At 75.6% G+C, this 56428-nt stretch carries 53 protein-coding genes and 1 pseudogene (1 of these 54 cut by a window edge); 23 read left to right on the forward strand and 31 right to left on the reverse strand.

Going from position 1 to position 56428, the window contains the following annotated elements:
* Positions 1-82: 82 nt before the first annotated feature.
* From hisF to ACI8AX_RS16655, 4 genes and pseudogenes are all read right to left on the reverse strand, one after another.
* The gene (gene hisF, locus ACI8AX_RS16640) at positions 83-877 is read right to left on the reverse strand and encodes an imidazole glycerol phosphate synthase subunit HisF (protein ID WP_456550948.1); all 795 of its coding nucleotides are present in this window, start codon (positions 875-877) and stop codon (positions 83-85) included.
* The gene (locus tag ACI8AX_RS16645) at positions 874-1266 is read right to left on the reverse strand and encodes a RidA family protein (protein WP_456550949.1); all 393 of its coding nucleotides are present in this window, start codon (positions 1264-1266) and stop codon (positions 874-876) included. Before ACI8AX_RS16645 ends, hisF begins: the two co-directional genes overlap by 4 nt.
* On the reverse strand, positions 1263-1994 hold the full coding sequence (gene priA / locus ACI8AX_RS16650; RefSeq protein WP_456550950.1) for a bifunctional 1-(5-phosphoribosyl)-5-((5-phosphoribosylamino)methylideneamino)imidazole-4-carboxamide isomerase/phosphoribosylanthranilate isomerase PriA: 732 nt from the start codon (positions 1992-1994) through the stop codon (positions 1263-1265). The genes ACI8AX_RS16645 and priA overlap by 4 nt, the downstream gene beginning before the upstream one ends.
* A gap of 51 nt (positions 1995-2045) precedes the next feature.
* A pseudogene (locus tag ACI8AX_RS16655) lies at positions 2046-3017 on the reverse strand (mycofactocin-coupled SDR family oxidoreductase).
* On the opposite strand from ACI8AX_RS16655, the gene ACI8AX_RS16660 reads away from it, so the two are divergent.
* From ACI8AX_RS16660 to ACI8AX_RS16670, 3 genes are all read left to right on the forward strand, one after another.
* A complete protein-coding gene (locus ACI8AX_RS16660) occupies positions 2983-3594 on the forward strand; it encodes a nitroreductase family protein (protein ID WP_456550951.1) in 612 nt (203 codons plus the stop codon). The pseudogene ACI8AX_RS16655 and the gene ACI8AX_RS16660 sit on opposite strands and share 35 nt — an antisense overlap.
* 56 nt (positions 3595-3650) lie before the next feature.
* Complete coding sequence (locus tag ACI8AX_RS16665; RefSeq protein WP_456550952.1) at positions 3651-4874, forward strand: hypothetical protein; 1224 nt, start codon at positions 3651-3653, stop codon at positions 4872-4874.
* Positions 4875-4963: 89 nt separating this feature from the next.
* Positions 4964-5332, forward strand: coding sequence for a hypothetical protein (locus ACI8AX_RS16670; RefSeq protein WP_456550953.1), 369 nt, complete (start codon positions 4964-4966; stop codon positions 5330-5332).
* Between the two features lie 49 nt (positions 5333-5381).
* On the opposite strand, the gene ACI8AX_RS16675 is transcribed toward ACI8AX_RS16670, so the two are convergent.
* From ACI8AX_RS16675 to ACI8AX_RS16690, 4 genes are all read right to left on the reverse strand, one after another.
* Positions 5382-6041: a response regulator transcription factor gene (locus ACI8AX_RS16675; RefSeq protein WP_456550954.1), complete on the reverse strand. Its 660-nt coding sequence runs from the start codon at positions 6039-6041 to the stop codon at positions 5382-5384.
* The gene (locus ACI8AX_RS16680) at positions 6038-7606 is read right to left on the reverse strand and encodes a sensor histidine kinase (RefSeq protein WP_456550955.1); all 1569 of its coding nucleotides are present in this window, start codon (positions 7604-7606) and stop codon (positions 6038-6040) included. Before ACI8AX_RS16680 ends, ACI8AX_RS16675 begins: the two co-directional genes overlap by 4 nt.
* Positions 7590-7895 carry a hypothetical protein gene (locus tag ACI8AX_RS16685; protein ID WP_456550956.1) on the reverse strand — a complete coding sequence of 102 codons (306 nt, stop codon included), beginning with the start codon at positions 7893-7895 and terminating at the stop codon, positions 7590-7592. The genes ACI8AX_RS16680 and ACI8AX_RS16685 overlap by 17 nt, the downstream gene beginning before the upstream one ends.
* A gap of 68 nt (positions 7896-7963) precedes the next feature.
* Complete coding sequence (locus ACI8AX_RS16690; RefSeq protein WP_456550957.1) at positions 7964-10351, reverse strand: M20/M25/M40 family metallo-hydrolase; 2388 nt, start codon at positions 10349-10351, stop codon at positions 7964-7966.
* Positions 10352-10525: 174 nt separating this feature from the next.
* On the opposite strand from ACI8AX_RS16690, the gene ACI8AX_RS16695 reads away from it, so the two are divergent.
* On the forward strand, positions 10526-11515 hold the full coding sequence (locus ACI8AX_RS16695) for a hypothetical protein (RefSeq protein ID WP_456550958.1): 990 nt from the start codon (positions 10526-10528) through the stop codon (positions 11513-11515).
* A 14-nt stretch (positions 11516-11529) separates the two neighbouring features.
* Here ACI8AX_RS16695 and hisH read toward each other — a convergent pair whose 3' ends face one another.
* The 6 genes from hisH to hisD are packed head-to-tail and all read right to left on the reverse strand — an operon-like array spanning position 11530 to position 16027.
* The gene (hisH, locus tag ACI8AX_RS16700) at positions 11530-12168 is read right to left on the reverse strand and encodes an imidazole glycerol phosphate synthase subunit HisH (RefSeq protein WP_456550959.1); all 639 of its coding nucleotides are present in this window, start codon (positions 12166-12168) and stop codon (positions 11530-11532) included.
* A gap of 49 nt (positions 12169-12217) precedes the next feature.
* Positions 12218-12784, reverse strand: coding sequence for a nucleotidyltransferase family protein (locus tag ACI8AX_RS16705; protein WP_456550960.1), 567 nt, complete (start codon positions 12782-12784; stop codon positions 12218-12220).
* Entirely contained in the window at positions 12781-12960 is a 180-nt protein-coding gene (locus ACI8AX_RS16710) for a hypothetical protein (protein ID WP_456550961.1), read from the reverse strand. Before ACI8AX_RS16710 ends, ACI8AX_RS16705 begins: the two co-directional genes overlap by 4 nt.
* A gap of 30 nt (positions 12961-12990) precedes the next feature.
* On the reverse strand, positions 12991-13587 hold the full coding sequence (hisB, locus tag ACI8AX_RS16715; RefSeq protein ID WP_456550962.1) for an imidazoleglycerol-phosphate dehydratase HisB: 597 nt from the start codon (positions 13585-13587) through the stop codon (positions 12991-12993).
* Between the two features lie 5 nt (positions 13588-13592).
* Positions 13593-14726, reverse strand: a complete 1134-nt coding sequence (locus tag ACI8AX_RS16720; protein WP_456550963.1) for a histidinol-phosphate transaminase — start codon at positions 14724-14726, stop codon at positions 13593-13595.
* Positions 14723-16027, reverse strand: coding sequence for a histidinol dehydrogenase (gene hisD, locus ACI8AX_RS16725; protein WP_456550964.1), 1305 nt, complete (start codon positions 16025-16027; stop codon positions 14723-14725). Before hisD ends, ACI8AX_RS16720 begins: the two co-directional genes overlap by 4 nt.
* An 89-nt stretch (positions 16028-16116) precedes the next feature.
* Here hisD and ACI8AX_RS16730 point away from each other — a divergent pair, with 89 nt between their 5' ends.
* Positions 16117-16965: an LON peptidase substrate-binding domain-containing protein gene (locus ACI8AX_RS16730; protein ID WP_456550965.1), complete on the forward strand. Its 849-nt coding sequence runs from the start codon at positions 16117-16119 to the stop codon at positions 16963-16965.
* Here the strand turns inward: ACI8AX_RS16730 and ACI8AX_RS16735 are convergent.
* From ACI8AX_RS16735 to lspA, 6 genes are all read right to left on the reverse strand, one after another.
* On the reverse strand, positions 16958-17623 hold the full coding sequence (locus tag ACI8AX_RS16735) for a hypothetical protein (protein WP_456550966.1): 666 nt from the start codon (positions 17621-17623) through the stop codon (positions 16958-16960). The two genes, ACI8AX_RS16730 and ACI8AX_RS16735, sit on opposite strands and share 8 nt — an antisense overlap.
* Positions 17624-17705: 82 nt before the next feature.
* On the reverse strand, positions 17706-21260 hold the full coding sequence (gene dnaE, locus ACI8AX_RS16740; protein ID WP_456550967.1) for a DNA polymerase III subunit alpha: 3555 nt from the start codon (positions 21258-21260) through the stop codon (positions 17706-17708).
* 166 nt (positions 21261-21426) lie between these two features.
* Positions 21427-21891: a GNAT family N-acetyltransferase gene (locus ACI8AX_RS16745; protein WP_456550968.1), complete on the reverse strand. Its 465-nt coding sequence runs from the start codon at positions 21889-21891 to the stop codon at positions 21427-21429.
* Positions 21888-22649: a CPBP family glutamic-type intramembrane protease gene (locus tag ACI8AX_RS16750; RefSeq protein WP_456550969.1), complete on the reverse strand. Its 762-nt coding sequence runs from the start codon at positions 22647-22649 to the stop codon at positions 21888-21890. The genes ACI8AX_RS16745 and ACI8AX_RS16750 overlap by 4 nt, the downstream gene beginning before the upstream one ends.
* An 18-nt stretch (positions 22650-22667) precedes the next feature.
* Positions 22668-23612, reverse strand: a complete 945-nt coding sequence (locus ACI8AX_RS16755; protein ID WP_456550970.1) for an RluA family pseudouridine synthase — start codon at positions 23610-23612, stop codon at positions 22668-22670.
* Positions 23613-23678: 66 nt separating this feature from the next.
* Complete coding sequence (gene lspA, locus ACI8AX_RS16760) at positions 23679-24290, reverse strand: signal peptidase II (RefSeq protein ID WP_456550971.1); 612 nt, start codon at positions 24288-24290, stop codon at positions 23679-23681.
* 222 nt (positions 24291-24512) lie between these two features.
* Here lspA and mqo point away from each other — a divergent pair, with 222 nt between their 5' ends.
* A complete protein-coding gene (mqo, locus tag ACI8AX_RS16765) occupies positions 24513-26006 on the forward strand; it encodes a malate dehydrogenase (quinone) (RefSeq protein WP_456550972.1) in 1494 nt (497 codons plus the stop codon).
* Between the two features lie 47 nt (positions 26007-26053).
* On the opposite strand, the gene ACI8AX_RS16770 is transcribed toward mqo, so the two are convergent.
* Positions 26054-26413: a Rieske (2Fe-2S) protein gene (locus ACI8AX_RS16770; protein WP_456550973.1), complete on the reverse strand. Its 360-nt coding sequence runs from the start codon at positions 26411-26413 to the stop codon at positions 26054-26056.
* 128 nt (positions 26414-26541) lie between these two features.
* Between ACI8AX_RS16770 and ACI8AX_RS16775 the strand changes: the two genes are divergently transcribed.
* Entirely contained in the window at positions 26542-28572 is a 2031-nt protein-coding gene (locus ACI8AX_RS16775; RefSeq protein WP_456550974.1) for a TPM domain-containing protein, read from the forward strand.
* A gap of 76 nt (positions 28573-28648) precedes the next feature.
* Here ACI8AX_RS16775 and ACI8AX_RS16780 read toward each other — a convergent pair whose 3' ends face one another.
* The 4 genes from ACI8AX_RS16780 to ACI8AX_RS16795 all read right to left on the reverse strand — a co-directional run bounded on the left by ACI8AX_RS16780 (position 28649) and on the right by ACI8AX_RS16795 (position 32383).
* On the reverse strand, positions 28649-29518 hold the full coding sequence (locus ACI8AX_RS16780) for a TauD/TfdA dioxygenase family protein (RefSeq protein WP_456550975.1): 870 nt from the start codon (positions 29516-29518) through the stop codon (positions 28649-28651).
* Positions 29519-29538: 20 nt separating this feature from the next.
* Positions 29539-30381 carry an ABC transporter ATP-binding protein gene (locus ACI8AX_RS16785; RefSeq protein ID WP_456550976.1) on the reverse strand — a complete coding sequence of 281 codons (843 nt, stop codon included), beginning with the start codon at positions 30379-30381 and terminating at the stop codon, positions 29539-29541.
* Complete coding sequence (locus ACI8AX_RS16790; protein ID WP_456550977.1) at positions 30378-31445, reverse strand: taurine ABC transporter substrate-binding protein; 1068 nt, start codon at positions 31443-31445, stop codon at positions 30378-30380. Before ACI8AX_RS16790 ends, ACI8AX_RS16785 begins: the two co-directional genes overlap by 4 nt.
* Before the next feature lie 71 nt (positions 31446-31516).
* Positions 31517-32383, reverse strand: coding sequence for an ABC transporter permease (locus ACI8AX_RS16795; protein WP_456550978.1), 867 nt, complete (start codon positions 32381-32383; stop codon positions 31517-31519).
* Positions 32384-32699: 316 nt separating this feature from the next.
* Here ACI8AX_RS16795 and ACI8AX_RS16800 point away from each other — a divergent pair, with 316 nt between their 5' ends.
* Complete coding sequence (locus ACI8AX_RS16800) at positions 32700-33797, forward strand: LLM class flavin-dependent oxidoreductase (protein ID WP_456550979.1); 1098 nt, start codon at positions 32700-32702, stop codon at positions 33795-33797.
* Between the two features lie 60 nt (positions 33798-33857).
* Complete coding sequence (locus ACI8AX_RS16805) at positions 33858-34619, forward strand: VOC family protein (protein WP_456550980.1); 762 nt, start codon at positions 33858-33860, stop codon at positions 34617-34619.
* Between the two features lie 41 nt (positions 34620-34660).
* Here the strand turns inward: ACI8AX_RS16805 and ACI8AX_RS16810 are convergent, their stop codons facing one another.
* The 3 genes from ACI8AX_RS16810 to ACI8AX_RS16820 form a co-directional block, all read right to left on the reverse strand.
* Positions 34661-35089 carry a PPOX class F420-dependent oxidoreductase gene (locus ACI8AX_RS16810; protein ID WP_456550981.1) on the reverse strand — a complete coding sequence of 143 codons (429 nt, stop codon included), beginning with the start codon at positions 35087-35089 and terminating at the stop codon, positions 34661-34663.
* An 80-nt stretch (positions 35090-35169) separates the two neighbouring features.
* The gene (locus tag ACI8AX_RS16815) at positions 35170-36138 is read right to left on the reverse strand and encodes a pirin family protein (RefSeq protein ID WP_456550982.1); all 969 of its coding nucleotides are present in this window, start codon (positions 36136-36138) and stop codon (positions 35170-35172) included.
* A 37-nt stretch (positions 36139-36175) separates the two neighbouring features.
* Positions 36176-37177 (reverse strand): pirin family protein, encoded by a 1002-nt coding sequence (locus ACI8AX_RS16820; RefSeq protein ID WP_456550983.1) that lies wholly within the window; start codon positions 37175-37177, stop codon positions 36176-36178.
* Positions 37178-37346: 169 nt separating this feature from the next.
* Between ACI8AX_RS16820 and ACI8AX_RS16825 the strand changes: the two genes are divergently transcribed.
* The 5 genes from ACI8AX_RS16825 (at position 37347) to ACI8AX_RS16845 (ending at position 42735) form a co-directional block, all read left to right on the forward strand.
* Positions 37347-38387, forward strand: coding sequence for a methylenetetrahydrofolate reductase C-terminal domain-containing protein (locus tag ACI8AX_RS16825; RefSeq protein WP_456550984.1), 1041 nt, complete (start codon positions 37347-37349; stop codon positions 38385-38387).
* A complete protein-coding gene (locus tag ACI8AX_RS16830; RefSeq protein ID WP_456550985.1) occupies positions 38380-39144 on the forward strand; it encodes a class I SAM-dependent methyltransferase in 765 nt (254 codons plus the stop codon). The genes ACI8AX_RS16825 and ACI8AX_RS16830 overlap by 8 nt, the downstream gene beginning before the upstream one ends.
* A 68-nt stretch (positions 39145-39212) precedes the next feature.
* Positions 39213-40889, forward strand: coding sequence for a circularly permuted type 2 ATP-grasp protein (locus tag ACI8AX_RS16835; RefSeq protein WP_456550986.1), 1677 nt, complete (start codon positions 39213-39215; stop codon positions 40887-40889).
* Positions 40883-41833, forward strand: a complete 951-nt coding sequence (locus tag ACI8AX_RS16840; RefSeq protein WP_456550987.1) for an alpha-E domain-containing protein — start codon at positions 40883-40885, stop codon at positions 41831-41833. Before ACI8AX_RS16835 ends, ACI8AX_RS16840 begins: the two co-directional genes overlap by 7 nt.
* Positions 41833-42735, forward strand: a complete 903-nt coding sequence (locus ACI8AX_RS16845) for a transglutaminase family protein (RefSeq protein WP_456550988.1) — start codon at positions 41833-41835, stop codon at positions 42733-42735. The genes ACI8AX_RS16840 and ACI8AX_RS16845 overlap by 1 nt, the downstream gene beginning before the upstream one ends.
* 7 nt (positions 42736-42742) lie before the next feature.
* Here the strand turns inward: ACI8AX_RS16845 and ACI8AX_RS16850 are convergent, their stop codons facing one another.
* A complete protein-coding gene (locus ACI8AX_RS16850; protein ID WP_456550989.1) occupies positions 42743-43522 on the reverse strand; it encodes a hypothetical protein in 780 nt (259 codons plus the stop codon).
* A 266-nt stretch (positions 43523-43788) separates the two neighbouring features.
* On the opposite strand from ACI8AX_RS16850, the gene ACI8AX_RS16855 reads away from it, so the two are divergent.
* The gene (locus ACI8AX_RS16855; RefSeq protein WP_456550990.1) at positions 43789-45618 is read left to right on the forward strand and encodes an ABC-F family ATP-binding cassette domain-containing protein; all 1830 of its coding nucleotides are present in this window, start codon (positions 43789-43791) and stop codon (positions 45616-45618) included.
* Positions 45619-45730: 112 nt separating this feature from the next.
* On the opposite strand, the gene ACI8AX_RS16860 is transcribed toward ACI8AX_RS16855, so the two are convergent.
* Positions 45731-46441 (reverse strand): hypothetical protein, encoded by a 711-nt coding sequence (locus ACI8AX_RS16860; protein WP_456550991.1) that lies wholly within the window; start codon positions 46439-46441, stop codon positions 45731-45733.
* Between the two features lie 146 nt (positions 46442-46587).
* On the opposite strand from ACI8AX_RS16860, the gene ACI8AX_RS16865 reads away from it, so the two are divergent.
* From ACI8AX_RS16865 to mnhG, 8 genes are all read left to right on the forward strand, one after another.
* The gene (locus tag ACI8AX_RS16865; protein ID WP_456550992.1) at positions 46588-47766 is read left to right on the forward strand and encodes a sensor histidine kinase; all 1179 of its coding nucleotides are present in this window, start codon (positions 46588-46590) and stop codon (positions 47764-47766) included.
* The gene (locus tag ACI8AX_RS16870) at positions 47763-48422 is read left to right on the forward strand and encodes a response regulator (RefSeq protein WP_456550993.1); all 660 of its coding nucleotides are present in this window, start codon (positions 47763-47765) and stop codon (positions 48420-48422) included. Before ACI8AX_RS16865 ends, ACI8AX_RS16870 begins: the two co-directional genes overlap by 4 nt.
* Positions 48423-48526: 104 nt before the next feature.
* Positions 48527-51382, forward strand: coding sequence for a Na+/H+ antiporter subunit A (locus ACI8AX_RS16875; RefSeq protein WP_456550994.1), 2856 nt, complete (start codon positions 48527-48529; stop codon positions 51380-51382).
* The gene (locus ACI8AX_RS16880; RefSeq protein ID WP_456550995.1) at positions 51379-51873 is read left to right on the forward strand and encodes a Na(+)/H(+) antiporter subunit C; all 495 of its coding nucleotides are present in this window, start codon (positions 51379-51381) and stop codon (positions 51871-51873) included. Before ACI8AX_RS16875 ends, ACI8AX_RS16880 begins: the two co-directional genes overlap by 4 nt.
* On the forward strand, positions 51870-53558 hold the full coding sequence (locus tag ACI8AX_RS16885) for a Na+/H+ antiporter subunit D (protein ID WP_456550996.1): 1689 nt from the start codon (positions 51870-51872) through the stop codon (positions 53556-53558). Before ACI8AX_RS16880 ends, ACI8AX_RS16885 begins: the two co-directional genes overlap by 4 nt.
* Positions 53555-54169, forward strand: coding sequence for a Na+/H+ antiporter subunit E (locus tag ACI8AX_RS16890; protein ID WP_456550997.1), 615 nt, complete (start codon positions 53555-53557; stop codon positions 54167-54169). Before ACI8AX_RS16885 ends, ACI8AX_RS16890 begins: the two co-directional genes overlap by 4 nt.
* Positions 54166-54495, forward strand: coding sequence for a monovalent cation/H+ antiporter complex subunit F (locus ACI8AX_RS16895; RefSeq protein WP_456550998.1), 330 nt, complete (start codon positions 54166-54168; stop codon positions 54493-54495). Before ACI8AX_RS16890 ends, ACI8AX_RS16895 begins: the two co-directional genes overlap by 4 nt.
* Positions 54492-54941 (forward strand): monovalent cation/H(+) antiporter subunit G, encoded by a 450-nt coding sequence (gene mnhG / locus ACI8AX_RS16900; protein ID WP_456550999.1) that lies wholly within the window; start codon positions 54492-54494, stop codon positions 54939-54941. The genes ACI8AX_RS16895 and mnhG overlap by 4 nt, the downstream gene beginning before the upstream one ends.
* Positions 54942-54962: 21 nt before the next feature.
* On the opposite strand, the gene leuA is transcribed toward mnhG, so the two are convergent.
* Positions 54963-56428: the 3' portion of a 2-isopropylmalate synthase gene (gene leuA, locus ACI8AX_RS16905; protein ID WP_456551000.1), read on the reverse strand. The gene runs 268 nt beyond the window's last position; the window shows 1466 of its 1734 coding nt (coding positions 269-1734); its start codon lies off the right edge, out of view; it ends in the stop codon at positions 54963-54965.

Raw genomic sequence — 56428 nt, forward strand, 5'->3', positions numbered from 1 at the left:
CCCCCCCCCGCCCCCCCCCCCCCCCCCCCCCCCCCCCCCCCCCCCCCCCCCCCCCCCCCCCCCCCCCCCCCCCCCCCTCCACTCACGGCTGCGGGTGGTCCGCCTCGCCGCGGACGGGGACGCCGGCGCCGGCCAGGGCGGCCTTGACCTCGCCGATCCGCATCTTGCCGAAGTGGAAGACGCTGGCGGCCAGCACCGCGTCGGCGCCGGCCTCCACCGCCGGCGCGAAGTGGCCGACCTCCCCGGCCCCGCCGCTGGCGATCACCGGCACGGTCACCTCGCGCCGCACGGCGCGGATCAGCTCGAGGTCGAAGCCGGCCAGCGTGCCGTCGGCGTCCATCGAGTTGAGCAGCACCTCACCGACCCCGAGCTCGGCGGCCTGCACGACCCACTCGACGGCGTCCCGGCCGGTGCCGCGCCGCCCGCCGTGGGTGGTGATCTCGAAGCCGGAGTCGGTGACCGCGCCGTCGGCGCAGCGGCGGGCGTCCAGCGACAGCACGAGCACCTGGTTGCCGAAGCGGTCGGCGATCTCGCTGATCAGCTCGGGCCGCGCCACGGCCGCGGTGTTGACGGCGACCTTGTCGGCGCCGGCCCGCAGCAGCCGGTCGACGTCGTCGGGGCTGCGCACGCCGCCGCCGACGGTCAGGGGGATGAACACGCTCTCCGCCGTCCGGCGGACGACGTCGTAGGTGGTCTCCCGGTCCCCGGAGCTGGCGGTGATGTCGAGGAAGGTGAGCTCGTCGGCGCCCTCGGCGTCGTAGACCCGGGCCATCTCCACCGGGTCCCCGGCGTCGCGCAGGTCGACGAAGTTGACGCCCTTGACCACCCGGCCGGCGTCGACGTCCAGGCACGGGATCACCCGCACGGCGAGACTCATGCCGCCGGGTCCCGGACCGCGTCGGCCTCGATCTCCACCAGCATCTCCGGGTCGATGAGCGCCGAGACCTCGACCATCGTGGCGGCCGGCCGGATGTCGCCGAACACCTCGCCGTGGGCGCGGCCGACCTCCTCCCAGCGGCTGATGTCGGTCACGTACATCCGGGTGCGGACGACGTCGGCCAGGGCGAACCCGGCACGCTGCAGCGCCGTCTCGATCGCCGCCAGCACGTGCCGGGTCTGCGCCGCGGCGTCCCCGGGGTGCGCCACGACGCCGTCCACCACCGCCGTCGTCCCGCTCACCCAGGCGGTGTCGCCGCGGACGACGATCCGGCTGTAGCCGACCACCGGCTCCCACGGGTTCGCCGACCCCAGGTTGAGCACGGTCATGCCAGCTCCTCGGTGACCCGCAGCGCCTCGGGCAGCGTGAACGCGCCCGCGTACAGCGCCTTGCCGACGATCGCGCCCTCGACGCCCACCGCGGTGAGGCCGGCCAGGGCCCGGATGTCGTCGAGCGAGCTGACCCCGCCGGAGGCGACCACCGGCCGCGGGGTGGCGGCGCAGACCTCGCGCAGCAGGTCCAGGTTCGGTCCGCGCAGGGTGCCGTCCTTGGTGATGTCGGTGACCACGTACCGGGCGCAGCCCTCGGCGTCCAGGCGCGCCAGGGTCTCGTAGAGCTCGCCGCCCTCGCGGGTCCACCCGCGGGCGGCCAGCCGGGTGCCGCGGACGTCCAGACCGACGGCGATCCGGTCGCCGTGCTCGGCGATGGCGCGGGCGCACCACTCCGGCGACTCGAGGGCTGCGGTGCCGAGGTTGACCCGGCGGCAGCCGGTGGCCAGGGCGGCGGCCAGCGACTCGTCGTCGCGGATGCCGCCGGAGAGCTCCACGTCGACGTCGAGCTCCCCGACCACGCGGGCCAGCAGCTCGCGGTTGCTGCCCCGGCCGAAGGCGGCGTCGAGGTCGACCAGGTGCACCCACTCGGCGCCGTCGCGCTGCCAGGTCAGCGCCGCCTCGAGCGGGTCGCCGTAGGAGGTCTCGCTGCCGGCCTCGCCCTGCACCAGGCGCACGGCCCGGCCCTCGGCGACGTCGACGGCGGGGAGCAGCTGCAGCTTCGGCACGGCCGACAGCCTAGGTTCCCGCCGCTCCCCGCCTCGCAGACCTCCCGCCGGCTACATCTGGGTGACGCCGGCGTCCACCGCCAGCTCGTGCGCGGTGACGTAGCGGCTCTCGTCCGAGGCCAGGAAGAGGACGGCGTCGGCGACGTCCTCGGGCCGCGTCGTGTCGACCGGCAGCATGTTCATGGACATCGCGCCCAGCCGCTGGTCGGCGGCCATCGCCTCGCCGAGCACGCTCTGCATGTCGCCGGTGCCCATCGGGGTGGCCACGCCGGTCGGGTGCACGCTGTTCACCCGGATCGAGTGGCGGGCCAGCTCGGTGGCGAAGGCCTTGGCCATCCCGCGGACGGCGAACTTGCTGGTCGTGTAGTGGACCATGAACGGCTGCACCTCCAGGCCGGCCGCCGAGCTGGTGGTGACGATCGACCCGCCGCCGCGCCGCACCAGGTGCGGGGCGCCGACCATCACGGTGTTCCAGACCCCGGTGACGTTGATGTCCATCGTGTCCTGGAACTGCTGCGGCGTCACCTGGTCCCACGCCCTGGGCGTGCAGATGCCGGCGTTGGCGACGACCACGTCGAGCCCGCCGAGCTCGGCCACCGCGGCGTCGACCTAGGTGCGCATCCCCTCCAGGTCGCGGACGTCGGCCACGACCGGCACGATCCGGCGGTCCAGCGCCTCGACCTGGCGGACGGTCTCGTCGAGGTCCTCCGGCGTCGGCTGCTGGTAGCGGATGCCGGGCAGCGGGCCTGCGACGTCGAGCGCGACGACGTCGGCGCCCTCACCCGCCAGCCGGACGGCGTGCGCCCGGCCCTGCCCGCGACCGGCTCCGGTGATGAACGCGACCTTGCCCGCTACCCGTCCTGCCATGGGATCCGTCCTCCGTGCTCGTGGTGGGTGTCCTCCGCAGTCCCGTCGCCCTCCCCGGGGCGGCGGGGGCAGGGGCGGTGGCGGCAGGGGCGGTGACAGGGTGGGCGGGTGGAGTGCTGCCGTGGAATTCGCTGAGGTCGTCCGCCGCCGCCGCATGGTCCGCGACTACGACCCCGACCGCCCGGTGCCCCCGGAGGTCCGCGAGCGGCTCCTGGAGCACGCAATCCGGGCGCCGTCGGCCGGGTTCACCCAGGGCTGGGCGTTCCTGGTGCTCGAGACCGAGGAGGAGCGGGCCCGGTTCTGGGCCGCCACGGCGCCCTCCCCCGGCCACCCCGGCCCGCCCGACGGCTGGCTGACCCGCATGCGCCGGGCGCCGCTGCTGGTCGTGCCGTTCTCGCACAAGGACGCCTACCTGGACCGCTACGCCGAGCCGGACAAGGGCTGGACCGATCGCGACGAGGCCCGCTGGCCGGTGCCGTACTGGGACGTCGACACCGGCATGGCCGCGCTGATGATGCTGCTGACGGCGGTCGACGAGGGGCTGGGGGCCTGCTTCTTCGGCGTCCCGGGAGAGCGCGTCGGCGCGCTGCGGGAGGCGTTCGGCGTCCCGGGCACCCACCGGCCGGTCGGCGTCGTCGCCGTCGGCTACCCCGGCGACGGCGACCGCCGCTCCCCGTCGCTGCGGCGGGGCCGGCGGGGCGTGGCCGAGGTCGTGCACCGCGGACGGTGGTGAGAGCGTCCTCATCCGGCTCTCACCCGCGCGTCACCGGCGGCGCCGAGGCTGGGCCGGTGCTCCCGGCGTCCCTCCCGTCCCGCCCCCCGTCCTGGCCCGCCCCGCTGCGGCTGCTGCTCGGCCCGGCGGCGGCCGACGTCTGGGCCGCCGTCCTCGAACCGCTGGGCGGCCGGCTGACCGGCCTGCACGCGGCCACCGTGACGCTGCGGGCCGACCGCTCGGCTACGGTCCGGTACGCCGCCGACGTCGCCTGGGCCGACGGCCGCACCACCCGGGAGTCGCTGGCCGCGGCGACCGGCTCGCGCATCCCGCCGGGCGCCGCGGTGGTCGAGGGGCCCGGGGACGGCGGCGCACCCGTCGCGGTCGGCCTGTGGCGCTGGCCGCACGACCCGGCGCTGCCCGGCCTGGCCTGGGCGGCGTCGGCGGCGCGTGCGGCCGAGCGGCTGGCGGGGCTCGGCGTGGACCCCGGCCCGCTGCGGCTGCGGCTGCGCGCCTACCGGCCCGGCCGCCGGGCCGTCGTCGAGGCGACGTCGCCGGCCGGGCGGTGGTTCCTCAAGGTGGTGCGGCCGGCCGCGGCGCCCCCGCTGGCCGCCCGGCACCGCGCGCTGGCCGCCGCCGTGCCGGTGCCGCCGGTGGTCGCGGCGAGCGAGGACGGCGTGCTCGTCCTGCCCGGGCTGCCCGGCACGCCGATGCGCACCGCGCTCGGTGGCGACCCGGCCGCGCTCCCGCCGCCGGAGCACCTGGCGGCCCTGCTCGACGCCCTGCCCGCGATCGAGGCCCCGGCCGGCCGGCGCGACCCCACCGACCCGGTGCCCCGGACCCGTGCCCACGCCACGGTGGTCGGCCTGACCTGCCCGGGGCTCCGGCCGCGGCTGGACCGGGTCACCGCCGCCGTGGCCGCGGCGGTGGGACCGCAGCCGCTCGCGCCCGTGCACGGCGACTTCTACGAGGCGCAGCTCCTGGTCGACGCCGGCCGCGTGGTGGGCCTGCTGGACGTCGACACCGCCGGGCCCGGCGCCCGCGTCGACGACTGGGCCACCCTGCTGGGCCACCTGGCGCTGCTCGAGCAGCTGGCCGCCGACCCGGCGCCCGTGGCCGCCTACCGGGCGAGGGTCGAGGCCTCCCTCGCGCCGGGCGCCGACGCCGCCGAGCTGCGGGCGCGCGTCGCCGGCGTGCTCGTGGGGCTGGCCACCGGGCCGTTCCGCGTCCAGCAGCCGGACTGGGCCGCCGCGACCGAGGCCCGTGTGGCGCTGGCCGAGGAGTGGGCCGGGGTGCGATGAGAACGCCCTCATGGGGATCTCCCGGAGGCCTCACCGGCGGCGGACACCGTGGAGGTGTCAGAACGACAGCGCACCTCTTGGAGGACCTCATGACCCGCCGCCCCGCTCCCTGGAAGGTCGTCACCCTCGGCACCGCGCTCACCGGCCTCGGCCTGGCCGGCGTCGGCGTGGCCGCCGCCGACGACGGCGCCGACGCCCCGGTGCCCGCCGCCGTCTCGGTGGCCGCCGACGACACCGGCGACACGGCCAGCACCCCCGACGCCGCGCCGGGCGGCACCGCCGTCGACGCCTCGCCGGAGACCGCCGACTCCCCCGCCGAGAGCGCCGTGGACAGCCCGGCCGACGTCACCCCGGACGACGCGACGCCGGACGACGCCACCCCCGACGACGCCACCCCCGACGACGCCACCCCCGACGACGCCACCCCCGACGACACGGACACCCCCGGCGACGACTGAGCCGCGGACACCGCCGGCCCCGTCCCCTCAGGGCGGGGCCGGCGGTGTCTCAGGCGCAGAGCCGGTAGCCCATCCCCCGCACCGTCTCAATCCGCTCGGCGCCGAGCTTGCGGCGCAGGTAGCGCACGTAGACGTCGACGACGTTGGAGCCCGGGTCGAAGTCGTAGCCCCACACGTGGCTGAGCAGCTGCTCGCGGGCCAGCACCTGGCCGGGGTGGCGCAGGAAGGTCTCGGCGAGGGCGAACTCGCGGGCGGAGAGGTCGACGGTGCGCCCGCCGGCGGTCGCGCGCCGGGTGCGCAGGTCCAGCGAGAGGTCGCCGGCGGTGAGCACGGTGACCTCCGCCTGCCGGGCCCCGGCCAGCCGCAGCCGCACCCGCGCGAGCAGCTCCTCGAAGCGGAAGGGCTTGGGCATGTAGTCGTCGGCGCCGCCCTCGAGCCCGGCCACGGTGTCCTGCACGCCGTCGCGCGCGGTCAGCACGATGACCGGGACGGCGTTGCGCTCGGCGCGCAGCGCCCGCAGCACGGCGAACCCGTCGAGCACCGGCAGGCCGATGTCGAGCACGACCAGGTCGACCTCGCCGCTGCGGGCCCGGTCCAGGGCCGACAGCCCGTCGCCCACGACCGTGGTGACGAACCCGTTGGCCCGCAGGCCCTTCTCGACGAACGCGGCGATGCGCGGCTCGTCCTCGGCGATCAGCACCCGGCTCACCGGGGTCCTCCCTCGGTCTCGGCGGTCAGGGCGGTGGACAGCGGCGGGGTGTCCCGTGCGTCGTCCACGGTGTCGGCGGGGTCCGCGTCGTCCCCCGGCCCGGCGTCGGCGTCGGCGTCCTCCGGCGGCGCCGGGCGGGCGGGGAGGACGAGGGTGAACGTCGCCCCCTCCCCCGGCCGGCTGTGCAGCTCCACCCGGCCGCCGTGGGCGGCCGCGATCGCCTGCACCACCGACAGGCCGAGGCCGGCGCCGTCGGTGCGGCGGGCGCCGGCGCCGCCGCGGGCGAAGCGCTCGAACACGCGCGCCTGGTCGGCCTCGGCGATGCCCGGCCCGGTGTCGTCGACCCACACGTGCAGCTCGCCGCCGGCCAACCGGCTGCCGACGACGACCCGGTCGCCGGGCCGCGTGTAGTGGACGGCGTTGTCGGCCAGCGCCACGACCGCCTGCGTGAGCCGTTGCGGGTCCAGCAGCAGGTCGGCGCGGGCGGTCGCGCCCAGCTGCCAGTCCCGCTCGCCGAGCCGGCGCACCTTGCCGAAGACCTCGGTGGTCAGCGCGGCCACGTCGACCGGTTGCAGGCGGACGAACTCCGGCTGCTCCGCCCGCGCCAGCAGCAGCAGCTCGGACACCATCCGGTTCATCCGGCCCAGTTCGTCGTCGACGAGGGCGACGGTCTCGCGGACGTCGGCGGGGTCGGCGGGGTCGAGCACCTCCAGGTGGCCGCGGACGATCGTGATCGGCGTGCGCAGCTCGTGCCCGGCGTCGTCGAGGAAGCGGCGCTGAGCCGCCACGCCCCGCTCCACGCGGTCGAGCATCGCGTTGACCGACCGCGCCAGGTCGGCCAGCTCGTCGCGCGCGTCGGCGGGCACCGGGATGCGGCCGGACAGGTCGGTGTCGGTGATCCCGGCGGCGGTCGCGGCCACCTGCCGCACCGGGCGCAGCACCCGCCCGGCGACCACCCAGGCGCCGCCGGCCGCCAGCAGGAGCGTGACCCCGCCGACGCCGAGCATGAGCCGGGCGACGTCGTCGGCGGCCTGCCGCTCCTGGTCGGCGAAGTACGCGACCACGACCACGCCCCGGGCGGGGTCGCCGGCCAGGGTCACGGGGACGGCCAGGTAGCGCACCTCCCCCGCGCCGCTGTCGTACCGCCCCGCCACCGGCTCGGTCACGTCGCCGACGAGCGCGGTGAAGGCGGCGTCCTCGCTGAGCAGGACAGGTGCCTCGATGCGGCTCTGGAAGCGGTAGGCGCCGTCGACGTAGCCCAGGAACTTCTCGTTGGGCCGGGCGAGGTTGTAGGTGATGACCGTCTGCAGGACGTCGGCCACCGACCCGAACCGCTCCCCCGTCGACGGGTCGATGCCGGCCTCGACGATCTGCGAGAACTCGGTGACCTCGGCGCGCAGCGCGGTGTCCATCCGCTCGTCGATGGAGGAGACGAGCAGCCGCCAGGTCACCAGCGTCACCAGGCCGAGGGCGAGCAGCACCAGCAGCAGGACCCAGCCGATGATCCGGGTCCGGGCCGCCCGCGGCAGCCACCGCCGTCCGCGCGCCTCAGTCGTCGTCGTCACCGTCGGGCTCAACGTCGTCGTCCCCGCCGTCGTCCCCGGTGTCGTCCCCGTCGTCGTCGACGGGGGGTGGGGGGACGACGTCGGGCGACGGGGAGGGCGCGGGCGGCGGGGCCGGGGTGGTCGTGCCCGGCTCGGGGGCCGGCGCCGGGGACCGCTCGGGGACGACGATCGGCGGGGGCACCGCGGGCGGGCGCGCGTCGGCCGGCCGCAGCGCCGCCCAGCCGCCCCAGGCCAGCAGGACCAGCGCCACCGCGGCGAGCAGCGGGACGAGGACCGGCCGCAGACGCACGACGCCACGGTGCGCGCCGCAGGTGGCCGGGCGGTGAGACGCAGATGAGACCGCTCTCATCCGCGCGGTCAGCCGAGCCGCGTCGTCGCTCCCACCACGACCAGGTCGGAGCTGTGCGACCCGGCGGCGTCGACGCCCTCGGGCCGGGGCTCGAAGCCGGGCAGCCCGTCCAGGCCGTCGCTGCCGTCGACCGTGCGCAGCGTCAGGTCGCCGCCGCCGGTCACCTCGACGGTCGCCTCCACCCCGCCGTCCGGCGGCCCGTGGAAGGTCACCCACAGCCGGTCCCCGCCCAGCGCCTCCCCGGGCACCGCCCGGCCCTGCACCCGCGCCGCGGTGACCTCGCCGCCGTCCGTGCCGAGGTCGAGGACGACGAGGCGGACGTCGCGCTGGGGCGTGACCCGGACGGTCACCGTGCGCCGGTCGCCGGACACCTCGTCGGCCAGCACGGTGACCGTCGACGGTGGCAGGTCCGCGGGCTCGGCCGGACCGGTCGCGACCGGATCCCCGGTGAGGTAGGGGTAGTCGTGCGGCAGCACCTCCGGCGAGCCGACGTACCGGGCGGTGTACTCCCCGGGGTCCTCCTCGGTGCTGGCCCACCACGCCTCCCCCGTGTCCGCCTCCATCGCGTACACGAGCTGGCTGGGCACCGGGTGGTCGGCGTCGAACCGGTCCACGGCCAGGCCGGTGAGCGCCGTCGCCACCGCCAGCAGCAGCGCTCCCGCGGGCACCGCCGCGACCGCGCCGCGGCGGGCCGGCGCGCCGTCGGCAGGGCGGGCCGGCGCGCCGTCGGCAGGGCGGGCCGGCGCGCCGTCGGCGGGGAACAGCGCGGCGGACGCGGGCAGCAGCGCCAGCGCGAGCACCGTCGCCACCGCGGCGGGCGCCGCTCCGCCCGACAGGCCCAGCGCCGGCAAGAACAGCGCGACCGTCGGCGCGAGGACGACGACGGCGACCGCACCGGCCACGAGCGCGGCGCCGGCCCGCACCCCCGGCGCCGGGCGCAGCAGCGCGACCAGCCCCGTCAGCGCCCCGGCCAGCGCCGGCCACGCGGCCAGGTAGGAGCCGCCGGGCGCGACCGCGGCCAGGACCGCGGCCAGCACGGCCAGCAGCCCGAGCGCGCCGGTGACCAGCGCCGTCGTCCCGACCCGGCGGCGCAGCAGCGCGAACCAGGCGAGGACCACCGCCGCCACGAGCGCGACCGCCGCCAGCCGGTACCAGCCCGGCCGCCACGGGTCGAGCATGGAGCCGTAGCCCGGGCGCACGAGCACCAGCAGCGCCCACAGCCCCTGCACGGCCAGCGGCGCGAGCACCAGCGGCACGACGGCGAGCAGCGCGCCGGCCGCGGTGCGCCGCAGCGGCGCCGCGCCCCGGCGGCGGGCCAGCCAGGCCAGCGCGCCGACGGCGGCGACCGACGCGACCGCCAGCGGCCGGACCAGCCAGCCGGGGTAGCGCGCGAGGCCGCCGAGCACCGGGAAGTAGGTGGCGTCGCCGCCGTCGGTCGCGGTGAGCCCGGTCAGGTCCGCCCCGCCCAGCTCCCGGGTGAGGGCCAGGGTGTTGTCGCCCAGCGCCTGCAGGGTGGCCCGGTCGAGGCGCGCCGGGGTGTCCTGGGGCGTGTGGTAGCCCGCCGCGCCGTCGATGTAGGCGGTGTTCAGGCCGGTGAAGTCGCCGTCTGCCAGGAGCACGCTGAAGTCGGTGTCGTTGGGCAGGGCCCGGTAGACCTCGACGGCGAAGCTGCTGGCCACCGGGTGCGGCGCGGCGGCGGCGAAGCGCGCGGCCAGGGCGCCGTTGCCCAGCGACGTCTCGAACATGATCGGCGGGCCGGTGGTCCCCCGGGCCTCGAGGTTGAGGACGACGCCGCCCTCGGCGGCCAGCGGGTCCGACGAGGCGAACGCCTCGGCGCCGCACAGGCAGGCCTCCTCGGCGTCGGTGACCACCACGACGACGTCGTTGCGCAGCGCCGGCCCCTCCTGCAGCGCGCGGACGGTCTCCAGCAGCGCGGCCACGCCGCCGGCGTCGTCGCTGGCGCCCGGACCGGTCTCGACCGAGTCCGAGTGCGCCATGAGGAACAGCCGCCCGGTCGGGTCGGTGCCGGGCAGGACGGCGACGACGTTGCGCGCCGCGGCCATCTCGGCGACCCCCGCCCCGGACTGGTAGGTGCCGACCGCCTCCTGGACCCGCGGCTCCAGGCCGAGGTCGGTGAGGGTGTCGACGAGGTCGTCGACGACGCGCTCGTGGGCCTCGCTGCCGGTGACGTGCACCTCGGCGGCGATCCGCTCGACGTGCTCGAACGCGCGGGCGGCGCTGAACGTGTCCCCGGGGGCGTCGGCGCCGGCCGGGTCGGGCGGCAGCAGGGCCAGCACGCTCCACGCGGTGAGCCCGGCGAGGAGGACGAGGACCAGCAGCCCGGGCAGGCGGGAGCGCGCGTCAGCCGCCGGCGACTCGGTGCGGGTCGCGGGCACGGGGCTCCTCACGGGCGACGACCGGGACGCCGGTCACCCTAGGTGCGGCGGGGACCGCGCGCCGTGCCGGGCCGGGGTCGCTGCCCGGTGCGGCCGCCGCCCTTCGACCCTGGGCGCCGGCAGGGCCCGGCCGGGAGACTGGCGCGGCCCGCGAGCCCGTCCCCGGGGGGTGCCATGCGCTGCCGTCCGCCCGTCCTGGCCGTCTGCGGCTGCCTGGTCGTCGCCGCCTGCGGAGGCGACGACGGCGGGCCCGCGGCGAGCGCCGGTGGGAGCCCCGCCGCGGCGGTGACCACGGCCCCCGCGGGGTTCCCGGTGCACCGGGTGCCCGACGACGCCGTGGTCAGCCTGCCCAGCCCCGACTGGCTGGCCACCGACGGGGAGGCGGTGTGGGTGCGCCTGGACGGCGGGGAGGTCCTGCGCCTGGACCCGGGGACCGGCGAGACCGAGGCCACCGTCGCGGTCGGCGGGGACCTCTGCCAGGGCATCGGCGCCGGGCTCGGTTCCGTGTGGACGTGCTCGGGCACCGACATCGCGCGCATCGATCCCGCGACCGGCGAGGTCGACGCCACCTTCCCCGTCAACAAGACCTACGCCCAAGGGCACCTGGCGACCGCGGCGGGCCTGCTGTGGGTCCTCACCGGCGACGGCGGCACGCTGCTCGGCCTGGACCCCGGGACCGGGGCCGCCACGGCCAGCGTGGCGCTCGGCGTCCGCGGCACCGACCTCGCCGCCGGGGAGGCCGGGCTGTGGGTGGTCAGCGCGGTCGACGGCGCCGCCGTCCGCGTCGACCCGGGGACCGCGGCGGTCGACCGCCGCGTCGACGGGCTGGGACGGCCGACGGTGGCCGCCGTGACCGACCAGGTGTGGGTCAGCGGCGGGTCGACGACCACGCGCATCGACCCGGAGAGCGGATCGGTGCTCGTCACCGCGGAGTTCGGCACCGGGCAGGACGGCGGCCTGGCCCTGGCCGACGACCGGGTGTGGGTCCGCAACGCGGAGCACTTCCTGGTCGCGCTCGACGCCGCGGACGGCCGGCCGGTGGCCGGCTACTCGTGGGACGAGGCCACGGCCGGCGGGGACGTGCTCGTGGCCGCGGGGGCGCTGTGGGCCACCGCGTACCAGGACCGGGCCCTCGTCCGGCTCGACCCCTCCCCCGGCGACTGACCACCGCGGCGCCGTCAGAGGGTGGCGACCCAGTTGGTGAGCAGCTGCGCGCCGGCGTCGCCGCTCTTCTCCGGGTGGAACTGGGTGGCCGACAGCGCCGCGTTCTCGACCCCGGCGACGAACCGGTCGCCGTGCTCGGCCCAGGTCACCAGCGGGGCCTTCAGCCGCGACGTCGGGTCGTCCTGGCCGAGGGTGAAGTCGCGGACGCCGTAGGAGTGCACGAAGTAGAAGCGCTGGCCGGCCAGCCCGTCGAACAGGACCGACCCCTCCGGCGCCTCGACGGTGTTCCAGCCCATGTGCGGCAGCACCGGCGCCTGCAGCGGCTTCACGACGCCGGGCCACTCGCCGCAGCCCTCGGCGTCGTGGCCGTGCTCGACCCCCTTCTCGAAGAGGACCTGCATGCCGACGCAGACGCCGAGCACCGGGCGTCCGCCGGCCAGCCGGCGGCCGATGAGGCGCGGCCCGTCGACCGCGCGCAGCCCGGCCATGCAGGCGGCGAAGGCCCCGACGCCGGGGACGACGAGCCCGTCGGCATCGAGGGCGGCCTGGTGGTCGGCGGTCACGGTCACGTCGGCGCCGACCCGAGCCAGCGCCCGCTCGGCCGAGCGCAGGTTGCCCGACCCGTAGTCGAGGACGACGACCTTCTTCTTCACGCCTGCCACGGTACTGACCAGCGACGCGGGGCCCGCCGGGATTCCCGCCTCACGACTCCCAGGGCAGCACGGTCAGCTCCGGCCAGACCGCCGACCAGCGCGCGGCCTTCGCCTCGTACACCTCGCGCGGGGCCAGCCGCCGGTTGGGCCGCACGACCAGCCCGAACACGTCGTCGAACCCGAACGGCGCGTAGACCCGCGGCCGGCCGCCGTCGACGGTCACGCCGAGGCAGCAGCAGACGGCGGCGAAGTGGTCGATGGCGTCGGCGCAGTCGCCGAACGGCGGGGCCGCGATGCCGAACCGGTCGGGGTACCAGAGGTGCACTCGCGCCTCGTTGCGGATCTCGACCGGGACCCCGACCCCGGCGAACAGGTCGGCGCCCCGGCGGATGACGGCGTCCTCGGCGGCCCAGGAGGTGTCCGGGTCGAAGTAGAAGAGGTCGGCGTCCTTCACCCCCGTGCCCGGCGGACGGCCGGTGACCGCGTTCCAGACCGTCTGCACCAGCAGCCCGGCGGTCAGCCACCAGTCGCCGACGCCCAGCGCGGGCGCCCGGTCGAGGACCGCCCGCACGGTCGGGTCGGCGAGGACGACGCCGAGGAAGCGCTCCTCGGTCACCCCACCATCCAGAGGACCCCCGCGACGGAGGCGAGGACGGCGGCGAGCAGCAGGAAGCCGGCGACGGCGACCTGACCGGTGCTGCGGCCGGTGGGCGCCGGCTCGGCGTTCCAGACGCTCCAGACCCCGCCGAGCAGGAAGCCGCCGAGCAGAAGCAGCGCGAGACCGAAGTACATGCGAGGAACCGGAGCCCGATCAGCCGGCCGCTACAGCGCGCCCTTGGTCGAGGGCACGCCGCTGGTGCGGGCGTCGAGCGCGACCGCGGTGCGCAGCGCCCGGGCGAGCGCCTTGAACTGCCCCTCGACGATGTGGTGGGCGTCGCGGCCGGCGTAGAGCACCCGCACGTGCAGGGTGATCCGCGCGTTGAACGCGAACGTCTCGAGCACGTGCTTCGTCAGCGACGTCGGGTAGTCGGGCCCGATCATCGGCGTCATGTTCTCGGGCTCGGCGTGCACGAAGTACGGCCGGCCGGAGAGGTCGACCGCCGCCTGCACGAGCACCTCGTCCATGGGGATGGTGGCGTCCCCGTAGCGGGTGATGCCCTTCTTGTCCCCGAGCGCCTCGCCGAAGGCCTGGCCGAGAGCGATGGCGACGTCCTCCACCGTGTGGTGGGCGTCGATGTGCAGGTCGCCGTCGGCCTGCACGGTGAGGTCGATGCCGCTGTGCTTGCTCAGGGCGGTGAGCATGTGGTCGTAGAACCCGACGCCGGTGCTGATCGAGCTGGTGCCGGTGCCGTCGAGGTCGACCTCGACCACCAGCTTGGTCTCGCTGGTGGCGCGCTCCACCCGTGCGGTGCGGTTCATGACGCTCAGTCTCCCAGGCGGTGGGTCGGTGCGACCTCACTCAACGCGGTGAGGAAGGCCTCGGTCTCGGCGGGCGTGCCGGCGGTCACCCGCAGCCAGCCGGGGATGCCGACGTCGCGGACGAGGACGTCGCGGTCCAGCATGGCCTGCCAGGCGGCGTGCGCGTCGGCGAAGCGGCCGAAGAGCACGAAGTTGGCGTCGCTGGGCACGCTGGTCAGCCCGAGGCCGGGCAGCGCGGCGACGATCCGGTCCCGCTCGGCCTTGACGGCGTCGACCGTGGCCAGCAGCGCGTCGGTGTGCGCGAGCGCGGCGCGGGCGGCGGCCTGGGTCAGCGCCGACAGGTGGTAGGGCAGCCGGACCAGCTGCAGCGCGTCGACGACGGCGGGGTCGGCGGCCAGGTAGCCCAGCCGCAGGCCGGCCATGCCGAACGCCTTGCTCATCGTGCGGCTCACGACCAGCCGCGGCCGGCCCGGCAGCAGGCTCAACGCCGACGGCGTGCCGGCGCGGGCGAACTCGGCGTAGGCCTCGTCGACCACGAGCACGCCGCTGGTCGCCTCGTACAGCTCCTCGATGGTCGCGAGCTCGACGGCGGTGCCGGTCGGGTTGTTCGGGCTGGTGACGAAGACGACGTCCGGCGCCAGCTCGCGGACCTGCGCGGCGGCGACGGCGGGGTCGATCGTGAAGTCGGCCCGGCGGTGCCCGTCGGCCCAGGCGGTGCCGGTGCCGGCGGAGATGATCGGGTGCATCGAGTAGGACGGCGTGAAGCCCAGCGCCGTCCGGCCCGCGCCGCCGAAGGCCTGCAGGACCTGCTGCAGCACCTCGTTGGAGCCGTTGGCCGCCCACACCTGGTCCGGGCCCACCGGCTCGCCGGACGTGCGGGTCAGGTAGGTCGCCAGGTCGGTGCGCAGCGCGACGGCGTCGCGGTCGGGGTAGCGGTTGAGCTCCACCGACGCCTCGGCCAGCGCGGCGCCGAGGTCGGCGAGCAGCTCCGGCGGCAGCGGGTAGGGGTTCTCGTTGGTGTTGAGCCGGTGGGTGACCCGCAGCTGCGGGGCGCCGTACGGGGTCTTCCCGCGCAGCTCCGGCCGCAGCGGGAGGTCGTCCGTCCCGATGGCGCTGTTCCTCCGCGCGGAGACCGTCATGCCTTCTGCCGGGCCCGGACCGCCGCCGCGTGCGCCGGCAGGTCCTCCGCGCCGGCCAGGGCGTCGATGTGCCCGGCGACGTCGGCCAGCGCCGCCTCGTCGTACTCGACGACGTGGATGCCGCGCAGGAACGACTGCACCGACAGGCCGCTGGAGTGCCGGGCGCAGCCGCCCGTGGGCAGCACGTGGTTGGAGCCGGCGCAGTAGTCGCCGAGGCTCACCGGCGAGTACGCGCCGACGAAGACCGCGCCGGCGTTGCGCACCCGGAGCGCCACCTGGCGGGCGTCGCGGGTCTGGATCTCCAGGTGCTCGGCGGCGTAGGCGTCGACCACGCGCAGGCCGGCCTCGACGTCGTCGACCAGGACGATCCCCGACTGGCTGCCCTCCAGCGCGGTCGTGATGCGGTCGGAGTGCTTGGTGGCGGCCACCTGGGCGGGGACCAGCCCGAGGACGGCGTCGGCCAGCTCCTCGCTGTCGGTCACCAGCACCGCCCCGGCCAGCGGATCGTGCTCGGCCTGGCTGATCAGGTCGGCGGCGACGTGCACCGGGTCGGCGGTGTCGTCGGCGAGGATCGCGACCTCGGTGGGACCGGCCTCGGAGTCGATGCCGATCAGCCCGCGCAGCAGCCGCTTCGCCGCGGTGACGTAGACGTTGCCGGGGCCGGTGACCATGTCGACCGGCTCGCAGGAGCCCGCCCCGTAGCCGAAGACCGCGATCGCCTGGGCGCCGCCGACGGCGTACACCTCGGAGACGCCGAGCAGGGCGCAGGCGGCGAGGACGCCGGGGTCGGGCAGCCCGCCGTTGTCGCGCTGCGGCGGCGAGGCGACGGCGATCGACTCGACGCCGGCGATCTGCGCCGGGACGACGTTCATGACCACGCTGGACAGCAGCGGCGCGAGGCCGCCGGGGACGTAGAGGCCGACCCGGCGGACGGGCACCCAGCGCTCCATCACCGTGCCGCCGGGGACGACCTCGGTGGTGACGTCGGTGCGGGCCTGGTCGGCGTGCACCTTCCGGACCCGGGCGATGGCCTCCTCGAGGGCCGCGCGCACCGCCGGGTCGATCGTGGCCAGGGCGTCGTCGACGGCCTGCTGGGGCACCGCGAAGTCCTCGAGGTCCACGCCGTCGAGCCGGGCGGTGATCTCCCGGACGGCCTGGGCGCCGCGCACCCGGACGTCCTCGCACAGCGGCCGGACCGTGGTGAGCACCGAGTCGATGTCGGTCGCCGCACGGGGCAGCAGGCCGGAGAGCTCGCGCACCCCGGGGAGCGCGGATCCACGCAGGTCGATGCGGGTGAGCACGGGGATGCCTCCGGGCAGGGGCGAGGGGACGGCGACCTCCCAGGGTAGCCGCGCCCGAGATCGCCGGGCCGGGGCCCTAGGCTCGCCGCGTGGGTCAGGTCATCCCGCTCTTCCCCCTGGGGACGCCCCTGTTCCCGGGCGTCGTCCTGCCCCTGCGCGTCTTCGAGCCCCGCTACCGGCGGCTGATGCGCGACCTGCTCGTGCAGCGCGCCGAGGAGCGGTCACCGGGGTTCTTCGGCGTGGTGGCCATCCGGCAGGGCTGGGAGGTCGAGCAGGTGGCGCCGGCCGAGGCCCTCTACGACATCGGCTGCACCGCCCGCCTGCAGTCGGTGCGCCCGCTGTCGGACGGCGGCTTCTCCATCGTCACCGTCGGCGGCGACAGGTTCCGGCTGCTCGACGTCCTGGTCGCCGACGACCCGCCCTACCTGCAGGCCGAGGTCGAGTGGCTGGCCGAGGAGGAGGCGGCCGAGGAGGCCGCCGGCGACGCCGACGGCATGGTCGGCCTGCCCGGCGACGTCCCCCTCGGGCCGCCCGACGAGGCCGCCGCGGCCGGGCTCGACGAGCTGGTCAGCTCGGTGGCCCGGGGCTCGATGGACGTGCTGGTCCGCGGCGTCGGGGACCTGTTCGCCCGGTACGTCGCCGCGGTGGGCGCGCTGCGCGCCGGGGACGGCGAGGAGGCGGCGGAGACCGGCACCGACGAGGAGACCGCCTCGCTGATGGAGGCGGTGGGCGACGACCCGCGGGCGCTGTCCTACCTCGTCGCGTCGGCGGCGCTGCTCACCACCGAGGACCGGCAGGCGCTGCTCGCCGAGTCGGCGACCCGGCGGCGGCTGGTCACCGAGGCGCGGCTGCTGCGCCGGGAGCTGACGCTGCTGGAGACGATCGGCGCGGTGCCCGCGCCGCTGCAGCGGTTCGCCGGGCCGCGCAGCGTCAACTGACGTCGCGGCCGATGTCCTCGCCGGCGGCCAGCAGGGTGCCCGCCACGTAGACCAGCACCGCGACGAACGGCCCGACGGCCAGCGCCGGCAGCGCGGCCAGGTCCAGCACCGCGTCGGCCGGGCCGACGCGGGTCTCCACCGAGTCGCCGAACCAGGAGACCAGCGCCTCCCCCAGCTGCCAGGCGACGACGCCGGCCAGCGCCGTCCCCGCGGCCAGGCCGAGCAGGACCGTCACCCCGCGGTGCCGGCGCAGCAGCCACACCGCGAGCCCGCCGAGCAGCCCGAGGCCGGCCATGACCAGCGTGAAGACGACGTCCCCCGCGGGCGCCCGCTCCGTGGCCGTGGACTCCACCGCGATCGTCTGGCCCTCGATCACGACCGTGTGCACCACCGGGGACAGCAGCCACCAGGTCAGACCCGCCGGGACCCCCGCGAGGACGAGCAGGCCGGTCAGCCGCAGCGCCGGCAGCAGGTCGGCGCGCAGCTCGGCCACCCCGCCCCACCGGCCGGCGACAGGCCCGGCCCGCCGCTCCGTCCACCGGCCGGCCGGCTGCCCGAGGGCCTGACCGGGGTGGCCGGGGAAGCCGTCGGCGGGGTGGTCGGGCGCCGGTCCGCCACCGGCCTGAGCAGCCCGGACGGGGCCGACGGTGTCGCTCACGCCTCCAGTGAACCCTCCCGGCGGGGGCGGGGCGCACCCGCACCACCGCCGACCACCCGGACCCCGGCGCCCGCGAGGCGGCTCACAGCAGCGCGACGCTGGTCGGGCCGAGCAGCGCCTTGATGTCGCCCATCAGCGCGGTGCTCGGCCGGACCCGCAGGCCCTGGTCGAGCCGCAGCACCGTCTCCCGGGCGCCGTTGACCAGCTTGAGCTGCACCTCGGTGGTGCCCGGGTGGCTGCCCAGCACCTCGCGCAGCCGCTCGACCACCGGCGGGGTGCACCGGGCCGCGGCCATGGACACCAGCACCGGCCCGCGCGGGCCCTCGGTGAGCTCGGGGATCGTCACCTCGGCGCCGAACAGCGAGGGCTGGTCGTCGCGCCGGCTGATCCGGCCCTTGACCACGATGATCTGGTCGCGGACGACCTTCTCCGAGACCTCGGCCCAGGTCTTGGGGAAGAACAGCACCTCGATGCCGGACTCCAGGTCCTCCAGCGTCGCGATCGCCCACGGGGCGCCCTGCTTGTTGGTGCGCGGGGACACCGAGGTGAGGATGCCGGCGATCGTCACGTTGGCGCCGTCCTCCACGCCGCCGGCGTTGATCTCCGCGATCGGGGTGTCGGCGTGCGCGGTGAGCACGTGCTCGACCCCGTGCAGCGGGTGGTCGGAGACGTAGAGGCCGAGCATGTCGCGCTCGAACATCAGTCGCTCGCTCTTGGACCAGTCGGCGGTCGGGATGGTGATCTCCAGCGCCCCGCCGAACGGGTCGTCGGCGCCGCCGTCGTCACCGAAGCTGCCGAACAGGTCGAACTGGCCCTCGGCCTCCTTGCGCTTGAGCCCCATCGCCGAGTCGACCGCCTGGGCGTGGATGGCGACGATGCCCTGGCGGGAGTGGCCGAGGGAGTCGAACGCGCCGGCCTTGGCCAGCGACTCGATGACCTTCTTGTTGCAGGCCACGGTGTCGATCTTGCGCATGAAGTCGGAGAAGTCCTTGAACGCGCCCTTCTCCTCGCGGGCCCGCACGATGGACTCGACGACGTTGTGCCCGACGTTGCGCACCGAGGCCAGGCCGAAGCGGATGTCGGTGCCGACCGCGGCGAAGTCCCAGGACGACTCGTTGACGTCCGGCGGCAGCACCTTGATGCCCATCCGGCGGCACTCGGCCAGGTAGATGGGCCGGCGGTCCTTGTCGTCGCCGACGCTGGTCAGCAGCCCGGCCATGTACTCGGCCGGGTAGTTGGCCTTGAGGTACGCCGTCCAGTAGGAGACCAGGCCGTAGGCCGCCGAGTGGGCCTTGTTGAACGCGTAGTCGGCGAAGGGGACGAGGATGTCCCACAGCGTCTTGATCGCCGCGTCGGAGTAGCCGCGCTCCTTCATGCCGGCCTCGAAGCCGACGAACTCGGCGTCCAGGACCGACTTCTTCTTCTTGCCCATGGCCCGGCGCAGCAGGTCGGCCTTGCCGAGCGAGTACCCGGCGACCTTCTGCGCGATCGCCATGACCTGCTCCTGGTACACGATCAGGCCGTACGTGCCGCCCAGGATGTCCTCGAGCGGCTCGGCCAGCTCGGGGTGGATCGGCGTGATCTCCTGCTGGCCGTTCTTGCGCAGCGCGTAGTTGGTGTGCGAGTTGGCGCCCATCGGCCCGGGCCGGTAGAGCGCGCCGACGGCCGAGATGTCCTCGAAGTTGTCCGGCCGCATGAGCCGCAGCAGCGAGCGCATGGGCCCGCCGTCGAACTGGAAGACGCCGAGGGTCTCGCCGCGGGCCAGCAGGTCGTAGGTGGCCTTGTCGGTGAGGTCCTTGCTGATCTCGTCGAGGTCGATCGGCTCCTTGCCGTTCGCGACGATGTTGCGCAGCGCGTCGTCGATGACCGTGAGGTTGCGCAGGCCCAGGAAGTCCATCTTGAGCAGGCCCAGCGTCTCGCAGGTCGGGTAGTCGAACTGCGTGATGATCGCGCCGTCGGCCTCCCGGCGCATGATCGGGATGCTGTCGATCAGCGGGTACCGGCCGATGATGACGCCGGCGGCGTGCACGCCCCACTGCCGCTTCAGGCCCTCGAGCTTGCGGGCCTGGTCGACGACCTCGGCGGCGCCGGGGTCGGACTCGTAGCGGGCGCGGAACTCCGCGGCCTCCTTGTAGCGCGGGTGCGCCGGGTCGAAGACCCCCGACAGCGGGATCCCCTTGCCCATCACGTCCGGCGGCATGAGCTTGGTCAGCTCGTCGCCCACCGAGAAGGGACGGTCGAGCACGCGGGCGGCGTCCTTGATCGCGGCCTTGGCCTTGATGGTGCCGTAGGTGACGATCTGGCTGACCCGCTCCTCGCCGTACTTGCGCGAGACGTACTGGATGACCTCGCCGCGGCGGCGGTCGTCGAAGTCGATGTCGACGTCGGGCATCGAGACGCGCTCGGGGTTGAGGAAGCGCTCGAAGATCAGGCCGTGGGCGAGCGGGTCGAGGTCGGTGATGCCCATGGCGTAGGCCGCCAGCGACCCGGCGGCCGAGCCGCGGCCGGGACCCACGCGGATGCCGTTGTCCTTGGCCCAGTTGATGAAGTCGGCGACCACGAGGAAGTACCCCGGGAAGCCCATCTGCGTGATGATCCCGACCTCGTAGTCGGCCTGCTTGCGCACGTGGTCGGGGATGCCGCCCGGGTAGCGCTTGTGCAGCCCGCGCTCGACCTCCTTGACGAACCAGGAGGTCTCGTCCTCCCCCGGCGGGAGCGGGAAGCGCGGCATGAGGTCGGCGCCCTCGGTGAACTCGACCTCGCACTGCTCGGCCACCAGCAGCGTGTTGTCGCAGGCCGAGCGCAGGTCGCCGTCGAACAGCGCCCGCATCTCCGCGGCGCTCTTCAGGTAGTAGCCGTCACCGTTGAACCGGAAGCGGTTGGTCTCGTTGAGCCGTGAGCCGGTCTGGATGCACAGGAGGGCGTCGTGCGCCTCGGCGTCCTCCTTGTGCGTGTAGTGCAGGTCGTTGGTGGCCAGCAGCGGGATGCCGAGGTCCTTCGCGATCTGCATCAGCGCCGGGCGGGTCTTCTTCTCGATGGCCAGCCCGTGGTCCATCAGCTCGGCGTAGAAGTTCTCCTTGCCGAAGATGTCCTGGAAGTCGGCCGCGGCCTGGCGCGCCTTGTCCTCCTTGCCGGCGCGCAGCCACATGTTGACCTCGCCGGAGGGGCAGCCGGTCGTGGCGATGAGGCCCTTGCCGTACCGCTCGAGCAGGTCGCGGTCGAAGCGCGGCTTGCGGTACTGGCCCTCGAGGCTGGCCAGGGAGGAGATCCGGAAGAGGTTGTGCATGCCCTCGGTGGTGCGGGCCAGCAGCGTCATGTGCGTGTACGCCGCCTTGCCCCGGTTCGAGCCGCCGTCGCCCTCCTCGTCGATGAGGTTGTCGCCGAAGTCGAACGGCGCCCGGTCGAAGCGCGACCCGGGCGTGTAGTAGCCCTCCATGCCGATGATCGGCTTGACCCCGGCCGACTTCGCCTGCTTGTAGAAGTCGTAGGCGCCGAACACGTTGCCGTGGTCGGTCATCGCCAGCGCCGGCATCCCCTGCTCGGCGGCGGCCTTGGTCACCTCGGGCAGCTTCGCCGCGCCGTCCAGCATCGAGTACTCGGTGTGGACGTGCAGGTGGACGAAGGAGTCGCTGCTCACGGTTCGGTCGTGCTCCTCGTGGTCGTGCGTGCCCGACCGTCGGCGGGCCGGCGGGCGACCGGTGGGGAAGACCGGCGGTACGGGGTCGGGGCGGCGGTGCTCCTGATCCTCGCACCGGAGAGGTCTACTCCGAAGCACCGACAGTTCGGTGTCGGCGAGGCCGTGGTCACCGTCCGGGACGGTCCCCCGGCGGGTCGCCCAGGCGCCGGCGCATCGTCACGTGCCGGATGCCGGCCTCCTCGTACTCCTCCCCCACGGGCGCGTAGCCGGCGCGCTCGTAGAAGCCGCGGGCGGTGAGCTGGGCGTGCAGCTCCACCTCGTGCAGCCCCATCCGCCGCGCCTCGCCGTGCAGCACCTCGAGCACGGCCGCGCCGTGGCCGGCGCCGCGGGCGGCGGCGTCGACGGCCATCCGGCCGATGACCCCGCGGCCGTCGCGCTCGAACAGCCGGCCGGTGGCCACGACCCGGCCGGCGGCGTCGCGGCTGACCGCGTGCACGGCGACGGCGTCCGTGGCGTCCTGCTCGAGCTCGGGCGGGACGCCCTGCTCCTCCACGAACACCCGGGTGCGCACGGCGACCAGCCCGGCGCGGTCCGCGGGCCCGGCCACGCCGGCGTCCGGCCGGGCGCTCACCGCACACCCGCCGACGGCAGCGCGCGGGCGGGCACCGCGAGGAAGCGCAGGTCGATCAGGGCGTGCAGCAGCACGGGCAGCAGCAGCGAGCCGGTGTCGAGGTACAGCGCCGCCATGACCGCGCCCAGCACGCCGGTGGTGACCACCCCGCCCACGCCCTGGTAGGCGTGCGCCAGGCCGAAGGCGACCGCGGCCACGGCCACCAGCACGCCCGCCGGCAGGTCGCCGGCGACCGCGGCGACCACGGCCAGGAAGAAGCCGCGGTAGAGCCACTCCTCGCAGACGCCGGCCGTCACGCCGACCACGGTGAACAGCCGCCGCTCGGCGCGCGTGCGCGGCAGCAGGGCCAGGGTGGCGTGCACCGGGAGCTCGGCGTGCCGGCCCTCGCCCTCGGTCCGGACCGGCAGCTGGGTCAGCGCGCCGCCGCGCAGGGCGCGGGTCGAGGCGACGACGAAGACGACGACGAGCAGCGCGAGCGACCCGGCCACCGGACCGGGCCAGCCGTCGGGCCAGGCCAGCCCGACCGCGGCCGCGTCGACCCCCGGCGCGGACAGCCAGACGACCAGCGCCAGCAGCGCCAGCCCCCACTCGAGGACCAGCAACCGCCGGTAGAAGGAGCGGCGGGCGCCGACGTCGGTCCGCAGCCGGCCCTCGAACCGGCGGTGCAGGACGGCGCCGACCACCGGCTCACCGGCGACCAGGTAGCCCGCGACGACGACGGCCGACAGCGCCGCCGGACCGTAGTCGGCGAGCGACACCGGCAGACCGTCCACGCGTCAGCCCTGGGCCTCGGCCCGCAGCACCGCCAGCGCACCGGCGAGGTCGGCCGGGTAGTCGCTGGTGAACTCGACCCAGCGGCCGTCGGCCGGGTGCTCGAAGCCCAGCCGCACGGCGTGCAGCCACTGCCGCGCGACGCCCAGGCGGGCCGCCAGCGTCGGGTCGGCGCCGTAGAGGGGGTCGCCGACGCAGGGGTGGCGCATGGCGGCGAAGTGCACCCGGATCTGGTGGGTGCGGCCGGTCTCGAGGTGGACGTCGACCAGGCTCGCGGCCGGGAAGGCCTCGATCACCTCGTAGTGGGTCACCGACGGGCGGCCGCCGGTGACGACGGCGAACTTCCAGTCGTGCCGCGGGTGCCGGTCGATCGGCGCGTCGATGGTGCCCCGCGACGGGTCCGGGTGCCCCTGCACGAGCGCGTGGTAGCCCTTGTCGACCGTGCGCTCTTTGAACGCCGCCTTGAGCACGCTGTAGGCCCGCTCGCTCTTGGCCACGACCATCAGGCCGGTCGTGGCGGCGTCCAGCCGGTGGACGACGCCCTGCCGCTCGGCCGCCCCCGACGTCGAGATCCGGTAGCCGGCCGCGGCCAGGCCGCCGACCACGGTCGGCCCCTCCCAGCCGGGGCTGGGGTGGGCGGCGACGCCCACGGGCTTGTCGACCACCACGAGGTCGTCGTCGTCGTGCACGACCGTCAGGCCGGCCACCGGCTGCGGCGCCGGGGGCTCGCCCGGCGGCGGGGGCAGCTCGACCTCCAGCCAGCTGCCGCCGGTGAGCCGGTCGCCCTTGCCGCGGACCCGCCCGTCGACCACCACCGACCCGGCGTCGGCCAGGTCCGCGGCGGCGGTGCGGGTCAGGCCGAACAGCCGGGACAACGCCTGGTCGACCCGCTGGCCCTCCAGCCCGTCGGGCACCGGCAGTGCGCGGTACGTGCCCGGGGAGCTGCTCACGCACCCATTGTGACCGCCCGTGCCGGCGCACCGGACGCAGCGCCGCGGGAACGGCGCCGGCGCCGCTCAGTCGCGCGGCTGGTCCTCGCGGGCGCTCCCGGCGCGAGAGCCGTCGAACTCGATGCCGCGCAGCGCCAGCAGCGCCCCCAGCACGCCGCCGCAGGTGATGGCGGAGTCGGCGACGTTGAAGATCGGGAAGAACTCGCCGCCGGGCGCGAAGACGGAGATGAAGTCCACGACGCCGCCGCGCAGGAAACCCGGGTCGCGGAAGACCCGGTCCACGAGGTTGCCCACCGCCCCGCCGAGGACCAGGCCGAGCGCCACGGCCCAGCCGAGGGAGAACAGCCGGCGGGCGGCCCGCACGATGACCACCGCCACCACCACCGCGATGAGGGTGAACACCACGGTGAAGCCCTCGGCGAAGGAGAACGCCGCCCCGGTGTTGCGCGCGTGGGTCAGGTGCAGCGCACCGCCGAGCAGCCGGACGTCCTCGCCGCGGTCGAGCGTGGCGACGACGAGCAGCTTGGTGACCAGGTCCAGCAGCAGCACGCCGGCCGCGATCGCGAGCAGGAGGCGGGTCAGCGGGCGGCGCGCGGGGGCCGCGGCGGTCGCGCCGTCCCCTCCGGCGGCGTCGCCCGGACGGTCGTCGCGGGCGTCCTCGGACTCAGCGGACAGCACGCGCTCCAGGGGTCTCGGGGGCGGCCGCAGGTCGGCCGGACGGTCCGTCGACGATAGCCCGGCGGCCCCGCGTGCCACGGCGGTCCGCGCCGTACCACCCGGTCCCGCGTGATTCATCTCATGACGGGTACGACACATCTCACACCGCCGAGGGGGCGTGCCCGGGCCCGCAGTGGCCGATGGTCGGTGGTGGACCTCGTCACCGGAGCCAGAGAGGCAGATGTGTCCACCGAGCTCGCCCCCGCCACCGACCCCGATGTAGTGCTCGTCGGCGGCGGCATCATGAGCGCGACCCTCGCGTCGCTGCTCGGCATCGTCGCTCCCGGCTGGAGCGTCGCCGTCTTCGAGTCCGGGCCCGCGGTGGCCGGGGAGAGCTCCGACGCGTGGAACAACGCGGGCACCGGGCACGCCGCCCTGTGCGAGCTGAACTACACCCCCGCCGGCCCCGACGGCCGGGTGGACCCGAGCAAGGCCGTGGCGATCAACGAGCAGTTCCAGCTCTCGCGCCAGTTCTGGTCGCACCTGGTCCGCAACGGGCTGACCGGCTCGCCCAAGGACTTCATCACCCCGGTCCCGCACATCAGCTTCGTGACCGGCGAGGCCGGCCGGGCCTACATGGCCAACCGCTACGCCGCCCTCGCCTCGCACCCGCTGTTCGAGGGCATGGAGTACACCGACGACGCGGCCACGTTCGCCGAGTGGGTCCCGCTGATGATGGCCGGGCGCGACCCCGGCGAGGTGGTGGCCGGCACCCGTGCGGTGGCCGGCACCGACGTCAACTTCGGCGCGCTCACCCGGCTGCAGCTGGCCGACGCGGAGACCCGCGGCGTGCACGTGCACGTCGACCAGCGGGTCAGCGACCTCGAGCGCATGGACGACGGCCGCTGGAAGGTGACGGTCAAGGACGTCGTCACCGGCGAGCACCGCACCGTGCACGCCCGCTTCGTCTTCGTCGGTGCCGGCGGCGGCGCGCTGCCGCTGCTGCAGAAGGCCGCGATCCCCGAGATCCGCGGCTTCGGCGGCTTCCCGGTCAGCGGGGAGTTCCTGCGCACCCGCTCCCCCGAGCTGGTGTCGCGGCACCAGGCCAAGGTGTACGGCCAGGCCGCCGTCGGCGCGCCGCCGATGTCGGTGCCGCACCTGGACCTGCGCCTGGTCGACGGCGAGTACTCGCTGCTGTTCGGCCCCTACGCCGGCTGGTCGCCCAAGTTCCTGAAGGCCGGGTCGATGTTCGACCTGCCGCTGTCGGTCAAGCCGAACAACCTGGGCTCGATGCTGGGCGTGGCCCGCACCGAGCTGGCGCTGACCAAGTACCTGATCGGCGAGCTCGTGCAGTCCCGCGCCGCCCGGCACCGCACCCTGCAGGGCTTCGTGCCGCTGGCCGAGCAGGGCGACTGGGACATGATCACCGCCGGCCAGCGGGTCCAGGTGATCAAGCGGGACCCGACCAGCGGCAAGGGCGTGCTCCAGTTCGGCACCGAGCTGATCACCGGGGCGGACGGCTCCATCGCGGGTCTGCTCGGGGCCTCCCCCGGCGCGTCCACGGCGGTCTCGGCGATGCTCACCCTGATGGAGCGGTGCTTCCCGCAGCACGTGGACGCGTGGCGGCCGAAGCTGCAGGAGGCCATCCCCTCCTACGGGCGCAGCCTGGCGGCCGACACGGCGCTGCTGGCCGAGGTCCGCGCCGAGACGACCAAGACCCTCGAGCTCGTCGCCTGACCCCGATGGAGTCGCTGGGTGACGGTTTCCGTCACCCAGCGACTCCGCTACTCGAGGACGACGTCGTCGCCGCGGCGCAGGGCCCGGCGGACCCGGAGCCTCAGGTACCTCGCGTAGCCGCGGACGACCTGCGTGTAGCCCGGCGTGGGCCCGTGGTAGCCGAGGAAGCCCCGCGGCCCGGACACCATCTCGCCGGTCCGGACGTCGTAGCGGCTCTGGTGCCACGGGCAGACGAGGCAGCCCTCGGCGTCGAGCTCGCCCTTCGACAGGTCGGCGAGCTGGTGCCGGCAGCGGCGGGAGACGGCGAAGTAGGCGCCGCCGCGGTTGCCCACCGCCCAGTCGCCCACGCGGCGCACGGAGCCCGGGGGGAGGTCGGCGGCGGGGATGCGGTCGGGCTGGTCGGCCATGTCGTCTCCAACTCGGTCGTGGGGCACGTGTTCCGTCGCGCCCTACCCGCCGCGGCGGCTCCCGACCCCCCTCGCCTGCTCCCCGGTGAACCGTCTCGGACCCGTTCCGCCTGGGTAGGGTCGCCGTCGTGGTCCTCCGCCGCACGTCCGTCGTCCTCGCCGTCGCCGGTGCGGTGGTCCTGACCGGCCCGGCCGCCCTGGCGGAGCCGCCCGTCGCCGTGCGCGGTCAGCTCGACGACCGCGTCGGCGTGGTCGCCGACGAGTCGGGCGCCGACGCGGCGATCACGGAGCTGGAGAGCGAGGACGACGTCCAGCTGTTCGTCGTCTTCGTGCAGTCGTTCGACGGCGCCGACTCCGGCCAGTGGGCGCAGGCGACGGCGCAGCAGTCGGGTCTCGGGTCGGGGGACGCGCTGCTGGCCGTGGCCGTGGAGGGCGAGTACGGCTACTGGGTGCCCGACGACTTCCCGCTGTCGGACGCCGAGATCAGGGACGTGCTCGTCGCCGAGGCCGAACCGGAGTTCCGCCAGGACGACTGGGGCGGCGGCGTCGAGGCCTTCGCGCAGGGGCTGGGCGACGAGGTCGGCGGCTCCCCGGGAGGCGGCTCGTCGGGCGCCGGCACGGCCGCGGTCGTCGGCGGCCTCGTCCTGCTCGGCGGCGGGGCGTACGCCGTCTCGCGCGTGCGGCGCAGGCGGCGGGAGGCCGCCGGCCCGCCGGTGAAGCGGCTCGAGCGGCCCGACCCGCACGCCGGCGTGCCGACCGAGCAGCTGCAGGCGCAGGCCAGCACCGCGTTGCTGGAGCTCGACGAGGCGGTGAAGACCTCGCAGCTGGACCTCGACTTCGCCCGCCTGCAGTACGGGGAGGAGGCGGTCGCCGGCTTCGCCGAGGCCCTCGCGCAGTCCCGGCAGGAGCTCACCCGGGCGTTCACGCTGCGCCAGCAGCTGGACGACGAGATCCCGGAGGACGAGCCCACCACCCGCGCCATGCTCACCGAGATGCTGCAGCTGACGTCGGCGGCCGACGCCCGGCTCGACGCCCAGGCCGAGGCCTTCGACCAGCTCCGCGACCTGGAGAAGAACGCGCCGCAGGCGCTGGAGGCCCTCGGCCCGCGGATCACCGCCCTGCACGGCCGGATGCCGGCCGACGCCCAGCGCATGGCCGAGCTGCAGCGGCGCTACGCGCCGGCGGCCATCGCGCCCGTCGAGGACAACCTCGAGCAGGCCCGCGCCCGGCTCGCGGCGGCCGAGTCCGAGGTCGCCGAGGCGCGCGTGGCCCTGGACAACGGTGCCCCGGGCGCAGCGGTGGGCGACATCCGGGCCGCCGAGGACGCCGTGGTGCAGACCGGCCAGCTGCTCGACGCGATCGGCCGGCTGGCGACCGACCTGGAGGCGGCCGTGCAGCGCATCCCCGCCGTCCGTGCCGACACCGAGCAGGACCTGGCCGAGGCGCGGGCGCTGGTGGCGGCCGGCGACGAGAGCGGCCTGCGGCCGCAGATCGCCCGCGCCGAGGCGGGCCTGGCCGCGGCCGACGAGGCGATGGCCACGACCGGCGGGGCGCTACCCGACCCGTTCACCGCGCTGCGCCGGCTGGAGGAGGCCGACATCGCGCTGGAGCAGGCGCTGTCGGTGGCCCGCGACGCGCAGGCCCGGGCCCGCCGCGCCGCCGCGGCGCTGGACCCGGCGCTGCTCAACGCCCGCTCGGCGATCGCCGCGGCCGGGGACTTCATCGCCACCCGCCGCGGCGCCGTCGGACCCGAGGCCCGGACCCGGCTGGCCGAGGCCCAGCGGCACCTCGACGCGGCGACGCAGCTGGGCGGCAGCGACCCGGTGACCGCGGTGCGCGAGGCGCAGCAGGCGGAGGCGCTGGCCGCGCAGGCGCTGCAGCGGGCCCAGTCCGACGTCTCGACCTGGAACTCCGGCTACGGCGGCGGCGGGTACGGCGGCGGGTACGGGCCGGGCTTCGGCGGCGGCTTCGCCGGCCCCGGCTACGGGCGCGGCCCTGACCTGGGCAGCCTCGTCCTCGGCGGCATCCTGCTCGGCGGAGGGGGCGGCGGACGGCGGTACGGGGGCTCGTTCGGCGGGTCGGGGCGGCGCAGCGGGGGCAGCTTCGGCGGCGGCTCGCGCGGCGGCGGCCGGGGCCGGTCGGGCGGCGGCCGCTTCTGACCCGGGCGCCGTCCTCCCTCACCGCCGCGCGTCCTCCGTCACCGCCGGCCGCGAGGGAGGACGCGCGCGGAGCGGGTCAGCCGGTCGTGGCCGGGCCGACCGGGACGTCGCCGCGCAGCGTCACCCGGTGCATGATCCGGCGGAAGCCGCCGTAGTCGCGGTTGGCGTAGTGCAGCGTCGAGCGGTTGTCCCACATCGCGACGTCCCCTGCCGACCAGCGGTGCCGCACCACGTGCTCGGGCTTGGTGAGGTGGGCGTAGAAGAGGTCCAGCAGGCCGCGGCTCTCGGCCTCGGACACCCCGGCGACGTGCGAGGTGAAGCCGGGGTTGACGAAGAGGCTGCGCCGTCCGGTCTCGGGGTGCACCCGGACGACGGGGTGCTCCACCGGCTCCAGCCGCGTGTACTCGCCGTCCTCCCACCGGTTCCCGCCCCGCTGGGCCAGGTGGTAGCCCCACTCGCGGTTGCCGTCGTGCACCGCCGTGAGCTGGTCGGCCAGCGCGCGCACCGGCGCCGACAGCGACGCGTAGGCCGCCTCCGCGTCGGCCCAGGAGGTGTCGCCGCCCACCGGCGGCAACTGCACCGCGCGCAGGATCGAGCCCAGCGGCGGGCGCCGGACGAACGTGACGTCGGTGTGCCAGACGTCGGCGAAGCCGTTGTCGGCGGCGTCGAGGGAGTAGATCTCCGGGTGGTCGTCGTCCAGCCCGCGGACGACGGGGTGCGACGGCGTCAGCTCGCCCAGCCGCCGGCCGAGCCGCACCTGGCTGTCGGGGTCGAGCGACTGGGCCGGGAAGAACAGCACCTTGTGCTCGGTCAGCGCGGCGCGGACGGCGGCGAGCGTCTCGTCGCTCGCGGTGGCCAGGTCGACGCCGGTGATGCGGGCGCCGTGGGAGGCGCCGAGCCGCTCGACGGCGAGCAGGTCGGCGGGGGCGGGGGCGACGAGGGTCATGCGGGTCTCCTTCGGTCGGGTCAACTGGCGACGGAGCGGACGGCGGCCCCGATCTCGGCACGCAGCGCGGCGTACTCGGGGAGACCGCGCAGGTCGTCGGGGGAGAGGCCGGAGCGGGGGAGCGGGACCTCGAGGTCGAGGGCGACCTGCCCCGGGGCCCGGGTGAGGACGACGACCCGGGAGCCCAGGAAGACCGCCTCGTCGACGCTGTGCGTGACGAACACCGACGTGTTGCCGGTCTCGGCCGAGACCTGGCGGACGTCCTCCTGCAGCCGCTCGCGGGTGAGGGCGTCGAGGGCGGCGAAGGGCTCGTCCAGCAGGAGGACCGGCGCGGACCCGGCCAGCGCGCGGGCGATCGCCACCCGCTGCTGCTGACCGCCGGAGATCTCCCAGGTGCGCCGCCGGGCGGTGCCGGCCAGGCCCACGCGCTCGAGCAGCTGCTCGACCCGCGCCGGTCGCTGCTCGCGCGGCACCCCGGCCAGGCGCAGCGCCAGGTCGACGTTGCCCCCGACCGTGCGCCACGGCAGCAGCCGGGCCTGCTGGAACACGACCCCGGCCTGCCGGCCCGGCTCGGGCTCCTCGCCGCCGACGCGCAGCGTGCCGGAGGTGGCCTGCTCGAAGCCGGCGACCAGCCGCAGCAGGGTGCTCTTGCCGCAGCCGGAGGGGCCGACCAGGACCAGGAACTCCCCGGCCGGCACCTCCAGCGACACCGGCCCCAGCGCCGCGACGGCGGCCGGCCCCCGGCCGTAGGAGTGGGCGACGTCCCGGATGGACAGCGGGACGCCACCGGTCCGCAGGGCGGCCGCCCCGGCCGGGGAGGGCTCCCCGGCCGGGGACGGCGTGCCGTCGGTCGTGCGGGTCACTGGCCGGCGTCCTCGGCGACGTCGTCGGCCAGGCCCTCGTTGTGGATCGCGGCCTGCAGGTCCTCCAGCGACGGCGCCTCGGGGATCTGCTGCTGGTCCACGAGGAACTCGGCCGCCGACTGCAGGGCGGCGGCCAGGTCGCCCGGTGCGTCCGGGGTGCCCAGCCACTCGGAGCTCGCCAGGTCGGCCGGGTCGAGGAACACGCCCTGGGACAGCTGGTCCGCGGCGGCCGCCGGGTCGATGCCCAGCTCCTCGGCGACGGCCGCGGCGGCGGCGTCCGGGTCCTCGGCGATGAGCCGCAGCGCGCGGGCCTCGACCTGCCGCCAGGCCGAGATCGCCTCGGGGTTGCCCTCGATGAACTCGGTGGTGGCGACGCCCAGGTCCAGGGTCGGCTTGCCGTCGGTGGCGAGGTCCCGGCTGCTGATCAGGTCGGTGCCCGACCCCCGGATCTCGTCCAGGGCGGGCAGCCACACGTAGGCCGCGTCGACGGTGCCCTGGTCCCACGCGGCGACGATGTCCTGCGGCTGCAGGTCGATGAGGTCGACCTCCGAGGCGTCCACCCCGGCCTGGTCGAGCGCGGCGAGCAGGCTGTAGTGCGAGGTGGAGCTGAACGGCGTCGCCACCTTCCGGCCGACCAGGTCCTCCACCGACTCGATGCCGGTGCCCTCGCGGGCGACCAGCGCCTCGTTGTCGCCGGCGACGTCCAGGATCCAGGTGACCTGGTAGGGGATGTCCAGCGGCGCGGACAGCCCGCGGGCCACCGGGCTGGACCCGATCGCCGCGATGTCGATCGAGCCGGCCACGAAGGCGGTGTTGATGCTGGCGCCGGAGTCGAACTGGGTCCACTCGATCTCGTAGTCCGGCAGCGCCTCCTCCAGCCAGCCCTGGTTCTTGACGATCAGGTCGCCGCTGGGGAAGGCCTGGTAGGCGATGCGGATGGTGCCCGCGCCGCCGCCGTCCCCCTCGGCGGAGTCGGCGTCGTCGCCGCACGCGGCCAGGCCGGTGACGAGGGCGGTCAGGGACAGGGCTGCTGCCAGGCGGCGCCAGCCGCGGGGCGTGCTCATGCGGGTTCCTTCACTTGGGGGGAGGTCCCGGTGCCGGGATGGCGCCGGGGAGCGGGGACGGCGGCGCGCGCTCAGGCGCGGCCGCGCCAGGGGACGAGGCGGCGCTCGATCGCGCGCAGCACCCCGTCGATGGCCAGGCCGGACAGGCCGATGGCGAACAGCCCGAGGATGACGATGTCGGACTGGAGGAAGGTCTGGGCCTGGCGGATCATCCCGCCGATGCCGGGCAGCCCGTTCACCGTCTCGGCCGCCACCAGCGAGGAGTAGGCGATGCCCACGGCGAGCCGGATGCCGGTGGAGATCTCCGGCAGCGCCGAGGGCAGGACGACGGTCGTGGTGACCTGCCAGCCGCGGGCGCCCATGGCGCGGGCGGCCTCGACCAGCGCGGTGGGGGCGCCGACGACGGCCGCTGCAGTGGCGACGGCGACCGGCGGCATCGCGGCGATCGCGAGCAGCCAGATCTTCGGCGACTCGTCGATGCCCAACCAGATGATGAGCAGGCTGAAGTAGGCCAGCGGGGGCAGCGCGCGCACGAACGAGACCCACGGCTCCACGACGACGCGGAACCAGGGGAGCGTCCCCATGAGCAGGCCGATGACCAGACCGCCCGCGATGCCCAGGACCGAGCCCAGCCCGATGCGGCCGAGGCTGATGGCGAGGTGCTCGGCCAGCAGCTTCCCCTGGTAGCCGACCGTGCCGTCGTCGTGCGTCGTCGACGTCCGGATCAGCGCGTCCCAGACCGCGCCGGGTGAGGGCAGGAGCACCGGGTTCCAGATCTCCAGCGAGTACAGCAGCTGCCACAGGCCGAGCAGGGCGGCCGTGGCGAGGACCCGCACGCCGACGCGGTGCCGGCGGCTGGAGCTGCGGCGGCGTCGGGCGAGGGCCGCCGGCTCGGCGAGCACGGGCTCGGCGGCAGGGGCGGACAGCAGGGCGGACACGGGGTGCTCCTGGGGGCAGGCGGCGGCGGAGGGCCGCGCGTCAGGGGAGGCGCCCGCGCCGGGAGGCGGGCGCCGAGAGGGCCGGGGTCAGGAGCGGCGACAGAGCGCGCTGGCGACCCGCGCGTGGTCGACCGTGCGGCGGGAGGTGAGCGGGCTGGGGGCCATGCGCGCACTCCTCTCCGCACTCGCCGGGACGGGCGTCCCGGAGTCGACGACCGCGGACGGTAGGCCCCTCGGCGCTATTCCGTCAAATCCCATCGACAAAGTGTGGTTTGCTCGGCCTCGTCCCCTCCGTCTCGTCCCCGAGGACCTCCCCGTGCAGTTCTCCTGGTTCCTGCCCACCCGCGGCGACGGCCGTGCCGTCAACCCGGTGACGACCGCGCGCGGCTCCGACCCGACCGCGCTGAGCCGCCGTCCCACCCTCGAGTACCTGACCTCGGTCGCCCGTGCCGCCGAGCAGTCGGGGTTCGAGGCGGTCCTGACGCCGGTCGGCTCCGGCTGCGAGGACCCGTGGGTGGTCTGCGGCGCGCTGGCCGCGCTCACCGAGCGGCTGCACTTCCTCGTCGCCTTCCGGCCGGGCTCCACGCTGCCGACCCTGGCCGCGCAGCAGGCGGCGACGTTCCAGCGGCTGTCCGGCGGCCGGTTGCGGCTCAACGTCGTCACCGGCGGGGACCCGGTCGAGCAGCGCGCCTACGGCGACTTCCTGGACCACGACGCCCGCTACGCCCGGACCGGGGAGTTCCTCGAGGTGCTGCGCGGCTGCTTCGCCGGGGGGCCGGTGGACTTCTCGGGCGAGCACTTCCGGGTCGAGGGCGGCGGGCTGGACGCGCCGCCGGACCCCGTGCCGCCGATCTACCTGGGCGGCGCCTCCGGTCCCGCCGAGGACGTGACGGCGCGCTGGGTCGACACGTACCTGACCTGGGGCGAGCCGCCGGCCCAGGTCGCCGTCCGGCTGGACCGGGTGCGGGAGAAGGCGGCCGCCGTGGGCCGCGAGGTGCGGTTCGGGCTCCGCGTCCACGTCGTCAGCCGGGACACCCCGGAGGAGGCGTGGGGCGAGGCCGACCGGATGCTGGCGCAGATGTCGCCGGACGCGATCGCCGCCGCGCAGCAGCGCTTCGCCCGGATGGACTCCGTCGGGCAGGCGCGGATGACGGCGCTGCACGGCGGGGTGGCCGGCGGCGGTGCACGGTCGCTGGAGATCGCGCCGGGCCTCTGGGCGGGCATCGGGCTGGTCCGCGAGGGCGCGGCGACCGCGCTCGTGGGCAGCCACGAGCAGGTCGCCGAGCGGCTGGCGGAGTACGCGGCGCTCGGCTTCGACGAGTTCGTGCTGTCCGGGTGGCCGCACCTGGAAGAGGCCTGGCGGGTGGGCGAGGAGGTCCTGCCGCTGCTGGGGACGGCGTCCCGGGCGGCCTGACCCCTGGGAACCGTCGGAGGGCGGTGGCACCGTGGCCTCCCCCACACCGGAGGAGGAGCGATGCCCACTCGCGAGACCGCCTGGCCGGCCGGCACGCCGTGCTGGGTCGACTACGGCGCCAAGGACGTCGACGCCGCGAAGGAGTTCTACGGGTCGCTGTTCGGCTGGAGCTGGTCCGGCGGCGACCCGGAGTACGGCGGCTACCTCAACGCCGAGCGCGACGGCCGGCCCGCGGCCGGCATGGGTCCGCTGACGGACGACGGGGACCCACCCGGCTGGACGGTCTACTTCGCCACCGACGACGCGGCCGCGACGGCCGCCGCGATCCGCGACGCGGGCGGCACGGTGGTCGTCGAGCCGATGGAGGTCGGCCCGATGGGCACGATGGTGATCGCGCGCGACGACCAGGGGCACGGCTTCGGCCTGTGGCAGTCCGGCGAGCACACCGGCGTCCGCGTCTTCAACGAGCCCGGGTCGCTCACCTGGGAGGAGGCGGCGGTCGACGACCTGGCCGGCGCGCAGGCCTTCTACTCCCGGGTCTTCGGTTTCCGGTTCGACGAGTTCCCCGACATGGGCGGCTACGCCACCTTCGCCACCGACGAGCGGCCGCTGGGCGGGGTCGGCCCGGCCGAGCCCGGGCTGCCGCGGGGGTGGAGCGTCTGCTTCGCCGTCGCCTCGACCGACGAGGCGGTGGCGGCGGTCGAGGGCCGGGGCGGGAAGGTGCTGCACCCGGCGGAGGACACCGAGTTCGGCCGGTTCGCCGTGGTCGCCGACCCGTGGGGCGCGGCGTTCTCGGTGATGGAGGTCCAGCCGGAGGAGTGAGCGGCGCGGGGCCGGCGCGGAGGGGCCGCGCCGGCCCGGGGTCACCCGCGCAGCTGGCCGTACGCGTGCTCGGGGCGGAACCGGACGACGAGCCGGCGGTCGCGGACCATCGCGGCGCGGTAGTCGTCCCAGTCGTCGTGCTCGCCGCTGACGCCGCGGTAGTAGGCGACGAGCTCGTCGACCGTGGCGTCGTCCGGTGCGGCGGCGACCGGGGTGAGCTCCGCGGTGCCCTCGATGGCCACCCAGCCCCAGAAGTCGTCGGAGGAGACGTGCAGCGTCACGCGGGGGTCGCGCGCGAGGTTGCGGGTCTTGGCGCGGTCGGCGGTCACCGACACCCGGAACAGCTGCTGCTCGGCGTCGTAGGCGTAGCCGACGTTGGACAGCTGCGGCCGGCCGTCGCGCTTGACGGTGGCCAGCACGCCCCACTTCCGGCCGGCGACGAACTCGAGGTACCTGGGCTCGACGGTCACGGGAGAGCTCCTTCGTGTCGGACGGCCCCGTCGGAGGCTCGCCCCGAGCCTGCGAGGGGGGAGGGGGACGGGGTCCTTCCTCAGCGTTCCCGACCGCGGGCCTTGAGCGGAACCGGAGGCAGCGCCGGCGCGAGCAGCCGGTCGCCGTCGTAGCCCACCACGGAGCCGAACCGCCCGTCGTCGGCGTTCCACTGCTCGGCGAACGCGGCGATCTCCTCGCCGGACCGGCCGACGAAGTTCCACCACATGACCAGCCGTTCCTCGAACGGCTCGCCGCCGAGGAGCAGCAACTCCGCCGCCTCCCTGGTGCGGATCCGGACCGAGCGCCGGCCGGTGCCCAGGTAGAGCATCTGCCCGTGGCCGAGCGGTGCCCCCTCGACGTCCGCCCCGCCGGAGGCGCCGAGCAGGGCGTGCTCGAAGTCCGGCTCCAGCGCGAGCTCGACGTCGGCACCGGCGGCCAGGTCCAGGTCCACGCCGAGCAGCGGGGTGTGCGCGGTGCCGGGCGAGGTCGCGCCGCCCAGGGAGCCCATGAGCACGGTGGCCGTCAGCCCGTCGGAGGCGAAACCGGGCAGCCGGGCGTGGTGCTCGAACGCGGGCGCGGTGTCGCGGGCGGAGTCGGGGAGGGCCACCCACAGCTGGGCGCCGTGCAGGTACCTCGGGTGCTCGACCGGCGACTGCTCCGAGTGCGAGATGCCGTGCCCCGCGGTCATCAGCGCGAGCTCGCCCGGGCCGAACTCGACGTCGCTGCCGAGCGAGTCCCGGTGGTGCACCCGCCCCTGCAGCAGCCAGGAGACGGTCTGGAGCCCGGTGTGCGGGTGCGGGGCGACCTGCATCCCGCGGCCGGTGGCGACGTCGTCCGGGCCGTAGTGGTCGACGAAGGCCCAGGCCCCGACCAGCCGCCGGCCGAGGGTGGGCAGCAGGCGGCGCACGCGCGTGCTCTCGCCGAGCGGCACCTCCTTGGCCGGCAGCAGGTCGAGCACGGGGCCGGCGGCGGTCGCCGCCCGCCCGCCCAGTTCACGGGCGGGCGGACGGCGGTCGAGGTTGCTCATGGCGCTCCCTCCTGGGGCCTTCCGCTCCGGGGCGCCGTCAGGCGTCCGGCGTCTGGCCAGTCTCTCCCCGGACGTCGCCGTGCGGGACCCGCTGCGCCGGGACGGCGCCCAGCCGGCCGGCCTGGAAGTCGGTGAACGCGTCCATGACCTCCTGCCGGGTGTTCATCACGAACGGCCCGTACATGGCGATCGGCTCCCGGATCGGCAGCCCGCCGAGGACGACGACGTCCAGCGCCGGCGTCCGCGACTCCTGCTGCTTCGCGCCGCTGACCGTGATGGTGTCGCCCGGGCCGAAGACGGCGAGCTGGCCGGTGCGGACCGGCTGCCCGTCGGGCCCGACCGCGCCGGCGCCGGAGAGGACGTACACCAGCGCGTTGAAGTCCGGCCGCCACGGCAGCTCGAGCGTCGCCCCGGGGGCGATGGTCGCGTGCACCATCGCCATCGGGCTGTACGTCGACCCCGGGCCGCGGTGGCCGGCGACGTCCCCGGCGATGACCCGGAGGAAGGCGCCGGCGTCGGGGCTGGCCAGCAGCACGGCCTCGTCCGCGCGCAGGTCCTGGTAGCGCGGCTCGACCCACTTCTGCGCCCGCGGCAGGTTCACCCACAGCTGCAGGCCGTGGAACAGGCCGCCGCTGACGACCAGCGCCTCCGGCGGCTTCTCGATGTGCAGGACGCCGCCGCCGGCGGTCATCCACTGGGTGTCGCCGTTGCTGATCGTGCCGCCGCCGCCGTGGGAGTCGGCGTGCTCGAAGGTGCCGTCGATGATGTAGGTGACGGTCTCGAAGCCGCGGTGCGGGTGCCAGGAGGTGCCCTTCGGCTCGCCCGGCGCGTACTCGACCTCGCCCATCTGGTCCATGTGGATGAACGGGTCCAGGTCGCGCAGGTCCACGCCGGCGAAGGCGCGGCGGACCGGGAAGCCCTCGCCCTCGAAGCCGGACGGCGCGGTGGTCACCGAGCGGACCCGGCGGCGCACCGTGCCCGGGGCGGGCGCGGGGACGCGGGGCAGGACGGTGGTGTCCTCGACGGTGATGGCGGGCATCGCGGCCTCCTTGAGTTGAGAGCTCAACTACCTGTGGCCACCCTAGCGCGGTCGGGCGCTCAGTTGTTCCCGCCCGCACCTCCCGCGCGAGATCTGCACACTCGGGCCTCTGCGGCCCAGGAAACGCCCGAGTGTGCAGATCTCGCGGACCACGACCAGGGTGGGAGGCGTGCCGTCGCCGATGCTCGCCGACCTGCCGCCCCGGGAGGGCTGCCCGAAGCGGATGGTCTTCGGCCCGTGCGGCGGGGTCCGGGCCGACGAGGGCTGCGAGGTCGCCGAGCACCGCTGCGTCTTCGTCGGCGAGCCGCTGGTGGCCTGGCCGGTCGAGCCCCCGCCCGCCCCGGCGCCGCGCCCGGGCAGCCTGCTCGACACCGCCCGCACCCGGCCGGTCGTGCTGACCGACCTCACCGTCGTCCCCTACGACCCGTCGTCGCTGCGGCGCGTGGTCGGCGTGGTCGGCCCGGTCTCCGACGGCCTGCTGATCGGCGAGCACGCCAACCGGCCGGACTTCCCGCCCGCGCTCTTCGCCGCCGAGGTGCACGACGCCGGCGGCCGGCTGTGGACGACGCTGGCCTGCCGCGACCGCAACCGCGTGGTGCTCGAGCAGGAGGTGGCCGCGCTCGCCGCGCTGGGGGTGGACGGTGTCCTGTGCGTCACCGGCGACGCCCGCGGCCCCGGCGTCCGCCCGGGCGCCACGCAGGTCTTCGACCTCGACGGGCCCCGCCTGGCGGCGCTGGCGACGTCCGCCGGCCTGGCGGTCGCCGTCCCCGAGTCGCCCGCGGCCCCGCCGGTGGACCTGCGCCCGGCCCGCGTGGCGCAGAAGCAGCGCGCCGGGGCGCAGGTCTGCGTGCTCAACCACGTGCGCACGCCCGCCGAGGTCGCGCGGTTCGTCGCCGCCGCACGCGCCGCCGGCGCCACGCTGCCGTTCGTCGCCGCGGTCGCCGTCTACGCCGACGAGCGCTCGGCACGGGTGCTGCAGCGCTTCCCCGGCCTGCACCTGGACGACGACGTGGTCGAGCAGGTGCTCGCCGCGGCCGATCCGCGCGAGGCGGGCATCGCCGCCGCCGTCGCCGAGGCCCGCGCGCTCCTCGCGGTCGAGGGGGTGGCCGGGGTCAACCTCTCCGGTCTCGCGTCGGCCGACGGGGAGGACGCCGGGGCGCGGGTCAAGGCCGAGGTCGCGGCCCGGATCAGGGAGGAGCACGGTGGCTGACATCGAGCCGGAGGCGATGGAGGCCGAGTTCGGCACGGTCGCCGGGTGGACCGAGGAGGCGGTGCGGGCGCTCGGCCCGGAGCACGCGATCCCGGCCGGCTGCCGGGGCAGCGGCAGCGAGGGCGCCCTGCGCTGGCTGGCCGACGGGCTCGCCCTGCGGCCCGGCGCCCGGGTGCTGGACGACGGCGCCGGCGTCGGCGGCCCCGCGGGCTGGCTGGCGGCCGAGCGCGGCGTGCGGCCGGTCTGCGCCGAGCCGATGGCCGAGGCGGTGCGCGCGTCGGCACGCCTGTTCGGCCTGCCCGCCGTGGTGGCCACGGCCCAGCAGCTGCCGTTCGCCGACGGGACGTTCGACGCCGCCTGGTGCCTGGGGGTGCTGTGCACGACGCCGGACAAGGCCGCCGTCCTGTCCGAGCTGCGCCGGGTGGTGGCCGACGGGGGCCGGGTGGGCCTGCTGGTCTTCGTCGCCGTCCGGCCGCTGCCGCCGCCGCTGCCCGAGGGCAACGTCTTCCCGTCCGAGGACGAGCTGACGGGGCTGCTGGCCGGCGCGGGGCTGCGGCTGGACCGCACCGGCCGGGCCGACCTCTCCGACAGCCCCGCGGAGTGGTCCGAGCGGGCCGACGCCGTCGACGCCGAGGTCGAGCGCCGGCACGGGGACGACCCGGCGTGGGCGGAGGCGCAGGAGCAGTCCCGCCGGGTGGGCCGGCTGCTCTCCGACGGCGCGCTGGTCCCCTGGCTGGGTCTCGCCACGGCCACCTGACGCGTCGAGGGACCGGAGGTCGCGGTCTCGAAACGCGCGGGACACACGACCGAACTACGGTCCCGGCCATGGCGGACCTCTTCGACGGCTACCCGCTGGGGCAGCAGTGGGACGAGATGTTCGGGAGGCCGGCCGAGCCCCGGGCGGCCTACGCCGGGCTGTTCACCTCGCTGCAGCCGATGGCGGGGGAGGAGCTGTCCGCCCGCGCCGACCTGCTCTCCCAGACCTACCGCGACGCCGGGGTCACGTTCGCCCACGCCGGCGAGGAGCAGCCGTTCCCGCTCGACATCGTGCCTCGGGTCATCGGCGCCGAGGAGTGGGACGTCATCGAGCGCGGCGTCGCCCAGCGGGTGCACGCGCTGGAGGCCTTCCTCGCCGACGTCTACGGCGCCGGCCAGGTGTTCGCCGACCGGGTCGTGCCGCGCAGCGTCGTCACCACCAGCGCGCACTTCCACCGGCAGGCGCACGGGCTGGTGCCGCCCAACGGCGTGCGCGTGCACGTCTCCGGCATCGACCTGGTCCGCGACGAGGCCGGCGACTTCCGCGTGCTCGAGGACAACCTGCGCTCGCCCTCGGGCGTCAGCTACGTCATCACCAACCGCGCGGCCATGAGCCAGGTGCTGCCGGAGCTGTTCGCCGACCACCGCATCCAGCCGGTCGACGACTACCCGACCCGCCTGCTGGCCGCGCTCAAGGCCTCCGCGCCGGCCAACGTCGCCGACCCGACGGTCGTCGTCCTCACCCCGGGCGTCTACAACTCCGCCTACTTCGAGCACGCCCTGCTGGCCCGCCAGATGGGCGTCGAGCTGGTCGAGGGCCGCGACCTGGTGTGCGCGGGCAACCAGGTGAGCATGCGGACGACGGACGGGCAGCGCCGCGTCGACGTCGTCTACCGGCGGATCGACGACGAGTTCCTCGACCCGGTGCACTTCCGCCCCGACTCGGTCATCGGCTGCGCCGGCGTCCTCAACGCCGCCCGCGCCGGCCGGGTCACGATCGCCAACGCGGTGGGCAACGGCGTCGCCGACGACAAGCTGCTCTACACCTGGGTGCCCGACCTGATCCGCTACTACCTCGGCGAGGAGCCGGTGCTGGCCAACGCGGAGACCCACCGGCTCGACGACGAGGACACCACCCGCTGGGTGCTCGACCGGCTCGACCAGCTGGTGCTCAAGCCGGTCGACGGCTCCGGCGGCAAGGGCATCGTCATCGGCCCTCGGGCCGACGAGCGGACGCTCACCGACCTCGCCGCGAAGGTGCGCGCCCGGCCGCGCGACTGGATCGCGCAGAAGCCGATCGGCCTGTCGACCTGCCCCACGCTGATCGGCGGCCGGATCGCGCCCCGGCACGTGGACCTGCGCCCGTTCGCCATCAACGACGGCGACCGGGTGTGGGTGCTGCCCGGCGGCCTCACCCGGGTCGCGCTGCCGGAGGGCGAGCTGGTGGTCAACTCCAGCCAGGGCGGCGGGTCGAAGGACACCTGGGTGCTCAGCCACCCCCGCCCGGCCAGCGAGCCCGAGGAGGTGCCGGAGCTGACCCGCATCGAGTTCACCACCGCCGACCTGCCCGACGACCCGCCCGCGCAGGACCCGGGGCCGCTCAACGACACCGCCGTCGGCCAGTCCCAGCAGCAGCAGCAGTCGGAGGACCCCTCCCCCCTCAGCGCTCCCGAGCTCGCGCCGAGCCTCGGGGAGGGGCCGGACGGCTGGTCGAGTCCGGGAGCGACGGGAGCGTCTCGATGCTGAGCCGGATCGCGGAGTCGCTCTTCTGGATCGGCCGCTACGTCGAGCGCGCCGACGACACCGCCCGCATCCTCGACGTGCACACCCAGCGGCTGGTCGAGGACCCGTGGATCGACGAGCGCCGGGCCTGCGCCAACCTGCTGGCGCTGATGGGCTCGCCCTGCCCGCCGGAGGAGGCCGACACCGAGCGGGTGCTGGCCACGCTGGCGTTCGAGCGCGACAGCCCCAGCTCGATCGTCGGCGCGCTGTCGGCGGCCCGGGAGAACGCCCGCGGCGCCCGCGAGGTGCTCTCCGGGGAGATCTGGGAGTCGCTGAACGTCACCCACAACGCCCTGCCGCAGCAGCGCACGATGGCCCGCCGGTACGGGCCGCACTCGCTGTTCCGGTTCGTCCGCGAGCGCTCGGCGATGGTCTTCGGCCTGGCCGACTCCACGATGAGCCGCGACGAGAGCTGGCTGTTCCTGGTGCTCGGCCGGTCGCTGGAGCGGGTGGACATGACCGCCCGGATCATCTCCACCCGGGTGCTCGCCGGGGACGCCGCGCCGTCCTGGACGCTGGTGCTCCGCTCCACCGGCGCCTACGAGCCCTACCTGCGCACCTACCGCGGGGTGGTGGACTCCAGCCGCGCCGCGGAGTTCCTCCTGCTGGACCGGCTGTTCCCGCGGTCGGTGTTCGCCGCGCTGGACCAGGCCGAGAGCTGCCTGGCCGAGCTGGAGCGCAGCACCGTCCGCGACGCCACCCGCATCGGCGTCGCGGGTGAGGCGCACCGCATCGTCGGCCGGGCCCGCACGCTGCTGGAGTACATGAGCACGCCGGAGCTGCTGTCCCGGCTCCCCGCCCGGCTGGAGGAGCTCCAGCGCACCTGCTCGGCGGCCAGCGCCGCGGTCAGCGAGCGGTTCTTCACCGAGCAGGCGCCGCAGGTGTGGGTGCCCGAGGGGGTCGCCTGATGGAACAGCTGCAGGCCCAGCAGGTCCCCGCGCACGGGCAGGCCGGCCGCCCGCCGTCGTCCCGCTGGCGGCTGCAGGTGGTGCACCGCACCCGGTTCTCCTACGCCGGCCGGGTCCGCTCCTCCTACAACGAGGCGCGGCTGACGCCGGAGAACAGCACCCGGCAGACGACGCTGCGCTCCCGCGTGGAGATCGAGCCGGCGGCCACCGCCTACGCCTACCGCGACTACTGGGGCTCCACGGTGACCGCGTTCGACCTGCACTCCCCGCACGAGGAGCTGGTGGTCACCGGCACGTCGATCGTCGAGGCCGGGCCCGAGCCGGCCGGCCACGAGCACGTCGGCTGGGCGGCGCTGCGCGGCGCCGAGGTGCGCGACCAGTACGGGGAGCTGCTGAGCCCCACCCCGCTGACCGCGGTCGACGACGAGGTGGTGGCGGAGGCCCGCGCCGTCGTCGGCGACCTGCCGCCGCACGAGTCCGCCGCCGCGCTGTGCCGGCACGTGCGCGAGCACATGGAGTACCTCTCGGGCGCCACCCACGTGAAGACCACGGCGATGCAGGCCTGGCGGCACCGCAAGGGGGTCTGCCAGGACATCTCGCACGTGACCGTCGGCATGCTCCGGGCGGTGGGGCTGCCGGCGCGGTACGTCTCCGGCTACCTCCACCCCACGCGCGACGCCGCGGTCGGCCGGACGGTCACCGGGGAGAGCCACGCCTGGGTCGAGTGGTGGGACGGCGGCTGGTGCGCCTACGACCCGACCAACTCCGCCGAGGTCGGCACCCGGCACGTGACGCTGGGCCGGGGCCGCGACTACGGCGACGTCTCGCCCTTCCGCGGGATCTTCTCCGGCGCCGGCAGCCAGGGGCACACCGTCACCGTCGAGGTCACCCGCCTCGCCTGAGGCCCGGTCAGGCGTAGTCCCGCAGCAGGCGGGCCACGCCGGTCGGGCCGGCGTCCTCGGCGTCCTCGTCCGGCAGCACCTCGACGCGGTCGGCCAGCCGCGACCGCCACGCGGGCGGGGCGGCGTCGAGCCAGGCGGCACCGGCGTCGGTCAGCCGGCCGTCGCTGCGCAGCGGCGCCCACCCGCGCAGCACGCGCAGCGCCTCGGCGGCGGTGACCAGCACCGAGCCGACGCCGCGGCGGCGGACCGCCGGGTCCACGGTGACGGTGTCGACGATGCCCGAGCGGTTGTACCAGCGGACCTCGCCGATCCGGTCGGCCATCCGGACGCCGGCCGCGGCGACCTCGCGCGGGGTCACCACCACCCCGGGCCGGAACGCGGGGCCGGTGAAGGCCATCAGCGACGTGGCCGGGATGTTGCTGGTGGCGTGGTGCAGCTCGGCGAACCACAGCGGCGGGGCCAGCTCGGCCACGGAGTCGGAGGTGTCGATCCGCAGGACCGTGCCGTCGGTCGCCCGGTAGCGGACGTCGACCAGCCAGCCGGAGGGACGGCGCCCGCGGGACTCGATCGCGGTCATGTCCACCGGGGTGCCGTCGGCGAACCGGTCGGAGTTCACCGCGACCAGCGAGTGCTCCCGCGACGCCGGGCCCCCGTCGGCCATCCGCGCCCACCAGACCGAGGCGGTCACGGGCGGGGTCGGGACCGCGACCAGGTGCGGACGGCCGGCCGGCCGCGACGGCAGGGTGAGGTGCTGCGCGTCCTCGGCGTGGGCGACGGCGGTGGTCATGGCGTCCTCCTGGTGCTGGTGCTGGGCCCGCCGGCGGCGGGGGTGTGCGTCTCCCTGGCGGGAGCCGGCCGGGGGGCCGGTGTCTTGGAGCCTCCGGACCGCGCTTGTGCGCGCCTTGTGGCCGACTGGTGGACCGCTCGGCCCGATGAGGACACCCTCTGCGGCACGGTGTCCCGGGAGCCAGGGGCGGCGGTCCCGGCCTGGTCGGGACCGGTGTCCGGGAGCGGCGATACTGGAGGGGACATGGACAGCGACCGCAGCCGCCGATGAGCGCGCCCCTCAACCTCGTCAACCTGGAGCGGGTGTCCAAGGCACACGGCACGACCGTGCTGCTGGACGACGTCTCCCTGGGCATCGCCGCGGGCGAGCGGATCGGCGTCGTCGGCCGCAACGGCGGCGGCAAGACGACGCTGCTGGAGGTCCTCACCGGCGTCGAGGAGCCCGACTCCGGCCGGGTCACCCGCCGCGGCGACCTGGCGATGGGGGTCCTCGACCAGTCCGGCACCCTCCCGCCGGGGACGACGGTGCGCGACGTCGTCCTCCCCGCGTCGCTGTTCGCCTCCGAGCACGAGTGGGCCGCCGACCCGGCGGTGCGCAGCGTGCTGGCCGGCCTGGAGCTCGACCGGCTCGGCCTGGACAGCCCGGTGGCGCCCATGTCCGGCGGCGAGCGGCGCCGGGTGGCGCTGGCCGCGCAGCTGATCCGCCCGCTGGACCTGCTCGTGCTCGACGAGCCGACCAACCACCTCGACGTCGAGGGCGTCGCGTGGCTCGCCGACTACGTGAAGCGGCGCAGCGGCGGGCTGCTGGTGGTCACCCACGACCGGTGGTTCCTCGACGAGGTGTGCACCACCACGTGGGAGGTCGCCGAGGGCGACGTGCACTCCTACGACGGCGGCTACTCGGCCTACACGCTGGCCCGCGCCGAGCGGGCGCGGATCGCGGCGGTCACCGAGGAGCGCCGGCTGAACCTGGTCCGCAAGGAGCTGGCCTGGCTGCGCCGCGGCCCGCCGGCGCGCACCAGCAAGCCGCGGTTCCGGATCGAGGCGGCCGAGGCGCTGATCGCCGACGAGCCGCCGCCGCGGGAGACCATGGCGCTCAAGGGCTTCGCCGCCCGGCGCCTGGGGAAGACGGTCTTCGACGTCGAGGACGTCGACTACGCGGTGCCGACCCCGGCAGGGACCACGACGAACGCTGTGCCCCGACAACTCTTCAAGGACCTCACCTGGCACGTCGGCCCGGGCGACCGGATCGGCGTCGTCGGCGTCAACGGCGCCGGGAAGACGACGCTGCTGCGGCTGCTGCTCGGCGAGATCGAGCCCGACCGCGGCCGGGTGGTGCAGGGGCAGACCGTCGCGCCGGCGTACCTCTCCCAGCACGTGGCCGAGCTGCCGCCGCGGCTGCGCGTGCTCGAGGCGGTGCAGGAGGTCGCCCGGATCGCGCGGATCGGCAACCAGGAGATCTCGGCGTCCTCGCTGGCCGAGCGCTTCGGCTTCGCCGCCTCCCGGCAGTGGACGCCGGTGGGCGACCTCTCCGGCGGCGAGCGCCGGCGGCTGCAGCTGCTGCGGCTGCTGATGGGTGAGCCGAACGTGCTGGTCCTCGACGAGCCGACCAACGACCTGGACATCGACACGCTGACCGCGCTGGAGGACCTGCTGGACTCCTTCGCCGGCACCGTGCTGGTGGTCAGCCACGACCGGTACTTCGTGGACCGGGTCTGCGACTCGGTCGTCGCGCTCATGGGCGACGGCACGATCGCGGCCCTGCCCGGCGGTGTCGAGGAGTACCTCGCCCGCCGCGCCGCCGGCGAGGCCGCGCTGTCCGGCGGGCACGCCGGCACCGGCGCCCCGGCCGCGGCGGCGGCCTCCGCGGGTCCCAGCGCGGCCGAGGCCCGGGCGGCGAAGAAGGAGGCCGCCCGGCTGGAGCGGCGGCTGGCCAAGCTCGAGGCCGACGAGGCGCGGCTGCACGAGCAGCTCGCCGCCGCGGCGGCCGACTACACCCGGGCCGCCGAGCTCGACGGGCAGCTGCGCGCCGTCCTCGCCGAGAAGGACCAGGTCGAGACCGACTGGCTGGCCGCCGCCGAGCTCGCCGAGGGCTGAGCCGCGACGCCGTCCTCCCGCACCGGAGGGCGTCCTCCCTCGCCGTGTGCGGTGAGGGAGGACGCCCGATGACCAGGTCACCTGATCGTCGCCGGGGTCAGGGGCGCGGGGATCAGGCCGCGACCGCGGCCTCGGCGCGGCGGCGCTGCAGCATCCGCTGGCCGATGACGACCAGCGGGACCGCACCGAACACCGCGAAGCCTGCGTAGAGCAGCGGCTCGAAGGTCAGCAGGGCGGAGGCGACCAGGCAGCCGACGGCCGGCACGAGCAGCCACCAGGAGACGACGCCGGCACGGGCCAGGGCGGCGGTCCCGACGATGGGCCCGATGAGCCCGAAGAGGGTGATGATCCCGACGACGGCGACGCCCGGGTTGGCCTGGACGATGCCGAAGAGGTCCTCGGCCTGGCCGGCGGGCAGCTCGCGGCCGATGGCGGCGGTCCAGTAGTCGTAGAGGACGAAGCCGGCGACGGTGACGTGGCCGAGCGCGGCCATCAGGGCGCCCACCACCGTCGCGACGCTCCCGCGGCGGCCGCGGACCAGCGCGGGGGCGGCCAGCCAGGCCAGGCCCATGAGCAGGTTGCCGTAGTGCAGCAGCACCGCCGAGAGCGTCGTCTGCCCCTCGTCGCGGGCCAGCGAGGCGATGTAGTCGGCGTCGGACGGGGAGTCCCACGGCGGGGAGGTGGCCAGGCCGGCGACGTAGAGCAGCGAGCCGGCGATGAGCGCGCCGCCGGCGATCGGCAGCATCAGCGAGCCGGCGCTGCGGCGCGCGGGGGCCGCGACGGGAGGGGCGGTGGGAGTGGGGGGCATGAAGTCCGTGGTCATGGCGAGAAAGCTAGGAACCCGGCTCTGACCTGCGCGTCCGTCCCGGCGCACCGACCCGGTTCCGCCGCACGGCGGATGGTGGGGGACGCGCCGTCCGTCGTGAGGGGGATCCCGCCGCCGCCGTGCGGCCCCTAGCGTTCCGGGCCATGCCCCGCTGGTCCGCCTCCCCGCACGCCCGCCGCCTGTTCTGGCCGGCGGTCGGCGCGCTGCTGGCCGTGCTCGCGGTCGTCGAGACGGCGATCGACCAGACCTACGGCTTCCCCCTGCACACCTGCCTGCCCGGCGTCGCAGCGGGTGCCGTCGTGGCCGCCTGCGTCCGCCGGCCGGAGCCGGCCGCGGTGGTCGGCGCGTGCACCGTGCTCGGCAACTACGCGCTGGGCACGCCCGGTCCCGGGGGTGCCCAGCTGGTCGGCATGGCGCTGCTGGTCGGGCACGCCGCCGCGGTCCTGCCGCTGCGGCAGGGGATCCGCGCCGCCGCCGTCGCCACGGTGGTGGTCGTGGCCGCCGGGGCGGCGCTCGGGCCGAACGTCTGGGAGGCGATGTTCTACCTACTGGTCACCGGGGTGGCCTGGGGTGTCGGCGTGCTGGTCCGGCAGTCCCGGGAGCGATCCCGGGAGCTGCAGGTGCTCGCCGCCCGGCTGGCCGAGCAGCAGGAGGCGGTCGCGTCGGCCGCCGCGGTGGCCGAGCGCGCCCGGATCGCCCGCGAGGTGCACGACTCGGTGGCGCACTCGGTGAGCGTGATGGTGCTGCAGATGGGCGGCCTGCGGCGGCTGCTGCCGGACCGGCCCGACGCGCAGGAGGTGCTGCGCGGGCTGGAGCGGCTGGGCCGGGAGTCGGTCGACGAGATGCGCCGGGTGGTCGGCATCCTCCGGGAGCAGGCCGACGGGGACCCCGCGCCCCAGCCCTCGCTGTCGCGGCTGGACGCCGTCCTCGACGGGCTGCGCCGCACCGGGATGCCGGTCGAGCTGGAGGTGACCGGCGAGCCCACCGAGCTGCCGCAGCTGGTCGACGTCTCGGCCGTCCGGGTGGTGCAGGAGGCGCTGTCCAACGTCGTCCGGCACGCCGGGGCCGCCGCCACCCGGGTCGAGGTGACCTGGGCGCCGGACCGGGTCACGGTCACGGTCACCGACGACGGCCGCGCCCGCCTGCCGGTCGCCGCGCCCGGCACGGCGCCGGGCGGGCACGGGCAGCTGCACATGCGGGAGCGCGTCGCCGTCGCCGGCGGCACGCTGACGGTCGGGCCGGTCCGCGGCGGCGGGTACCGCGTCCGGGCCTCCTTCCCGGTGCCCGCCGTCGCGCCGGCGGGTGCGGGGGTGCCCGCGTGACGATCCGGGTGGTCCTGGTCGACGACCAGTCGATGATCCGCACCGGGTTGCGGATGGTCCTCGCCGCCGAGCCCGACATCGAGGTCGTGGGGGAGGCCGCCGACGGCGCCGAGGGCGTGGCGGTGGTGACCCGGCTGCAGCCCGACGTCGTGCTGCTCGACGTCCGCATGCCCGGCATGGACGGGCTGGAGGCCGCCCGCCGGATCGTCGCCGCGCAGCTGCCCACGCGGGTGGTCGTGCTGACCACCTTCGACGAGGACGAGTACGTGGCCGCCGCGCTGCGGGCCGGTGTCAGCGGCTTCCTGCTCAAGGTGGCGCCGCCGGAGGACCTGGTGGCGGCCGTCCGCACCGTCGCCTCCGGCCAGGGCCTGCTCGACCCGGCCGTGACGCTGCGGGTCATCGAGTCCTTCGCCGCAGCCCCGGCGGTCGACGCCGCCGCGGCCGGGCGGCTCACCGAGCTGACCGAGCGCGAGACCGACGTCCTGTCGCTGGTGGCCGCGGGGCTGTCCAACGCCGAGATCGCCGCCCGGCTGTACCTCGGTGAGGCGACGGTGAAGACCCACGTGAGCCGGCTGCTGCTCAAGCTCGGCCTGCGCGACCGGGTCCAGGCGGTGGCCTTCGCCTACGAGAGCGGGCTGGTCCGGCCCGGTCGCTGAGCGCCGAGCCGTATACGCCCACCCGGGTAGGATGTCCATACCGCCGGCCGTCGTCCGACCGACGTTCTGTGGTCCCCGAGCCGCCAACGACTCCCGGGAGACCCGTGCTCGCACTGCTGCTCCTCCACCTGCTCGCCGCGCTGCTCGCGCCCGCGTTCGTCCGGTGGTGGGGCAGGCAGGCCTTCGTCGCGCTCGCGCTCGTGCCCGCCGCCGCGTTCGCCTGGGTGCTCGTGCAGCTGTCGGCCGTGCTCGACGGGCGCGAGGTCCGGGAGACCGTCGAGTGGATCCCCGCGCTGGACCTGCAGCTGGCCCTGCGGCTGGACGCGCTCGCCCTGCTGTTCGCCGCGGTCGTCACCGGGGTGGGCGCCCTGGTGCTGCTCTACTGCGCGCGCTACTTCGGCCCCGACGACGAGGGCAACGGGCGGTTCGCCGGCACGCTCACCGCCTTCGCCGGCTCGATGCTCGGCCTCGTCGTCGCCGACGACCTGCTCCTGCTGTACGTGTTCTGGGAGCTGACCACCGTCTTCTCCTTCCTGCTCATCGGCGGCTCCGGGCAGCGGCTGGCCGCCCGCCGCGCGGCCACCCAGGCGCTGGTGCTCACCACCGCCGGCGGGCTCGCCATGCTCGTCGGGCTGGTCCTGGTGGGGCAGGCCAGCGGCTCGTTCCTGCTCTCGGAGGTCGTCGACGCCCCGGGCAGCGGGACGGCGATGACGGTCGGCACCGTCCTGGTGCTCGTCGGCGCGGTCACCAAGTCGGCGATGGTGCCCTTCCACTTCTGGCTGCCCGCCGCGATGGAGGCCCCCACCCCGGTCAGCGCCTACCTGCACGCCGCGGCCATGGTGAAGGCCGGCATCTACCTCGTCGCCCGGCTGGCCCCGGGCCTGGCCGACGTCCCCGGCTGGCGGCCGGTGGTCCTGGGCCTGGGCCTGGCCACCATGCTCGTCGGCGGCTACCGGGCGCTGCGCCAGTCCGACCTCAAGCTGCTGCTGGCCTTCGGCACGGTCAGCCAGCTCGGCTTCCTCATGACCCTGGTCGGCGGGGGCAGCAGCGAGCTCGCCGCCGCCGGCCTGGTCATGACGCTGGCCCACGCGCTGTTCAAGTCCACGTTGTTCCTCACCGTCGGCGTCGTCGACCACGCCACCGGCACCCGCGACCTGCGCAAGCTGTCGGGCCTCGGCCGGCGGCTGCCGGTGCTGGCCGCCGTCGGCGGGCTGGCCGCGGCGTCGATGGCCGGGCTGCCCCCGCTGCTGGGGTTCGTCGGCAAGGAGGCGGCGTTCACCGCGCTGCTCGACGGCGGCCTGCCCGACCGCACCGCCGCCACCGTCGTCCTCGTCGGGCTGGTGGTCGGGTCGGCGTTCACGGCCGCCTACACCGCCCGGTTCGTGTGGGGGGCCTTCGCCCGCAAGCCCGGGCTGGACGACACCGAAGCGCACGCCCCGGGGGCGCTGTTCCTCGCCGCGCCCGTCGTGCTGTCGCTGGTGGGCCTGCTCGCCGGTCCCGCCAGCCCGCTGCTGGACCCGCTCGTCGCCGCCCACGCCGAGACGCTGCCGCTGCTCGCGGCCGAGACCGAGCACCTCGCGCTCTGGCACGGCTGGCAGCCGGCGCTGGCCCTGTCGGCGCTCACGATCCTGGCCGGCGGCGCGCTGTTCGTGCTGCGCGGCGCGGTGACCCGGGTGCAGCGCCGGCTGGCCGTCGGGGCCTCGGCCGACGAGGGGTACTGGAACGTCGTCCAGGGCCTGGACCGGCTCTCGGTGCTGGTCACCGGCACCACCCAGCGCGGGTCGCTGCCGGCCTACCTCGGCACCATCCTCGTCGCGCTCCTCGCCCTGCCCGGCACGGTCCTGCTCACGCAGGCGCCCTGGCCGGGGGAGTGGCGGGCCTGGGACACCCCGGTGCAGGCCGCGGTCGGCGTCGTGGTGGTCACCGCCGCGGCGCTCAGCCTGCGCATCCGCCAGCGGCTGTCGGCGGTCCTCGTCGTCGGCGTCACCGGGTACGGCACCGCGGTCCTGTTCGCCCTGCAGGGCGCGCCGGACCTGGCACTCACCCAGTTCCTCGTCGAGACGCTGACCCTCGTCGTCTTCGTGCTCGTGCTGCGCAAGCTGCCCAAGGACATCGGCGAGCGGCACCGGCCGCGCGAGCGCGCGGTGCGCGGTGTCGTGGCCGTCGCCGTCGGCGCCTTCATGGCCGTGGTGGGCGCGGTGGTGATGAGCGCCCGCACCGCGACCCCGGTGTCGGTCGACTACCCGGACGAGGCCTACGACTTCGGCGGCGGGCAGAACATCGTCAACGTCACGCTCGTCGACATCCGCGCCTGGGACACCCTCGGCGAGATCTCGCTGCTGGTCGTGGCCGCGACCGGGGTGGCCAGCCTGGTCTTCCTGCGCCGGCGGACCGGCGGGGTCGAGCGCGCCGACCGGGCCGACCTGACCGAGGGCGGACGGCGGCCGCGCTGGCTGGCCGCCGCGGCCACGGTCGACCCCGCCCGGCGCTCGGTGGTGCTCGAGGTGGTCACCCGGATCCTCTTCCACACGATCCTTGTCTTCTCCGTCTACCTGCTGTTCTCCGGCCACAACGACCCCGGCGGCGGGTTCGCCGGGGGCCTGGTCGCCGGGCTGGCGCTGGTGCTGCGCTACCTCGCCGGCGGCCGCTACGAGCTCGGCGAGGCGGCCCCGGTCGCCCCCGGTGTCCTGCTGGGCGCGGGCCTGCTGTTCGCCGGCGGGACCGGCGTCGGCGGCCTGCTGGCCCGGGGCGAGGTGCTGCAGACGGCGATCCTCGAGGCGACGCTGCCCGTCCTCGGCGACGTCAAGCTCGTGACCTCGCTGTTCTTCGACATGGGCGTCTACCTGATCGTCGTCGGCCTCGTGCTCGACGTGCTGCGCAGCCTGGGCGCGGAGCTGGACCGGCAGGAGGACGAGGACGACCCGATCGAGTTGAACGAGGGAGAGGTGGTCGTGCGATGACCCCCACGGTCGTGCTGTCGGTGGTCATCGGCGGCCTCTACGCCGCCGGCGTCTACCTGCTGCTGGACCGCAGCCTCACCCGGGTGCTGCTCGGCTTCCTGCTGCTGGGCAACGCGACGAACCTGCTGCTGCTGTCCGCCGGGGGTGCCGCCGGCCTCGCGCCGATCCTGGGTGTGTCCGACCCCGAGGACATGAACGACCCGCTGCCGCAGGCGCTGATCCTCACGGCCATCGTCATCACCTTCGGCGTCTCGGCCTTCGTGCTGGCGATGATCCACCGCTCCTGGCGGCTGGTCCGCCAGGAGGTGGTCGGCACCGACGAGGAGGACCGGCGGGTCGCGGCCCGCACGGGGACCGACGCCGACGAGCTCGACCCCGACGACCTCGCCCCGGCCGACCGCCCGGCCGGGCACGCCGACAGCCTGCCCGCCGGGAAGGGCGCGGTGGAGCTGCCCGCCGACGACGTCGACCTGCCGGCGGGTGCGCGGTGACCAGCGTCCTCGCGCCCCTGCCGGTCCTCCTGCCGCTGCTGGGCGCCGCCGGTGCGCTGCTGCTGGCCTCCCACCCGCGGGGGCAGCGCACGCTGAGCATCGTCGTCCTCGCCGTCGTCGTGGCGGTGTCGGTGACGCTGCTGCTGATGGCCGACGGCGACGGGCCGACCGCGGTCGCCGTGGGCGGCTGGCCGGTCCCGCTGGGCATCGTGCTCGTCGTCGACCGGTTGTCGGCGCTGATGCTCGTGGTCGCCTCGACGGTGGCGCTGGGGGTGCTCGTCTTCGCCGTCGGCCAGGGGTCGGCCGACCGGGACGAGGACACCCCGCTGTCGATCTTCCACCCGACGTTCCTGGTGCTGGTGGCCGGTGTGAGCAACGCCTTCCTCGCCGGCGACCTGTTCAACCTGTACGTCGGCTTCGAGATCCTGCTGATGGCCAGCTACGTGCTGCTGACCCTCGGCGGCACCGCACCGCGCATCCGCGGCGGGATCACCTACGTGATCGTCAGCCTGACCAGCTCGATCATCTTCCTGGCCGCCATCGGGCTGGTGTACGCCGCGACCGGGACGGTCAACATGGCCGACCTGGCGCTGCGGCTGGCCGACCTGCCCGAGGGCACCCAGACCCTGCTGCAGTCGATGCTGCTCATCGCCTTCGGCATCAAGGCCGCGGTGTTCCCGCTGTCGGCCTGGCTGCCCGACAGCTACCCCACCGCGCCGGCGCCGGTGACGGCCGTCTTCGCCGGGCTGCTCACCAAGGTCGGCGTCTACGCGATCATCCGCACCCAGACGCTGCTGTTCCCCGGCGGTGCGCTCGACGACCTGCTGATGTGGGCGGCGCTGGCCACGATGGTGATCGGCATCCTCGGCGCGGTGGCCCAGACCGACCTGCGCCGGCTGCTGTCGTTCACGCTGGTCAGCCACATCGGCTACATGGTGTTCGGCATCGCCCTGGCGACGACGGCGGGGCTGGCCGGCGCGATCTTCTACGTGGCCCACCACATCGCCATCCAGACGACGCTGTTCCTCGTCGCCGGGCTGGTCGAGCGGCAGGGCGGCACCACCTCGATCGACCGGCTGGGCGGGCTGGCCCGGCGCTCGCCGCTGCTGGCGCTGCTGTTCTTCGTGCCGGCGATGAACCTCGCCGGCATCCCGCCGCTGTCGGGCTTCATCGGCAAGCTGGGACTGCTGCAGGCCGGCGTCGCGGAGGGCAGCGTCGCGGCGTACGTGCTGGTCGCCGGCGGCGTCGTGACCAGCCTGCTGACCCTGCTCGCCGTCGCCCGCGTGTGGACCCGGGCGTTCTGGCGCCCGCCGACGCAGGCGCCGGCCGACGACACGGCGGCGGCGGCCGCCGCGGACGCCGGGCCGTCGGGGGGCAGCGGGCCCGTGGACGCCTCGGGCGACGGCGCGCTCACCGCCCGGCAGGCCGCGTGGCGGCGGCACGCCCGCGTGGCCACCGCAGCCGACCCGGACATCGCGCCCGCGGCCGGCGCGGTGCGGGCCCTGCGACCGCTGCCGCGGGCCATGGTGGCCGCGGCCGCCGCCCTCGTCGCGGTCACCGTCGCCCTCACCGGGGTCGCCGGCTTCCTGTACGGCCTGGCCGACCGCGCCGCCGGCGACCTGGTCGAGCGCACGCCCTACATCGACGCGGTGTTCGACGCCCCGGCCGCGGAGGACGCGCAGTGAGCCGGCTCGCGAGCGCACCCGAGCGGCTCCGCAGCGCCGACCGGGCGCCGTCCCGGCTGCGCCACCAGCTGCCGCTGCTGCTCTGGCTGGTCCTGGTGTGGAACCTGCTGTGGGGCACCTGGTCGTGGGCCAACCTGCTCTCCGGCGCGGCGGTCGCGCTGCTGGTGACGGTGCTGCTGCCGCTGCCCAGCGTCACCGGTGGCACCCGGGTCCGGGTGGTGCCGCTGCTGCGCTTCCTCGGGCACTTCGTCCTGGACCTGCTGGTCTCCGCCGCGCAGGTGGCCTGGCTGGCGCTGCGCCCGGGGCCGCAGCAGCGGTCGGCGATCGTGCGGGTGCAGCTGCGCACGGACTCGGACCTGCTGCTCACGATGGTGGCCGAGGCGCTGTCGCTGGTGCCCGGCTCGCTGGTCCTCGACCTCGACCGGGAGGAGCGCAGCATCACCGTGCACCTGCTGCACGTGCGCGACAGGGACCACGTGGAGCGGGAGCGGGCCGACGTCCTGGTGGTGGAGGACCGGCTGGTCCGGGCCTTCGGGTCGCCGGAGGACGTCGCGGCGCTGGAACGCGACCTCGAACGCCGCGGCCGCTCCGTGGGGGAGGTGGTCCCGTGACCGTCGTCGGCTACGTCCTGTACGGCTTGATCGGCGGGGGAGCGCTGCTCGCGCTGGTCCGGCTGGCGCGGGGGCCGTCGTTGCTGGACCGCGTCGTCGCCACCGACACGCTGCTGGTGATCATCTCGGCCGGGCTGGCCGTCTACGCCGCGCTGGAGCGGGACCCGACCGTGGTGCCGGTGCTCGTCGTCGTCTCGCTGCTGGCCTTCGTCGGCTCGGTGTCGATCGCCCGCTACGTGGGCGGGATGCTGCTGCAGTCGTCCACCGGTGACGGCCGGGACCTCGGGCTGCCGGTGGCGGTCGAGGAGCAGGAGGGGGGCCGATGAGCGCCGTCGTGGACGTCGTGGCCTTCGGCTGCCTGCTGGCCGGGGCGTTCCTCTGCCTGACCGCAGGCCTGGGGCTCGTGCGCTTCCCGGACGTGCTGTCGCGGATGCACGCCGGCACCAAGCCGCAGGTGCTGGGGGTGCTGCTGGTGATGGTGGGCGCCGCGATCCGGCTGCACGGCTGGTCGGCGACGTGGATGCTGCTGCTGGTGGCCGCGTTCCAGCTGCTCACCGCGCCGGTCAGCGCGCACATGATCAGCCGGGTGGCCTACAAGCGCCGGCACGTGCGGCGGGACCTGCTGCTGGTCGACGAGTACGGCGGCGGGACGGCCACCGAGCGGCTGTACATCGGTGACGAGCCCGGTGACGCGCCGCCGGAGGACCCCGAGGTCGCGGTCGCCGAGCACGTGGTCGACGAGGGCCCGGCCAGGGACGCCCCGCGCGGCTGACCGCGCGGGGCGCCCGGTGGCTCAGCGCTGGGCGCGGTTGACCGCCGACACGACCGCCCGCAGCGAGGCGGAGACGATGTTGGGGTCGATCCCGACGCCCCACAGCACCCGGTCGCCGACGGCGCACTCGACGTAGGCGGCCGCGCGGGCGTCGCCGCCGGCCGACAGCGCGTGCTCGGTGTAGTCGAGCACCCGGACGTCGACGTCCAGGCTGCGCAGCGCGTCGACGAAGGCCGCGATCGGGCCGTTGCCGCGGCCGTCGATGGTCACCGGGACGCCGTCGTCGACGATCTCCACGACCATCTCGTCGAGCTGCTCGCCGTGGGCGGTGTGGCGGTGACCGGCGAGGGAGAACCGGCCCCACGGCGCGGCCGGGTCGGGCAGGTACTCGCTGCTGAAGGCCGCCCACATCTGCTGGGCGGTCACCTCGCCGCCCTCGTCGTCGGTGTGCCGCTGGATCACGCCGCTGAACTCGATCTGCAGCCGCCGCGGCAGGTCCAGCTGGTGCTCGGTCTTCATGATGTAGGCGACGCCGCCCTTGCCGGACTGGCTGTTCACGCGGATGACGGCCTCGTAGCTGCGGCCGACGTCCTTGGGGTCGATCGGCAGGTACGGGACCGCCCAGGGCATCTCCTCGACCGGCTTGCCGGCGACGGCGGCGTCGGCCTCGAGGGCCTTGAAGCCCTTGTTGATCGCGTCCTGGTGGGACCCGGAGAAGGCGGTGTAGACCAGGTCGCCGCCGTAGGGGTGCCGCTCGTGCACGCCCAGCTGGTTGCAGTACTCGACCGTGCGGCGGATCTCGTCGATGTCGGAGAAGTCGATCTGCGGGTCGATGCCCTGGCTGAACAGGTTCAGGCCCAGGGTGACCAGGCAGACGTTGCCGGTGCGCTCCCCGTTGCCGAACAGGCAGCCCTCGATGCGGTCGGCGCCGGCGCGGTAGCCCAGCTCGGCGGCGGCGACGGCGGTGCCGCGGTCGTTGTGCGGGTGCAGGCTCAGGACGACGGCCTCGCGCCGGCCCAGGTTGCGGTGCATCCACTCGATCTGGTCGGCGTAGACCGTGGGCTCGGCCATCTCGACGGTGGCCGGCAGGTTGAGGATCGTCGGCCGGTCGACGGTGGGCTCCCACACGTCGGTGACGGCGTTGCACACCTCGACGGCGAACTCGAGCTCGGTGCCGGTGAACGACTCCGGCGAGTACTCGAAGCGGATCTCGGTGTCGCGCATCTGCTCGGCCAGCTTGCGGACCAGCTGGGCCCCGTGGACGGCGATGTCGACGATCCCCGCGCGGTCGGAGTTGAAGACGACCCGGCGCTGCAGGGTGCTGGTCGAGTTGTAGAGGTGCACGATCGCCTGCTTGGCGCCGCGCAGGGACTCGTAGGTGCGCTCGATCAGCTCGTCGCGGGCCTGGGTGAGGACCTGGATGGTGACGTCGTCGGGGACCAGGTCGTCCTCGATCAGCTGCCGGACGAAGTCGAAGTCGGTCTGGC

The sequence above is a fragment of the Blastococcus sp. SYSU D00813 genome, from assembly GCF_054050735.1.

Bases quoted from the DNA above. Each gene is read 5' to 3' on its own strand.
- ACI8AX_RS16770 (WP_456550973.1), bottom strand. From the start codon at position 26,413: ATGGCCGACCAGCCCGACCGCATCCCCGCCGCCGACCTCCCCCCGGGC.
- ACI8AX_RS16710 (WP_456550961.1), bottom strand. From the start codon at position 12,960: ATGTACTTCGGTCTCGCGCTGCTTCTGCTCGGCGGCTTCCTGCTCGGC.
- ACI8AX_RS16815 (WP_456550982.1), bottom strand. From the start codon at position 36,138: ATGAGCAACCTCGACCGCCGTCCGCCCGCCCGTGAACTGGGCGGGCGG.
- ACI8AX_RS16850 (WP_456550989.1), bottom strand. From the start codon at position 43,522: ATGACCACCGCCGTCGCCCACGCCGAGGACGCGCAGCACCTCACCCTG.
- ACI8AX_RS16880 (WP_456550995.1), top strand. From the start codon at position 51,379: ATGACCCCCACGGTCGTGCTGTCGGTGGTCATCGGCGGCCTCTACGCC.
- mnhG (WP_456550999.1), top strand. From the start codon at position 54,492: ATGAGCGCCGTCGTGGACGTCGTGGCCTTCGGCTGCCTGCTGGCCGGG.
- ACI8AX_RS16845 (WP_456550988.1), top strand. From the start codon at position 41,833: ATGGAACAGCTGCAGGCCCAGCAGGTCCCCGCGCACGGGCAGGCCGGC.
- ACI8AX_RS16695 (WP_456550958.1), top strand. From the start codon at position 10,526: ATGCGCTGCCGTCCGCCCGTCCTGGCCGTCTGCGGCTGCCTGGTCGTC.
- hisB (WP_456550962.1), bottom strand. From the start codon at position 13,587: ATGAACCGCACCGCACGGGTGGAGCGCGCCACCAGCGAGACCAAGCTG.
- ACI8AX_RS16835 (WP_456550986.1), top strand. From the start codon at position 39,213: ATGGCGGACCTCTTCGACGGCTACCCGCTGGGGCAGCAGTGGGACGAG.
- ACI8AX_RS16790 (WP_456550977.1), bottom strand. From the start codon at position 31,445: ATGAGCACGCCCCGCGGCTGGCGCCGCCTGGCAGCAGCCCTGTCCCTG.
- hisF (WP_456550948.1), bottom strand. From the start codon at position 877: ATGAGTCTCGCCGTGCGGGTGATCCCGTGCCTGGACGTCGACGCCGGC.
- ACI8AX_RS16720 (WP_456550963.1), bottom strand. From the start codon at position 14,726: ATGACGGTCTCCGCGCGGAGGAACAGCGCCATCGGGACGGACGACCTC.
- ACI8AX_RS16860 (WP_456550991.1), bottom strand. From the start codon at position 46,441: ATGACCACGGACTTCATGCCCCCCACTCCCACCGCCCCTCCCGTCGCG.
- ACI8AX_RS16805 (WP_456550980.1), top strand. From the start codon at position 33,858: ATGCCCACTCGCGAGACCGCCTGGCCGGCCGGCACGCCGTGCTGGGTC.
- ACI8AX_RS16670 (WP_456550953.1), top strand. From the start codon at position 4,964: ATGACCCGCCGCCCCGCTCCCTGGAAGGTCGTCACCCTCGGCACCGCG.
- ACI8AX_RS16820 (WP_456550983.1), bottom strand. From the start codon at position 37,177: ATGCCCGCCATCACCGTCGAGGACACCACCGTCCTGCCCCGCGTCCCC.
- ACI8AX_RS16780 (WP_456550975.1), bottom strand. From the start codon at position 29,518: ATGACCCTCGTCGCCCCCGCCCCCGCCGACCTGCTCGCCGTCGAGCGG.
- ACI8AX_RS16645 (WP_456550949.1), bottom strand. From the start codon at position 1,266: ATGACCGTGCTCAACCTGGGGTCGGCGAACCCGTGGGAGCCGGTGGTC.
- ACI8AX_RS16865 (WP_456550992.1), top strand. From the start codon at position 46,588: ATGCCCCGCTGGTCCGCCTCCCCGCACGCCCGCCGCCTGTTCTGGCCG.
- ACI8AX_RS16840 (WP_456550987.1), top strand. From the start codon at position 40,883: ATGCTGAGCCGGATCGCGGAGTCGCTCTTCTGGATCGGCCGCTACGTC.
- ACI8AX_RS16855 (WP_456550990.1), top strand. From the start codon at position 43,789: ATGAGCGCGCCCCTCAACCTCGTCAACCTGGAGCGGGTGTCCAAGGCA.